Genomic DNA, 57,671 nt, shown 5'->3' with positions numbered 1-57,671 from the left:
AATCACAACTACAAAAAGGGGATCTACTGTTCTTCTCTACGAATAATGGTGGACAAGAAATCACACAAACGGGTATTTATATAGGCAATAATCAATATATTAGTATGACAACGAATAATATTGTAAAACAAAACATGTCTTCAACGTGGGCACAAAAGAATTTTGTAACCGCTCGACGCGTCTTAAAATAAATGAGGATAGGGGTGTCTCAATCATGTTGAGACACCCTTTTTCTATGCGTTTTTCAGTTTATTGGCAAATTCAATCATGGATCTACTAGACATCGGTCCCTTAATTAAAACTATCGTGTCTGCATCAAGCTTTGGCTTCAATAATTCTAAAACGCCTGCTACCTCTTTAAACGTATGAACCTCTGCACTGGTTCCATCCTTTTGCGCTTGATCGGCAATCTTCTCTGCCCTTTTGCCGATGGTAATCAATGTATCGATCTTTCTTAGTGCTACCATGGAGCCGATTTCGCGATGATATTTTTCTTCAAAATTGCCTAATCGCTTTATATCCCCTAAAACTAGAATGACCTTTTTGTCTTTTCCTACCGTATCTAGCACTTTTAAGGCGGCCTCTACAGATGTTGGGTTATTTGTCCATGTATCATCAATAATCGTACTGTCACCAAGTCCTGTCGTAAATTCTAAATGTCTTGCCATCTGTTTAAATGTTCTGAGTCCTGCGATTGCCTGACGAATGGTCAGCCCCATTTCATGGCTAGCTGCAATCGCGGCTAAGGCATTATAGACCTGATGCTCACCATAGCCTGGGACAAACACATTGTATGTTTCATCCGCTACCTCTAAAACAAACTTCATGCCTGTATTGGCAAACTCCACTTTCGAAGCCTTGTAATCTGCCGTATCCTGTAAGCCAAACTTGATAATCTTCCCTTTAAATCTTTTCAATGAGATTTTTTTAGTATTGGCATCATCAGCATTGATGATTAACGTGCCATCCTCTTTAATGCCTTCCACAATTTCTGCCTTGGCCTTAATATAGCCCTCCAAATTGAGACAGCCATCTAGATGATGCACACCAATGTTTGTAATGATGCCAATAGTTGGTTGATAGATCATACATTGATGTTTAATATTCCCCGTATTCCCTAAGCCTAGTTCAAAGATAGCGGCTTGTGTTTTATCGTCAATGCCCGTTAAATAAGGTAATGATTGCCTTGGCTCGTTTTTACTGCTGACGGATGCTTGCACTTGCCAATGCTTACTAGCAATATGTTTTAACATCTCTTTTGTTGTTGTTTTCCCACAAGTTCCTGTTAAAGCCACAACGGGAATTTCAAAGAGCCCACGATAATACTCGATAAATGTCCAGTATGCCTGTGCAACACTTTTCACTTGTAAAACGGTTGTATGCTCCAGTGCATTTTTTAACTCTGTAGACGGTTTATCGGATATGATAAGAGACGGACCTTTCCGATCAATCTCTTGCCAGTTGATGTGATCGTTTCGACTAACAAACAGGAGCGAATGGCTCCTTGTTAAATCATGCCGATTATAATAGATCGCCTGCTTAACAGACCATTGTTCTGATCCGTGAATGAGCTTTCCCTGTAGGACATTCCTAAGTTTCTGCACACTAATGGATTGCAAGTGTACTACGCCTCCTCTCTTTATCGATCTTGTAGATGACTTATTTCTTCTCTTGATCTAGCGTGCTGCTTTTTGATCAATTACTATACCTTATTAGAAAGCTCCTCTATGTGGCACAGTCAATATCCTATATGGAAAGAAGCTAATCAGCAGGTGGTGGAGGCTTTAGCTTTAGCTCCGTTGCTAGTTTAGAGACCTGTTTGCTATACATATCTCCCTTTATGAGAATGATGGTATTTTCATCCACAATCTTCTGCAATAACGGATAGACTAGCGTACTATTTTTAAATGTGTAAACAGGCGCGCTAAATCCTAGCTTTACTGCGTGATCAGCCATAATCCTTGCGTGTTCTCCAATGGTAATCAGGACATCCACGCCAATACGTTGAATTAATTCACCCGCTTGTTCGTGAATAATGTAGCCCCAAGAACCTAAATCGGTAATCGTACCAATAACCGCAATCTTTTTCTTGCCGTCACCTAACTCATTCAACACCTTTAAGGCAGCCTCTAAGGAAGTGGTTGTAATACTCCATGTATCATCCAATAACATGGAATGATTAATGCCCTCAAAGAGTTGCAGCTGTTTTTTCAATTGACGGAATGATTGAAGCTGTTTTGCTGCGACTGGAATAGGCATCCCCATATCATGGACCGCGGCAATAGCAGCAAGAGCATTATAAACCTGATGCTCGCCAAACCCTGGTACAAGAATGTCATAGCTTTTTCTATCATGATGCAGGATAAATTTCATCCCTTTTTGATAGTAGTGGATATGGCTTGCTCGAAAATCACAGGAGTCATGCTTTCCTACCTTAATCAAACGCCCACGAAATCTCGAAACATCTATTTTTTTCGTATTCATATCTTCAGCATTGATAATTAATGTACCTTTTGGATGAATGATATCTACCATTTCTCCCTTTGCTTGAATATAGCCTTCTAATGTTTTGCAATAATTTAAATGATGGGCTCCGATATTCGTAATAATACCGATTGTCGGTTTGAAATATCTCCCTGCATTCGTAACGTCTCCAGGTGAGCCTACTGCTGTTTCAAAAACGGCAGCCTCGGTATCATCCTCAATGCCCAGTAAATATTGCAAAGAAGCCGTTCTAGAATTGCTGCTCAATGTCGTCGCAGTCACTTTCCGATCAGCCGAAAGAATATGTTTAATCATCTCTTTTGTCGTTGTTTTGCCTGATGTACCTGTAATCGCGACAATCGGAATATGAAACTGGCTACGATAAAAATGAACAAATTTCCAATAGGCCTCTTCTGCATTCACTACCTGTATCAGCATGACATGATCGGGAATGTCAGAAGGCCGATAAACTCTATCGGTCACTAGCACTAGAGGAGAAAGTGGCTCAAGACTTTTCCAATTAACAATACGTTTACTTGTAAAAAGGGCCGTATTGGATTTTTTCACTTGCTTTAATCGATAAGCCCCATGCTGAATCAGTGTATCCTCTGACCCGTGCACTAGATAGCCTGCCGTAATCATTGCTAAATTTTTCACCGAAAGAGGCTTCATATCTTTTCTCCCTCCTTTCTTTTCTAGTATATGTAACCTTTTAAAAGTTGCTTGGATGTAGACAAGATACATAACTAGAGGAAATCTATTTCATTGCATATATATAAAGGTGATTAAGTATCTAAGTACCAATAGAAGGAGTGATATACCTGAAAGCCATTGTATTTATCGGTACAAACAAATCTGGGTCTAGTCGTGAAGCAACAAGGGCAGCAGAAAAATTAGGCTACTTCACAGTACTTTTCACAAATAATGAAAAACAACTTGAACAGCGCAGAGCCTACCCCGACATCCATAAAATGATACTCATTGATACTTTTGATATCGAGAGCATGAAAGATGAAATTGAGAAACTAGGAAAAACTGGATTAAATATTAAAAGTATCGTTAGTTTTGTTGATCCATTTGTCCATATTGCTTCAACACTGTGTGATGAATTTTGTCAGAACTATACATCCTCCAGTGCAATTGAAACTATGGAGGATAAAGAAAAAACAAGAAAGTTTTTACAAGATCAACCATACTCGCCAAAATTTTTGCTCATGAAACCGAACGAACCCATAGCTAAAAATTTGACCTTTCCATTAATCGTAAAATCTCCTAAATCAACAGGCTCAAAAGATGTCTTACTAGCAACGGATGCCGATCAACTCAATAACCACCTCAAAGCACTACGCAGTAAAAATCCCTATGAAACCATCATGATTGAAGAATATCTAGATGGCCCTCAATATTTAGTAGAGGCGGTTGTTTATCAACGTCAACCACATGTCATTGGTATAATTGAGCAAGAAATTACGCAAGGAAAACGATTTATTATTACGGGTTATGGTGTTCTAGTGAAAGCCCCTAAAGACATCCAATCAGGCATCGAGGAGGTACTCCATTCCATCGTGAAAGCCTTTGATATTGAGAATGGGGCGCTTCATTTAGAACTTCGATTAACCCAAAATGGTTGGAAGCTTATCGAGATCAATCCTCGAATTTCAGGTGGCGCTATGAATAATATGCTACAAGCAGCTCTAGGTTTTAGTTTAGTAGAAGAAACATTGAAGATATTGCTAGGAGAACAGCCTAATCTGCAACCAAGACACAAAAAATTTGTTTATACAAAATATGTCATTGTGGAAAGTAGAGGAATATTAGAAAAGGTTATTGGCAAGGCAAGAGCGACAAGATCAACTGGCGTCGTTGAAGTATATGTCAAACCGAGAAGAGGCACTCTCCTCACCCCACCTTTATCAATGGGTCACCGTTATGCCTATGTCATTGCAGAGGGAGCAACCTTGAAGGAAGCAAGAAATCACGCAATCAATGCAGCGAAGGAAATAAAATTCATTTTGAGAGTTTGAAAAAAATATCCCGAATAATTGCCGCTTGCCAGTGGACAGTTACTCGGGCTTTTTTAATTTCATAAGTCGTAATCCATTATTCTTCTTTAAACGTTTGATCTAAAAATTTCACGGTTTCGAACATATTGGTTTTACTTGCACCCTTTACAAGAATGGTATCATGAGGCTTAACGAGCTTTTCAAGGAGGACATGCAATTGATCTTTATTAATAAAATGATGTACTCTGGATGGGTCCATACCCTTCGCGATGGCAGCATTACTCATTTCATCTGTCCTAAAGCCATAGGTAATAAATTCATCGATGCCTATGTCATATACGTATTCCCCAACCTTACGATACTCCTCTTCCCTCAAGACACCAAGTTCTCGCATTTGCCCAATAATGGCTACTTTTCGATTTGTCGCGATATTCGTCAGTACATCGAGCGCAGCACGAACCCCCTGCGGATGAGAGTGTACCGTATCATCAATAACCGTTATATCATCACGGCAATTATAAATCGTTAAGCGTCTTGGTGGTTTTTTGAAGTTGAGTCCAGCCTGAATATCAAGTGGACTAAATCCTAAAAGATCAGCCACTGCCACTGCATTCAATGCATTGTATACATGATGTTCTCCTAAAATAGGAATATATAATTCTATTTCTTGCCCATGCAGCTTCATTTTAAAGGACATGCCGACATCTTTATATTGCAAATCATATGCACGGTAATCCGCTTCTTTTTTAATGCCCACCGTGATGATTTTTCCTTTAAATTGTTGTGTCTCTAAGTATCTTGAATTGTCATCATCCTGATTGACAATGAGTAAGCCCTGTTGGTCCATGCCATGAATCAATTCCGATTTTGCCTTGGCAACACCCCTTACATCTCCATCAAAGTTCCCAACATGGGCTAAGCCTATATTCGTTACAATACTAATATTCGGCTGGATGATGCTACAGTGATTGGTAATAATGCCCGGGTAAGCCATACCATACTCTAATACAACGGCCTGATGTGAATCATTGATTTCTTCCTTATGCTTTTTCGTATGCTCTGTCGTATTCCAATAATCCTTTGATTCAAATACATTCCATTTTTTCGATAAGATGGAACCAACAAATGCCTTTGTTGTGGTTTTCCCTGCACTTCCTGTAATCGCAATAATAGGCAGGGTTTTCTTTGCCTCCACCTGCTTACTTTTTTGTTGGACAATTTTCTTTTTCAGCGGTTTTTGATTTTTGGCAAGATACATCGCATAACGGATGGAATGGATGACCACATCTAATTCCAAGTAAAAGGCAGGGGGACAGCCTGGTCGCCAATTGACCTCATACATCCAAATTTTTTGATGTTGATCTAAGCCCACATCAATGCCAATTTCATCAATAACCTCCCCAAATTTCGCCATTTGAATTTCATCCAGATGATGGGCCAGCGCTAGTGAAAAATGCTCAAGCATTCGCCGAATATTATAGGCCTCATCCTTAAACTCCTGCTCCAAAAAAGGATCTAAATAATTGGTATAACCACCATTATTAATATTCGGTATGATGGAGCCATTCGGTGCAATGCGTGGGTACACCGTTGTCACTACCCATTTACCTTCTCCATTTTTTTGAACATGCAGGCGGAAATCATAGACCTGACCAGATTTTGTAACAGATTGAATATACGGCTGCATAATAAAGGTGCCAGACGCAAGTTGCTCCTTTATCAATGAATCCAATTGTGGCTTTGTATAGGTTGTCGTGGTGCTATCCTTTCGCACCTCAAAATATTTGGCTCCAGCCTTCGTTATAAAATAAATACCCTTCCCTTTTCGTCCATCAATTGGCTTAAACACAACTCGTTTATAATAATTAACGAACTTATGAAATAAATCGGCATCCTTTACAATTTCAGAGGGAATCAAATACTGTTCAAATTCCTTCGCTTCCTTTAATCGTTTCATCACATTCCATTTGTTCCCGATTGAATGGGTTGTAAATGGAATCTCCTCTTTTAAACGGTCAATAATCTCCTTGGAGACAGATAATTTCTCAGGGCTTCCTGCATTATAGATAACATCAGGAAAGGGCATTGTTTTTTCTTGCCATTGTCCATTCTCATAGACCTTTGCTCGAATAGAACGTTTGGCAAAATCCACACTTTTAGGTGTGAAATAGAAAAATGTTGCGCCTTCAGCTTTCGCAACTGCTGCAAAGGCATAGGACTTGAGCACGGTTGTTGGATCAAGTCGATGATGCAGCATACCAATAATCGTCATAGCTAAACTTCCTTTCATTAGATTCTCTCTCTATTACATTCACTTTGTATCCCTTGCATATAGACAGATGCTCTAGCTTTAGTAGTTTAATATGGCACTACCATTTCGGCTCTATGATAAATTTCCCCTTCAACATATCTGGCTTTAAGAGCTGAATGGCCGATATACCACTGAGTTCAATAGATTTCTTTGTACTTGTTTTTTCTAACCTCACCACATCTGCAATCGAATTTGTATCGTTTCCTTCATAATCAAAAGCACGCAACAATGATACTGTGCCACGGCAACGCTCTCTATCAACAGCCTCAATACGGAAAAACTCTGTCTCAAATTGTTTCACTGTATCCAATAAGCTTAAATGAGCACCACTATGTGTAATTAAAAAAAATGGAATCGTATCACTCCCGACAATTTTAATAAGTAGCTGACCAAAATATTTAGAATGAAAATTCATCATAATATCCTGAAGATCCTTTAAATCACTTAAAGCTTCACATAAAAAGTGATTTCTTTTCTTATCACTATTCAATTCGTAGCCCCCTCTCTTAGTTTGACTATGCGATTTGATCCGTGTAAGTTGCCCTCTCGTTATCATATGTTGCGACAAAAAATATGGCGACTTCTTCCTAAAGAAACTAAAAAAACCTCCACCAATGAGGGGGAGGTTTTTGCAAAAGTTTACGTTGCAAAACATGCGAGGAGATCATGTATTGTATATTGTTCTAATGCAGTTACGGTATGGTGTTTTGTATTGAATGGTAATTGCTTGGTAATCTCGTTCGGAATGACCACTGTATAAAGCCCCGCTGCTACAGCGGCTTGTGCGCCATTCGGTGAATCCTCAATTGCCACGGCCTCATCAGCCTCTACTCCTAATTGTTCAAGCGCCTGCAAGTAAAGCTCTGGATCAGGCTTAACATTTGTCACCGTGTCAGCACTACAGAAGCAATCAAAGTATTGTCGGATACCCAGCCGATCCACATACAAATCAATCCACTGACGACTGGAGCTACTAGCAAGTCCAATCTTCAAACCCGCTTCCTTTGCCTGCTGTAGCAATGTTAAAATACCAGGTCTTAGCGTTTCCGTTTCCATCCATTGTGCATGGCGGTGCTGAATAGATGTTTGAAAAGCCTCCACATCCAGTTGTATGTGATGATGTGTAACAAGATATGTATAGGGATTAAAAGTTTGAAGATTGGTCCCAAGGCACTTAGCATAGGTTGTTAACGATAATTCAATACCATATTGTGCATAGGCATCCTTAAAAACGTTATACCATGCTGTTTCCGTATCAATGATAGTACCGTCAAAATCAAAAATTAGAGCTTTTATCATCAAATTCTCTCCATTCTATTGTTTTGCGCTGAATCAAGCCCAGGTTTTGGCAGAGTTATCCGTCGATTTCCTAATCCTATGCATCAATTTAGACCCGCTATCCGCTACTTTCGCATTTCTATCCGCCTATCCTATCCACCACTTCTTCACCTTTATCCCCCTGATTCAACAATATAACGCCTCCAATAATGAGGGCAATACCGATCGCAGAATAAACAGTAAAAATATCGTGCCAAATGACAATGCCTACCAGAACGGTTAAGGCTGTGCCGACACCTGACCAGATAGCGTAGGCCAAGCTTAATGGCATGGTTTTTAAGCAGAGGGATAGGCTATAAAACGAAATACCATAGCCAATTGCTACCGCCAAGGATGGAACGAGGACAGTAAAGCCGTCTGAGAACTTCAACATGGTTGTTGCAAAGACCTCGCTTATAATCGATAGTGTTAAAAATAAATAGCCTTTCATCCTGTTCAGCCTCCTAATGACCACCAGCAAGATTGAGTACCACGACACCCAAGATAATGCATAGAATCCCTAATATCTTCTTGCGATTAAATCGTTCCTTATAAAGGACAACCCCCACAATAGCAGTTAACGCTGTCCCTAAACCTGCCCAAATTGCATAGGCTGTGCCAATAGGAATCACTTTTAATGTTAAGGCTAAACAATAAAACGCCGCTCCATAGCCTACTACTACGCCGATTGATGGTCCTATTCGTGTGAAGCCCTCAGTACGTTTGAGCATGGAACTGGCAAAAACCTCTGCTATGATAGCGAGAATTAAAAAACTAAAAGCCGTCATTCAAAAAATCCTTTCTGCTTTGCTTCTAGATGTCATCTTCTTCCTCTACATATTCCAATATGTCTCCTGGCTGGCAGCCCAAAGCTTTACAAATGGCATTTAATGTAGAAAAACGTACGGCTCTTACCTTGCCTGTTTTTAAATTAGAGAGATTGACAATCGATACATCCACCCTCTCTGCAAGTTCACTCAGCTGCATTTTACGATCCGCTAGCATACGATCTAATCGAATAATTATGGTCATGTTTTCACTTCCTAAGCTGTTGCATCATATTCATCCTGAAGGAATGCACCGTATCGGAAAATACGTGCAAAGGTCCAAATCACCACACCACATAGTAAAAGAGTCCAGTGAATGCCTGTAAAATGATAGCTAATCCCCTTGATCAAACCCGTCTCTACAAATCGGGACTCCAATTGAAATTGTTGCATAATCAGATAGACGGTATATGTACGAAATGCATTCACTGTCAAGCTCAATACAATCACACAGTAGGCAATTCTCTCCATTTTTTTACTATTAGCGAGTGAAAATACAATACCTTTTGATAAATTACTTAAAATATTCCTTACTTGTACAATAATCATTAATAAAATAGCTATGTATATTGTAGCAATAAATAGAAAGGTCATGACATCTTTTTTTGAATAGTGAATGTCCCTTGTCACATGGTCTGCCAGCTTCATTTCAAACCCCTCTAACTGAACGGCAGCGATCACACTGCCCTTTGTTAATAAATGATTCACTTGTTGCTCTGATACCACTATTGCTCCCACCATAAAAATCGCGAGCATCGTCAAGGCAAAAATCATCATCACCATGATGATGGTAAAAGCGGTACGAAGCCCCTTTGTCATCCATCGAAATTCTTTACTTTGAATTGTTTGCCCCATTATCAACCTCTCCCTCCCTTCTCTCTATTATACATCCCCTTTTATCTCTATCAATAATTTCTTAATGTTTATCATTAATAAATTATTGATAAAAATAAACCCTCTAAAGTTTAGAGGGTTTATTTTAGTAATCCTATTTTTACTAAATATTCTTTTGCTACTTCTGCTGCAAGCTTTCCTTCTACATTCACCTGATAATTCATTTCTCGCATTTCATCATCTGTAATGTGATCAGCTAGTTGATTTAACGCTTCTCCAATCTCTGGATAGTCAGTCAGCGTTTCTTTCCTTAGTAAAGGCGCTCCCTGGTATGGTGGGAATAATGCTTGATCGTCCTCCAATACACGTAGCTTGTATTGACGAATTTCACTATCCGTTGAATAAGCATCGAGCAAATTAATATCACCTGATTGTATTGCCTGATAGCGAAGCTTGGGCTCCATCGTTGCAAGTGTAGTAAAGGCTATCCCATAGCGTTTTTGTATGCCCACATAGCCATCCTCACGGTCATTAAATTCTAATGTAAAGCCTGCTTTCACCTTTTGCTCTATTGGTTTGAGGTCAGAGATTTTTTGCAGTTGATAGCTCTCAGCCAGCTCCTCTGATACAGCGAGTGCATACGTATTGTTATAGCTCATAGGACTCAGCATGACCATATCGAATTGCTTCTGCATCCCCTCTTTTGCCTGAAGATAGACATCCTCTTGGTTATTATTAATGGCTTCTTCCTTTAAAAACTCCGAAATGGCGGTGCCTGTAAATTCAGGATAAATATCAATACTGCCCGATTTCAATGCATTGAATACAAATGAAGTTTTACCAAGCCCTGGCTTTAATGTCACCGTTAAATCGGTCTCCTGCTCAATTAATAATTTATACATATTAATGAGAATCTCAGGCTCCGCACCAAGCTTTCCTGCAATGACAATTTCATCTTGCTGTTTACTGCTTAGAAGCGGGAAGAAAATCATTACCAGTGCCACTAAACTAATGAGACTTAATGTCGTTATGGTTTTTTTAAAGGACAGAGATTCTAATTTTTTAAGCGCCACATCAAAAATCAGGGCTAAAATAGCGGCGGGAATGGCTCCTATAAGAATGAGTGCCGTGTTATTTCGGTCAATCCCAAGTAATATAATATCTCCTAAGCCTCCTGCACCAATTAAAGCGGCTAATGTTGCTGTCCCCACAATCAGCACCATTGCTGTGCGAATACCAGCCATCATAACAGGCATAGCAAGTGGTAGCTCTACCTTTACTAAACGCTTTGATCGATTCATTCCCATAGCTAATGCCGCTTCTTTCAGTGATGGGTCAACCTCATTGATGCCCGTGTAGGTGTTTCGTAGAATAGGCAACAGCGCATAGACAACTAACGCAATAATTGCGGGAACTTTCCCAATACCGAATAAAGGAATTAATAAGCCGAGCAACGCTAAGGAAGGAATCGTTTGCAGCACAGCACTAATTCCAATAATACTCTCGGCTATTTTCTTTTTATTGGTTAAATAGATACCTAGGGGAATAGCGATGAGGACAGCAAAAAATAGCGCAATAAAAGAGATTTGGATATGCTCTAGTAATGCAGCCAGCAGCTGTGCCTTCCGTTCCTGAAATACATCTATCACATTAGCCACCATGCCCATGCCCTCTTTTCTTAGAATCCGCTGCTAAATAACGAAGCGTGGAAGCTCTTGTCACCATACCTATGAGTTTGCCATTCTCTTCGACACCTAACAAGTCATGCTCGGCTAATTTTTCAAGAATCATCGGAAATGGGGCATCAACAGGAATAGCATGCCCAAAGTCGTTTGTCACTGTGATTGGCTGTATCACATCATGGATCGTAAACAATTGATCCGTCTGCTTACCTCCAATAAACTGTTGGACAAAATCATTTACCGGATTTTGTAGCAATTGTTGTGGAGTGCCTATCTGAACAATTTCACCATCTTTCATAATACAGAGACGATCTCCTAATTTCAGTGCTTCCTGCATATCATGTGATACAAATACAATGGTTTTCTGGATGGTACGCTGCATCTCTAGTAGATCATCCTGTAGTTTGGAGCGACTAATAGGGTCTAGCGCACTAAATGGCTCATCCATTAAAATAATTTCTGGGTCAGCTGCCAAGGCACGAACAACGCCAACCCTTTGCTGTTCGCCTCCTGACAGCTCCTTTGGCTTCCGCTGACGATATTTCGCTGGCTCCAGCCCCACCAACGCTAATAGTTCGTCTACACGTTGATGGATTTTCGTTTTACTCCATTTCTTCAGTTCTGGTACAACCGCAATATTTTCCTCTATTGTCATATGCGGAAATAGGGCGATTTGCTGTAGTACATAGCCAATACTCCAACGTAGCTCATGGATATTATAATCGCTAATCCTTTTATCATTGATCCAGATGGTGCCTGCTGTTAGGGGGATTAATCGATTAATCATCTTCAACAAAGTAGTTTTGCCACATCCACTAGGGCCAATAATAACAAAGAATTCACCCTTTTTAATTTCTACATTTAGCGCTTTGACAGCTATTTGGTTGTTATCATATTGTTTTGAGACATTGTCAAATGTAATCATCTGTCATCTCCTTTAAAATGTGCTCATGAAATGCGTTCACTTTTTATATTTCACCAACAAAAATTATTTCAAACATTTGTAGATAGATGAAACTATTTCATTCTAAATACTTCGCCTTTAGGCACAAACGGTAGCTTGGCCCCCTGTGGTAGTACGAAGGCATGCTGTCTTTTAATGGCTAAACGATCACATTGTCCATCTGTAATAATCAGGATAGGACCATCCTTGGGAAAATCCTGTGCTGCTTCAAGTAGCTGTATACCAGGCTGTAACACTGTGCCTCCTCTACCTCTCACCTTCACTTTCGTTAATAGTTCTTCAGGTGCTAGATAGCCCGCATCATAGGCAACAGCATCACAAAATATAACGCGAACAAAGGGGACATCTCTAGCGATGCTATAGCTCGCTATTGTGCCGAGTGCTTTTCCTAGTAAGAGACGGTCCATGGAGCCTGATGTATCAATAAGGACTGCGAAAGTTCGTCCATCTTCCTCACCGCTTTGATGAATCCATCTTGGTCTAGCTATATCAGGTGTCGATGCTTGCCTTCTACTGGGGCGGGTATATGTTCTAACTTTCTCTATCGGTTGAAACATCCGATCAAACCATTTGGCTAATGCCACATCCCAGGCAATAGGAGGCTGTGCTAGGCTACGAATTTCCTCAATGAGCCCTTGTGGCAGATATCCTCTCTCTTGGGTCAAATGATAGCTTAACCCTTGACTCAATGCCCTTCTATAAAAAGCATCTAAATCCACCCCTACCTTGCCTTCCCAAAAATCTGGTGGATTCGTTTCGATCATATCGCCTATGCCCTGCCCTCGAAAGGTTCTTAATTTGCGATACATCCTAATATCTGTAACAATACGATCATAAATAGATTCTGCTGAAAATCCTTTTAATGCTGGATCATATAGCCCGCCAAATGCTGGCATCTCGCCGATTTGCATATCGATGAGCCAGCCATTGATAACATAATCACAAGCAACATTCCATAAGTAGGGATCACGCCCTTGTCTGCGGGTAGCATGGCTTAAACCCGCATGCAGCAATTCGTGTGCCATTAGAAATCGCATTTCCTCATCGGTCATTCCCACAGCCGTATTCAAATAAATCTCCTTTGTTTCCACTGCAATGGCTGCGACCGAGATATCCATTCTTGTACAAATAAGTGGGTCTTCAATTATTGTAAAATCTGCTGCCAAAGCACCAAATAAGGGATAGGAGCTCATAAACCAAGCCTTTGCGCGTTGTGCTTGTGTTACCCTCGTTGTGCCTCCCAATGTGTTTTCTACCCCACCCGCTACTCGAATGGCACTTTGCACGGCTTTCGATAAACCTTCTGCAAATAATGCAGCGAAATCACTGTTCCCTCGATAAAGATAGCCTGTTTGATTTTGTGAAATCACAAAGTCCACTTGGCCTGGCATTGTACTATAGCCTTTCAAATCATCTGGTACACCTTCCCGTAATAATCTTTCATATAATTTTTCCTCAGAGCTAATGGCCTCAAAAAGAGGATTACTCATTTCCTTTGGTGCTTGACCAAATTTTAGCTCTGCTAAAAATTTTGTTATATAGCAGTCACAGGCAATATTCCACAGCTCCTGCTGCTCTTTTGGTTGATGATGATGTAAGCCAAGGTGTAGCAAGCAATGCGCTATCACATATGCCCATTCATTTGGCTGACCTTTTTTATCCTGATTCACATAAATAACACCTGCGCTTGTAACGTAAGCCCAATCCTTTTGAGGCATACTTTCGTACTGCATGTAAACAGCATGACACAACGCCTCGAAAAGGAGATGTGTACAGACAATGTCATGCCCACGTGCGATAGCTTTCTCATTTTTATGCTCCTGTTGTGATGCTTTCTTCTTTTTGGCCATAAGCTACCCTTCCTTTTTGGCTACTAAACGAGGTAAATCTCGGATAACCTCCAGCATAAACCAGGCAGGTAATGCTTCACCCTTTTGCTCTGATACAACCATCTGTGCAATTTCTAAGCTAATGGATGATAGGTCCTTGATCAAGTCTTTGGCTCGAAAGGCTAATTGCCGTTGATTGCCCTTCAATGTCGTATGCTCGTTCGGAAGCTCCTTCAGTAACTGAGCACGGAAGGATTGTGCCATGAAATAAAGCAAATCTCTTTCATCAGGTTGATCGGGCCAACGTAATTCTCCATGAATAATTTTAGCAAGATCATATTTACTCTGCACTTGCTTGATAAAGGCTTTAAATTGACTGGCAGTATGCGCGGATAGGCAGCTACTTGCTAATAGATCAATTGTTTGTTCTTGTAAGCTATTGCCATATGCATACAAACAATCACTTAACATATGCCATGAACGAGGCGTGGAGAAGGGTTCTTCTGTTTTCGGAGGTTCGCTCCATAAATGATCGGGACGCATTTGAATATACTCAATCACATATGGATGTATTTCATGTGTATAGGCCCATTCAAGCCAATCTTTGTGCGATGCCCTAAGCTGAACATGGACCATCCGATTGATTAATGCGGAGGACATCGGCTTAACAATCGCGTTATCCTGAGCCCGATTTCCTGCACCAATAACAATCGTACCCTCTGGCAATGTAAACTCTCCAATCCTGCGTTCATGAATAAGACTATAAAACGCTTTTTGTACTTCCTGTGAGCAAGCATTTAATTCATCTAAAAAAAGGCAATAAGGTTCATCGCGTGCAATCATTTTGGGTGGACAAAAAACACTGTAGCCATCCTTAATCTGCGGAACACCAATAATATCCTCAGGTGCTAGCTGACTGCCCAATAACGATACACAATGTAGCCCTAATTCACTAGCAAAGTTTTCAACAATCGCTGATTTCCCAATGCCAGGTGCTCCCCAAATAAAAACTGGTCTTATTGTCGCTACATTCAGTAGAAAATCATATAGTTGTTTTTGTGTCACATTAAAAATCGTATTCAATCAAAACGCCCTTTCAACTTATTGTTTTAAAGGTTAATAATACCATTTTCTAAGAAATTATTCTTGTCTCTACCATTCTATGAAATTGACTGCCAATTACTAGCTGTGAGAAAATAATAAAAATTGTAGTAGAGAGGTCGTGACCTATGCATAATGGCTTTCAGTTTTTGGCGATTTCACAACTAGCAAAAAGGTTTCCAGCAGACTCTTGGTGGGCAAAGTTTTACAAGGATTTTAGTGAAGATGATCTAGTAGCGTACTATGAGGGGGATTTAACACTTCCCTCTCTTGATTTGGACTGGGATATGCCATTCCCACAACAGGACAAGACCATTCTCATTTTCATCAATGGTCATCTAACCGTAGACACCCTCTATAATTTAGAGACAGATGGGGCAATTGGACTGATAGTGATGGGCAATGTACTCGCTAAAAATATAGCTGTAGGTGGTCAGGAAATCTATGTGCACGGGCATCTGACAGTCGAGAATATATTATGTGGCTCCTACAACCATGGCGAAATGATCGTTAATGGCAATCTTCAGGCAGCAATATTGGTTCAGGATGATGAGTATCGCATCAACGTAAAGGGTCAGAAGTCGATTCCTTGTATCGTAAATATATGGCACGGAGATGGCGTTTTTCAGGAGCTCCCTATCCGTATTGAAGATGTATTAGTAGACGAGATATTTTTACCTGAGGATGAGGATGACATCGGCTTTTCCTTCACTTCACTCGTGGAAATTCTAAAACAAGGGCGTTCTGCACTCACTCAATTTACAAGCGTTCCTCAAAGGACAATAGCAGCTCCTATTTATTTCACGCACCATTCGATCAATGCGGAAAACATACTGAAACTGACTTCGTGTATTCTGATGACACCTGACAAACCTTCTTTCGATTTGACGGAACAGGATGTTTATTTTATGATCCAACGCGCACATACCAATGCTGATGAAGATGTACGCAATGATAGTATTTATATATTGACCTCGCAGTGTCATTATTTTATTTGGCTTAATGAGGATCAATCCGTCTCTCTCTTGACAAAAGCACTAGATGAAGAAGCTGAATGGTGGGATATTACAGCATCTTCCCAGGAGGATTTAGTGGATTTACAACAGCACTGGCTGATGTTGTTAACCTGCATCAATGTAGCAGAACTTTACTTGCACAGTATCGAGGTGCGAGATGTACAACAAATTCTTCAGCATCCTGCGATTCTGGATTTAGACGATGAACATGATGGATTGTGGGATGGTTCCAAATGCTATAGCTTCCGTCAAACCTATTTGGATGATGAAGGCGATAGGATACATGCTCGCATTGAAATTATGACGCCTGATGAAGCGTATTATTTTTATACGCTCGAAAATCAATCCTATGTTGCTCGCCACTATCAGCCTCCTAACGTTTTTGGTCGACAAGAGCTATCTTATTTAAACACGATTCAATGGGAAGCGTCCGAGCGATATTTTGAGAGATTCAAACAATTTATGTCTCAGAATTTTAAGATAGATTTAGGAACTAATTAAGGCAAGAAACGTTCTATGAATGATGAAGTCTATTCAACTATACATCTCTTTCACTCTCTGTAATAATGAGAGATAGCTAAACTTTTAATAGAAGGGAGGGAGATGTGGTCACGACCAACATCCAGCTACAATGAAATACGTGCTAAACTTTTTTAAAGGACTTATGATTGCCGTTGTCGTTATTTGTATTTCGTTTTATATGGTGACACAGTTATTTAATACGACTGAAAGAGAAGAGTCTGTGGTTATTGATGATCGTCCAAGTGTGGAAGAGTTTATCGGTGAGATTGCAGAGACCGCACGAGATCTTGGTGCTGACAATGACTTATATGCATCCGTGATGATAGCCCAGGCGATTCTAGAAAGTGAGCATGGGCAAAGTGGACTTGGCTCTGCCCCTAATTATAATCTTTTTGGAATGAAAGGTAGCTACCAAAATAATTCCGTCACACTCGAAACCACAGAGGATGATGGGTCAGGCAACCTTTCTACCATCATGGCTGACTTCCGCAAATACCCTTCCTATGAAGCATCCATGCAGGATTATGTAAAATTAATGCGTAATGGCGTTTCATGGAATAAAGATTTTTACGCAGGCGTTTTCAAAAGCAACACAACTACCTATACAGATGCGACCAAGTTTTTAACAGGCTCCTATGCAACTGATTCGGCTTACAATGAAAAATTAAATACATTGATCGCAAAATATGACCTTCAACAATATGATAGTCCTGTAAAAGATAAGAAAACCATCACGGTGGCTGATGGCGATTCACTTATGAAGATTGCCGAAGCCTATAATGTGAAAGTGACATCACTTAAGCAATGGAATCAGCTTCGAACAGAACGACTTGAAGCAGGCCAGCAACTCAATATTTATCATTATTAACACAAAACGTCCATGACTCATCTAGGAGTATGGACGTTTTTTCTCATGAAACTAATTCGTTTGTCAAAACGTCTTAGTGTAAAAATACGGAAAGGATAGGAACACAGTGAAGCGTACACAATTGCTCAGTCTTCTCGCCGTTAACCTTGTGCTATTGCCATTGATTCAGCTTAGCTACAACCTATATTTCATAACAAAAATAGCAGAGGGTTCCTTTTATCTTATTATTTTGCCCACTCTTATTATTTTATCGAACCTCTTACTATGTTGTAGTTGGCCAAGAGTAGCAGCTTCTATCCATTGGAGCTTTATCTATGCCGGACAAGCCACTTCTATAGCCTGTTATTTTGTGTGGCATTACGGGCAACTAGAGCCCTATCCAGATATGCCTCCAGGTGAAGCAGTCTTTGATTTATGCATGAGTACATTTTTAATTGGGCTATGGCAGTTCATCGTGTTAGTACTGGTCCATCTCAGTACATTTATCATCCTCAAAATGGGACTGACCTTTAAAAAAGCTTAACTAGTCCTTCTGTGAGTTATATAAAGTACCTACTGCTAGTATGGTCGTGGCTAAATCCTGTCGATAGAGGGGATGTTTGGCATCTAAACTATTAATCGTTACTTCATTCCCACCTAACGATGAATGGACATACAAATCATCGCCCATGTATAAAGCAATATGGCCTGGAAAATAGATTAAATCACCCATCTGCATTTGGTCTTGGTCTATGTTAACGATAGGAAAGCCCTCTACTATTCGGGCATCACGATAAATATAGACACCGTTTAACATATAGGCCATCGAACATAGACCAGAGCAATCAATACCTACTGGCGATTTGCCACCCCATCGATAAGGAGCCGTTAAATAGCTAAGCGCTGTGTCCACCACATTTTCTCGGAACTGCTTCTCTGATAATGACTGTACTGTTATTTTAGGCTGTAGCCATTTTGTTCGAACGTACCCTATTTGCCCTGCCACTAGCTGTACGGCTGACCATTCTTCAGGTACTGCATCGTCTGACATGACACGAATGGAAGAGCCTCTAACAAGCGTTAGCAGCTTTGTACTTTGAATACGTGGCTGCTGCAAAACATCTGCAAAGCTTTGACAGATTACATACTGTGCCTCTTGTTGCCATGTAGACGCAAGAGCCTCCTCTTGTAGTAAATCTGCCTTCTGACAATACCCCTCGTAACGATAGGCCGTTCGAATAGAAACCCATGCGTCATTGACATCCCTGATGATCTCGACGGTCATCCCATAAAGCACTTCATCGACTAATTCAGAAGCTTTATCTGGCATGGCATGCAGGCTAGCAATCATGGCTGTAACGATAGCCTTCATCCTTCTCCCCCTTCCGCTTCACTAGCTGGTCATAGACAACTTTCGATAGACGACCAATGAGTTGGCGCGCCTGATCATTGTCCGTTACATTTGTTATAAAAACACCCATACTATAATCGACTGCATTCGTGTAAAATATCCCTACATCATGATCGATGGTATCCAGTCCGCCTGTTTTATGTGCCAGCCTCACATCATCTATTAGATAGCGCTTTAGGGAGTCATGTACACGCTGACGGCTTAAAATATCAATGACTAGCTTATTGTAAGGAGGTGATAAAAGCTCTTGCTGATAGATACGTGTATAAAGATGCGCCATATCCCTTGCTGATGTGCGATTATCTATGCCCTTTGCTAGCCGATCCACATCCATCATTTTTCGCTGTAGCAATGTATCCTGTAAACCGATATGCTGAAAATAGTCATTCAAATATGCCATGCCAACTACATTGATTAAGACGTTCGTGGCTGTATTATCGCTTGTAATAATCATCCATACTAGCAGATCATAGAAAGTGCTTTGTGTAAGCCTTTGTTCACTAATCACACTAAAATCCACCCAATCAGCTGGTGAAATCATAAGCGTAGAATCAAGTGATAATTTGTTTTTCTCTATATGTGAGAGCAAGGCTAACAGAATCGGCACTTTGATTAAACTAGCACTTGAAAATGAAGCCTCTAGCTGATGACCAATGAGTAACTGATTCGTTGTTAAATTTTTAATAAACAAATGTACCTTGTAGGGCGATTCTTGAATAAGTGTCGTAATTCTCTGCTCCATAGACCACCTATCCAACTACATGGATACGCTGATTGTCCGCATCCATCTTGATGGTTCTTCCTAAAGGAAGCGACATCGTTGGTAAACAATGACCACATGCCAAATCAGCAATAATAGGCTTCCCTAAAGGCATTAGAATTTCTTGAAAAATAGTTTGTAATGATAAGCTGTGTGCTGGCTGCTCGGGATTTTCAGGTTCGCAATTTGTCCAAGCGCCCAATAAAATGCCTGCCACATCATCTAGCTTTCCTGCCAGTTTTAATTGTGTCAGCATACGATCCACCCGTTGCTCCGTTTCATCGATATCTTCTAAAAACAGAATCTTACCTCGTGTATCAATTTCATAGGGTGTGCCTAGTGAAGCTGTCACTAATGTCAAGTTGCCACCGATGAGTTGACCTGAAGCGCTCCCAGGAACCAGTGTGGACATAGGCTGGTGAGAAGGATTTTTTAAGTAGTACGCCTTTCTTTCATTCTCCATAATCAGCTGAATGAACGACTGCCAAGTATAGTCATCCATCTCCTGTCTAATAAATTCTGTGGATGGCATCGGCGTATGATAGGTTACAAAGCCACATAGCTGATTAAAAGCTATATGTAGAGCGGTCACATCACTATAGCCAGCAAATACTTTTGGATTGGCACTTATCAAATCAAAGTCTAATTGGGCTAGAATTTTCGTCGCACCATAACCCCCACGTATACAAAAAATGCCATCAATCATTGGATCACCAAACATACGATGAACATCTGCTACCCGTAAATCATCTGTGCCTGCTAAATAGCCATGTCTTGCGTGACAGGTCTCCCCAACGACTACATTGAGCCCTAGCTTTTCGATACTAGCAATAGCAGGTTGCAGCTTTTCAGGTGGCGTTGCTCCAGAAGCACTAATAAGACCAATTGTGTCACCCTTTTTCAATGCCTTTGGACAAATCATATCTTTTCCTCCCTTTTCAGTGAAGTACGATACTCGGCAAGTTCCTCTTCATTAGCTAAAATAAAATGACCTTCCTCTATTTCAACAAATGAGGGGGGGTTCTCATCATAACGATGCTGTGACGGATCATACACTTCTACAACTTTCTCCCGCTCCTTATAGGGATTTGGCTCTGGTACTGCTGATAACAAAGCCCTTGTGTAAGGATGCAGCGGATGAGCAAAAAGCTTTTCTGTTTCCGCTAGCTCCACAATTTTCCCCTTATAAATGACCGCCGTACGATCCGTAATAAAACGGACAATCGATAAATCATGGGTAATAAATAAAAACGTTAAATGATTTTGCTGTTGAAGGCTTGCTAATAAATTTAATACTTGCGCTCGAATGGACACGTCCAAGGCAGATATTGGCTCATCTGCAATAATAAATTCAGGCTCCATCACTAAAGCCCGAGCAATACCAATACGTTGGCGTTGACCTCCTGAAAACTCATGCGGAAAGCGGCTTGAGAACTCTGGAAGTAGCCCAACGTTCAATAACGCATCGCGCACCTTTTGTTGTCGATCTGCCTCATCTTTATATTTTTTCGAAGGGTATAAGCCCTCTGAGACAATATAATCTACTTTTGCTCGTTCATTTAAAGATGCCATAGGGTCCTGGAATATCATTTGGATTTTTTGCGTAATTTCTCTATCCCAATCTTTAGGTATTTTCCCCTGAATACTTTTGCCATGGTACAAAATTTGTCCCTCTGTGACCTCATTGATGCGCATAATCGCTCGACCAATCGTTGTCTTCCCTGAGCCTGATTCACCTACAATGCCAAATGTTTCGCCTTTAAAAATTTGAAAGCTGACATCATCAATGGCTGTAAACTTATTTTTTCCTTTGCCAAAAACAACAGATAAATTTTTTACTTCTACGAGCACCTCTTTATCAGTCATTCGCATACTGCCTCCCCTCTGCAAAAAATGCTTGTAAGGCTGCTGGAGGCTCTACCTTTGGCGCCAGTGGATCTAACAACCATGTTCGCGCATAATGAGTATCACTGACCTGAAAAAAAGGAGGTCGCTCGATAAAGTCAATTTTTAGTGCATATGGATTGCGTGGCGCAAAACCATCACCTTTGATTTCTTGAAATAGATTAGGAGGCGTGCCCTTAATGGAATACAATTGTTCTCCCTTTGAGCCAAGCTGTGGTAAGGAGGAAATCAGCGCCCACGTATAAGGATGCCTGCTATGAAAGAAAATTTCATGTGTTTCCCCAACCTCGATGACATCGCCCGCGTACATTACGGCAATACGGTCAGCCACTTTTGCGACTACACCTAAATCATGCGTAATATAGACGATTGTTAAGTCGTATTTTTGCTGAAGACTTTTTAAGAGCTGTAAAATTTGTGCCTGAATGGTTACATCCAAAGCTGTCGTTGGCTCATCACATATTAAAATATTCGGCTTACAGGCAATAGCAATCGCAATAACGATGCGTTGGCGCATCCCTCCTGAAAATTCATGTGGGTATTGCTTATAGCGCTTTTGCACATCGGTAATGCCGACATCTGTTAACAGCTTTAGTGTTTCCGCATAGGCTTCCTTGCCTCTTAAGCCCTGATGCATAACCACACATTCTTCAATTTGCTTTCCAATGGTTTTGAGCGGGTTTAACGATGTCATCGGATCCTGTGTCACCATCGCTATTTCCTTGCCACGAATCCCTAGCCATTCTTGCTCTGTTGTGAACTTGCCTAAATCCTGTGCATTGTAAATAATTTGTCCCTGCTTAATGCGACCATTTTTATCAAGCAAGCCCATAATGGATTTCATCAGCACGGATTTACCCGAACCTGATTCGCCCACAATGGCTAAACTTTCTCCCTTGTAGAGGTCGAGTGAAATATCGCGAATCGCTGTTAAAACTCGACCACGTAGCGTAAACTGAATCACTAAATTTTGAATGCCTAATATGCGTGATTTTTTCAATGTCACTCGCTTCCTCTCCTTATACATGGTTTTTCGGATCTGCTGCATCTGCAAAGGAATTACCAATAATATAAAATGCGATCGTAATAACGCTTAGTACAATACTTGGGAAAATAAGCTGATAACGTAGATCTGGTGACATCATAAGGACACGTCCTTCATTAATTAAATTTCCTAAGGATGGCTCACTGATCGGAAGCCCTAAGCCGATATACGTTAAAAAGACTTCGGCCCCAATTGCAAAGGGTATCGCTAAGCTCATGCGTAGCATAATGACAGAAATTAAATAAGGTAATAGATTTTTTAGGATAATACGATAATCAGGTGTGCCTAAGCACTTTGAGGCTAGATTGTATTCGCGGTCACGCAAAATAACAATTTGATTGCGGATAAACCTCGCCATTTCCACCCACCCCGTAATACACATAGCAATAATAATTGTTGAAATACTTGGCCGTAAGATATAGGACATTAAAATGAGCACAATGGTCGTGGGGATATTATCGACAACATTATAAAGCTGTGTTATAGGCGCTTCTAATTTCCTTGAAAAGCCCCACAGCGTACCGATTGTAATCCCCACAACTGCCTCCACTAAAGCTACAACACAGCCGATAAAGAGGGATGTCCGTGTGCCTGCCCAAATACGAGACCATAAATCCTGACCAATTGAATTCGTACCAAACCAAAATTCTGCATTAGGTACCATATTACGTGCCTGCATCCCCGTTTGTTCATCCAAGTAAATTTCAGTTGGTGATTTTTGCGCTGGTAAATAGGGTTGTAGAATCGTAAAGCCAACAATGATGATCACCCCAACTAATAAAAAAACGGCCAGTCGATTTTTCAAAAAGGATTGCCATGTAGACCGCCAATAAGAATAATTTGAATAGCCCGTTTCCTCCGCCTGCCTTGCATCTACTTCAGCAAATTCAAACAAGGTTTCACGCGATTTATTTGAAATATTATTGATTTCATCTGTATACATCCCCATTAACGCACACCCCCTCCCTTGCCTAATTTAATACGAGGGTCGACAAGTGCCATGGCAATATCCCCCAAAACAAGACCAATGATACCCAGGGAAGAGAACACTAACACTAGGCCTTGCACAATCGTATTATCCTGTCGCTGAATAGCATCCACAAGTAAGCCCCCCATCCCCGGAATGGAATACAACGACTCTATATAGATCGAGCCTGTTATCGTAAACAGAATCGTTGCAGGTAAATATTGTGCCATGGGAATAAAGGCATTACGTAATACATGCTTGAACATCAATGTCCGCTCCTTTACGCCCTTTGCCCTAGCTAGCTTAATATAGTCCTTGTTCAGTTCATCCACCATATAGCGTCGCATCCACATCGCGTAGGAGGCAGTTGGAGCCAATGCCATTGACGTAAGTGGAAGAATCCAAGTAACCGGCCTGTATTCATCAAACAGCATCGGTAATTGAAAGAGTTCTGTAATATACATTTGAATAACTAAGTAATAAACGGCTGCTGGGACTGCAACAACAAATACGATGTAGCCTGTCCCAAGTCGATCCAACCAACGTCCCTTACGATAGGCCATCATTATTCCTAACGGCACACCAATCAGGAGTGATAAAGCGACGGCTCCTAAACCAAAGAGCAGAGAATACGTGATTTTATCTGCAATAATCGTCACTACTGGGACATCGGTACGATAAGTCACTGATTTGCCCAAATCCCCCTGCATTAAATTCTTGTAAAAATTCCCCAGTTGGACGAGCATTGGGTCTCGCAAGCCTAGATTTGTTAAGTAAATTTCCTGCTGAGCAGGTGACATTTTATCGGCTGCCGCTCCTAAATAGCCTTCCTCTGGCATTAGCCGTAATAATGAAAAGACAATGGTGATGATAATAAAAAGGGTTAAAACAGATTGTAAGAGTCGTTTTCCTATATACTGCAACATCGCGCCATCCTCCTTTGTCAAAAAGACGAAAGGAGATGCCGACTATTCTTTTCGGTATCTCCTTTTCATCTACGAAATTCTACTACTTTTCAGCATTGGCTAGTGCTTCCGCACGTTCTTGCTCCCATTCGGCAAGCGCTTTTTTAAATTCTTCATTACTCATCGGCTTTTCTAACACCTGCTGGCCTTTAAATTTCTCTGCCGTTACACCAAATGGCGAATATTGTGCCTCGAATGGATTTAATTTAGAAGCCATATAGCCACTACCACCAACTGAATAGGGAATAACAAAGGCTTCATCAATTAAAAATGCTTCTGCCTTCGCAAATAACTCATAGCGCTTGGCTGTGTCAATTGTTTCTTTCGCTTGATCTACAAGATTTTGATATGTTGTTTTACCATTCGCCTCTTTATAGCCTTCTGCTAATTCTGGTTTATTGTAAGTACCATCTACTGTGAAAGGATCTGTATACGTAGATGGATCTGCAAAGTCAGGACCCCAGTTCGCCTCTAAGAGTGCAAATTTACCTGGACGACGTACCTCTGATAAGAAGCCTGTGGATGGACCAGCCTCTACAATAATGTCGACATAATCTGTCCCTAGTAGTTTTTCCATTTGCTGCTCGACTACTTGAGAGCGATTAGCCCAATCCGGCATACCAGCGTTATAAGGCATTAATACTTTCACAGGGAATGTAGCTTTACCCGCTAATGCGGTTTTTGCTTTTTCTTTATACTCCAGGGCCAGCTCTTTATTGAAGGAATCCTCATTGGAAATGGATGTAAGTGGTGCTAGTTGTGTATAATCCACGCCTTCCACATCAACAAAGTTTTTTGGTGTAATGGTATTGCTCAACAAATCTGCTGGATTATATGGCTCAACCGTTAGCATCGCGGACACACGATCAAGCGCATGGAATAAGGATTTGCGGAAATCTTTATTATTGACGGCGATTTTCCAGTTATCAGGCTCGTATTGTGCGTCAAACTGTGGGTTGAAGTTGAGTGCATAAAAGTAGGTATAGAAGTTATTTTGTGTTTGACGAACCTGAGATTTTTTCTTTTCATCTTTAAACCATTCATCAATGATAGAGGTAGGGATACTAGCCGAATCGATTTCGCCACGTAAAAACAGCTCAGGCGCCACAGTTGCCGCTTCTTTATTGTATTTATAGCGAATACGATCAATCAGCACCTTGTCTTTATCCCAGTACGTTTCATTTTTCACAAGAACGCGTTCATTTTGTGGCTCAAATTTATCTAAAATATAGGCACCGTTATAGAGGAAGTTTTCACGTGTTGTGCCAAAATCCTCTCCTTTTTCCGCAATGAACTTGCCATTTACAGGGAAGAAACAAACATAATTCAACATAGAAAGAAAATAGGGTGTCGGCGCCTCTAAAGTATATTCTACTGTATGTTCATCTAGCGCCTTTATGCCTACTTCCTTGAAATCGTTCATCTCGCCATTATAGAAGGCTTCCCCATTTTTCACCACCGTCGCAATCCAAGCTGTCGATGATTCATTTTTAGCATCAAGCACATAGTGTAAGCCATCCACAAAGTCTTGTGCTACAACAGCTGCATATTCCTTGCCCTCATGTGTTACCCATTTTGCGTCATCACGCAATTTGAATGTCCACACCGTAGCATCCTCATTCGAGGACCACTCTTTCGCTAATCCTGGCTGGACCACCCCATAGTTGTCATATTCAATGAGCCCATCCACCATATTCGCAGCCACCGCAAATTCATTTGTTTCTGACGTCTTTAAATAATTTAACGTTTTAATTTCCCCTGAATACACCACTCGATATTCTGATGCTTTTTCACTCGCTGACTTGTCATTACAGGCTACACAAAATAATACGACCAGACATACGAACAGCAACCAATATTTTCTCACAAGCATCCCCCTAGTCATCTTTTTATAATGAAAATCCTATTGGTAGGATGGATTGCACCTTCCCTAGGATCATTCAAACATAAGCTAGGTCTGTCTAATTCGACCATCTATCGGTTCTATCAACTATCAAACCACTCAGACAGCGTGTCCCACTGCTTTTTAATTATCCGTTTATGTGGGGTTAAACTAGATTAAACGCTTTTCAGCTATATGTGAGCGGGTTCTTCGATTTTTTGATCACTTTTCACGTGATTATGAGCGGGTCTCTCAACCTTTTGATCACTTCTCCTGTCTTTGTGAGCGGGTCCACCACTTTTTTGATCACTTCTCACACTTTCAGGAGCGGGTCCCTCACCAAATGGATCACTTCTCACCTTTCAAGAAATAAAATCCTCACTTGATGTAAAAGCTCCCACTAGACCTTTCCATCATGTTAAAAATTGCAGGACACGCAGCACCTCATAAAAATCATGGGTCAAGAACTCCACGGTATTATGTGGTTTGAATTTGGCATTTGGATAAAATGAATTGCGATAGGCTCTTGTATGGTCACGATAAATAATCTCTACCATAAAGTGTTCTGGCAACGTTACCTGTAATGCGGCACGAGGGATCTTCATAGAAGACTCTACCAGTCGCTTGGTTTCCATTATGGTTAGTTGTGGACTGACACTAATCGTCGCATTGCCGATGCCTTCCTTTGTAGCAAACGTGACAATGTGTTCATTTATCGCCTGAATCTCTTCTGTCAACCCCACATCCCCACTTACGAAGGACACGGGCACATCGTGTAACGCTGCTGCATACGTATTGATCAGAAATTCGCTCGCATATTCGCCATTGATTTTGACATCTGCGTATGTGCAAAGCGTGTGGGCTAGTGGGTTGCGCTCACTGCCACCCTTGCTGTGATAACCGATAAAAATAGCACGGTCAAAGCTTTGATCGAGACCTGCTACCATACACATAGGATCATATGTCCAGCCACGGATGACTTTACAGTTGATTGGTAAATTGGAAATGTCTAGATTGCGGGCTGAATCATGTGCGTCCTTTAATAAAATTTCAGTTGCTCCCCCTGCTATCGCTCCTTCAATGGCAGCTTCTACTTCTCGCGTCATTTGTCTTTGAAAAAACTGATAGTCAGGTGCGTTTAACTCGGTCTCACTCCACGAGGTTGTACCTGTAATCCCTTCAATATCTGCACTAATATAAACTTTCATAGAAATCGAAACTCCTTTACATTGTGATTTTGAATTGTTGCGTGTACTGCTCCGTAATGAGCTACCTGTGCATAAACACGTCTAGCCCATGCCACATTGCCATAATCGTAATGCCACCATTCCTCCGCATAGTTCGTAAATCCAGCACGTGTCATACAGTTATACAGCAAACGTCGGTGCTGACAGGCAAGCGGATTTTCTTGCGTATGCTGTTCAAAATAACGGGTCGCTGATTTTTCATTCATTTCATCAAACGCTGTCCCAAGATCGAGGGCTTTACCATGAACATCAGCCAGTGTTACATCGATGGCACCCCCTGTTAAATGGGGGGCTAAATGGGCTGCATCTTTACTTGGAAATGCTACATATTTTTTGGTCGCCTGCATAATCTCTTGTGGTGTTAACTGCGGCATCCTTTTTGCTAATTGCTGAGAAAAATGGCTGAACAAATACTGCTGTACTTGAAATGGGCGATAGCCATCATAAAGTAATAAGCCATACTTTTGAGGTAATAATGTTAATACCTGTTGCAAACGCTCATAGACACCTTCTCTTACATAAATAACGCGTAAACTATTAGAAATCTGTTGCTGATAGTAGATTGGCTTCATAAATACCCTAGGATGAGCACCTGTAAGCTGGATAAGCGGCTCATTGTTTTCACATACAACTGGTGATGGCGAGGGGCTTCCATTTAGAGAGGGTGCTATTGGTTGAAAAAGATTAATAATAACGGAACCCCCTCTTTAAATAGTTAGATAATTCAGTTTTTTAAGTTGAATATTATCACATCTCCCTATCATTGACTAGATAAAAAAAGAATAATTACAAAATAATGGATATACTCTTATAATGATACATATTCCAGCAATTGACGGGTCAAAAAAACACTTATATCCTCTAATTAAGGATTTTATTCATCTTATAGCTCGCTCATGCTAAAAAATTAACGAATCCTGTTTGGTTACCTAAAAAAAGCCATTGAAACACATTTGCTGTTTCAATGGCTTTTTCTTTTATGCCTGATGAAAGGAGTAAGCTTGTACAGTATGACCATTGCGGCCAGTTGTTGTCTGTGCCTGCGATAACGAATTCAGTATCGCTTCCTCAGTCGCTTCCGCTGCGGCTGTAAACAGTTGATTCATGATGGGATGATCCTCACGAAGCTGAATTCTTGTCTCAATAAGCTGATCAGCGGTATGAGGAATACTATGTGCCGTCGTGAAGCCAATCACAATGTCACCACTACCATGTGAAAAATGACTGCCTGTCCGTCCTAAACCGATGCCACAGCGTTTAATGACACGTGTCAATTGTCGACTACTTAGTGGGGCATCTGTCGCAAGGACAATGATAATGGAGCCATCTGTTGGTGATAAGATAGATTGGTTTTGCGTAGTTGAGACTTTGTAATGCTCAGCTAAAAACTCCCCACCTTGTCCAAAATTACTAAGAACTAGACAGCCTACTGTATAGTTCACTTCATTTGATTCTACTTTGACGATGCGAGAGGAAGAACCAATTCCTCCTTTATAACCGAAACACATCATCCCTTTTCCTGCACCAACAGCGCCTTCCTGTGCCGTCTTTGTAGAGGCTTGACGAATGGCTTCTATGGCATGATCAGGTGTCACTGGACAAGCTCGAATCGAATTAAGATAACTATCATTACACTCGCCTACAACGAGATTAATGGTTCCTGTTGTCAGTCCAATGTCTTCATTCCTATCAAGCATATAGCTTAATGTACCTTGTGTAACAGCTGGTACGCCAAAAGTATTGGTTAACATAATGGGCGATTCCAGTACACCTAGTTCATTCACTTGCACAAGTCCCGTTGTTTTCCCAAAGCCATTTAGTACATAGCTTGCCGCTGTTACCTTTTGCTGAAATACATTGCCTCCATGCGGTAAAATGGCTGTAACGCCTGTACACGCATAGGCCCCATTCTGATCTATTGGCTCATCCAATGTCACATGTCCCACTTGGACTCCTTCTACATCGGTGATGCAGTTTTTCTGCCCAACTGGTAACATACCAATTTCAATGCCCAATTGTCTTACTTTTCCCTGCATATTATGCCTCCTCCTGAATCGCCATTAATACAGCAGCCTGTGCATGGATCGCCGTTGTATCAAACACCGGAATGCTGACATCCTCCTGCTGAATCAATAAGCCGATTTCCGTGCAGCCCAAAATTACCCCTTGTGCCCCCGCATGTACAAGCTCCTCGATCACTTGGCTATAGTACGTTTTAGATGCTGGTACAATGGTGCCAAGACACAATTCATCGTAAATAATTCGGTTTACTTCCATTCGGTCGTTGCTGTCAGGCACGATCACCTCTATGCCAAAGCTTTCTACCCTTGCCTTATAAAACGCTTGCTCCATCGTGTACTTTGTGCCAAGAAGCGCTATTTTCTGTAGCCCCGCTTCTTTGATTTGCTTAGCTGTGGCATCCGCAATATGTAAAATAGGAATGGTTATAGCAGGCTCGATAACATCAATGACCTTATGCATTGTATTGGTACAAATGATGACTAGGTCTGCACCTGCCCGCTCCAGTGCTTGTGCAGCTTGAGCTAGCACCTCACCTGCTTTGTCCCACTCACCGTTAGCTTGAAAATGCTCAATTTGCTGGAAATCTACACTAAACAAAATACATTTCGCAGAGTGTAAGCCCCCTAGTCTATGTTTAACCTGTTCATTGATAAGTCTGTAATATTCAGCAGATGACTCCCAGCTCATCCCTCCAATTAAGCCGATTGTTTTCATGTCTACACCACTCCTTTTTTTCTATTATTATACGCCTCTCTCACACAAAAATAAGAAAATTTTCCAAAAGCAATATATGACGCTTGGAAAATAATATATAAAAGGATTTTTCACAATTAATAAATTTGAAATATCAAAATTTTAGTATAATTCATTATATTAAAAAAAGTTGATTTTATATAAAAAAACAGTGTAGACTAAAGCGTATTGTGAAAGGAGGACAACTTATGGAATGGATCTCAACGATAGTTGATAGCGGAAATAATATTTTATGGACATATATCCTCATTATCTTACTTTTAGTAGCAGGATTATATTTTTCATTCGGTACGAAGTTTGTACAAATTCGTCTTTTTCCTGAAATGTTTCGTTTAATTGTAGAAAAAAGAGAGGGCGATTCGGGGGTTTCTCCGTTCCAGGCCTTTACCATTAGTGCTGCTTCACGTGTCGGCACAGGAAATATTACAGGGGTAGCCTTAGCCATTGGTGTAGGCGGACCTGGTGCAGTATTTTGGATGTGGATAATCGCAATTTTAGGGATGGCCACTGCCTTCATTGAAAGCACCTTAGCGCAGGTCTATAAAGTGAAGGATGGCGATACATTCCGTGGTGGACCCGCCTACTATATGGAGAAAGCGTTAGGTCAACGAAAGCTTGGCATTATTTTTAGTATTTTATTAACATTAAGCTTTGGCTTTATTTTTAATGCTGTGCAATCTAACACAATTGCCACTTCAGTCGGCGAAGCCTTCGATGTAAGTCCTAAGATTATTGGGGCTATACTTGTCGTTTTAACTGCCTTAATTATTTTTGGTGGTGTCCATCGTATTGTAAAGGTGACACAAGTTCTTGTCCCGGTTATGGCCATCTTTTATTTGCTTGTTGCTCTTTTTGTTGTGGTGACCAATTTATCGGAAATTCCCCATGTTTTTTCATTAATTTTCACTCATGCATTTGGCCTACAGGAAGCTGCTGGTGGTGCAATTGGTGCTGCAATCATGCAGGGTGTACGTCGCGGTTTATTTTCCAATGAAGCAGGGATGGGGAGTGTGCCGAATGCTGCGGCAACTGCTAATACTTCACATCCTGCTAAGCAAGGACTTGTACAAAGCTTAGGTGTCTTTTTTGATACGATTATGATTTGTACTGCCACTGCGTTTATCATTATTTTAGCGGGCTTATATGATAAAGGTGAGAGTGATGGTATTATTTTGACGCAAAATTCTTTAGCTGTACATGTTGGTGATTGGGCTCCTTATTTTATTGCCATCTCCATCATTTTCTTTGCTTTTAGTTCGATTATTGGTAATTATTATTATGGTGAATCCAATATTGAATTTATGGATGCCCATAAAGCTTGGATGTTTTGCTATCGAATTTTAGTGTTAGTTATGGTTATGTTCGGCTCCATCGCACAAGTACAGCTTGTATGGAATCTTGCTGACCTCTTTATGGGGCTGATGGCGCTTATCAATATCGCCATTATTATGATGCTCGGTAAAATTGCCTTCCTTGTGCTAGACGACTTTACTGAACAACGTAGAGCAGGCAAAAATCCTGTCTTCTATGCAAAATCAATCCCAACCTTAAAAAATACTGACTGTTGGGAAGAAGAAGATCGATAAAATACTGAACGCCACTTCTAAGATTGGAGTGGCGTTTTTTGATAAAAACGGTTGCTTTGCTCTATTAGTACGGCATTTATCAACACTTAACGCCACCCCAAATTTGGAGTGGCGTTGTGCTTTAATATTTAAACTGACTAATCAGTAGCTTTAATTCATCCGCCATATGCGCGAGTGCTTGCGCAGAGGCATTGATTTCCTCCATTGAGGCTAATTGCTCCTCTGTTGATGCCGCTACATCCTCAGACGCCGCTGCATTGCCTTTCGCGGAGAATGCCAAATCTTCGGTTACTGCTGCTACCTCTTGAACACCTGCAGACATCTGCTCAGAGGCTGAAGAAACCTCCTCCATTTTAGGGGTAATTTCATTCATACTTGTCATAATGACTTGGAATTTTGCAATGGCTTCATCGGAAATATGCAATCCACTTTGCACATCCTCTGTAACCTTCGCCATAATACTGACAGATTGCTCCGTTTCATGCTGAATCCCTCGGATAAGCTCAAATATTTGTTTAGCTGATTCCTGTGATTGCTCTGCAAGCTTCCGTACTTCGTCTGCCACGACTGCAAAGCCTTTCCCATGCTCTCCTGCTCTTGCTGCTTCGATAGCGGCATTTAAAGCAAGTAAATTTGTTTGATCTGCAATGCTTGTAATCACATCTAAAATGGATGTAATTTGCTGAGAGCGTTCATGCAATGTCTGGATTTTCGCATTGGAGTCTGCTACGGATAAATAAATGGATTGCATTTGATCCTTTGTATTTTGGACAGCTTGTCCGCCTTCGTCCGCCTGTAATGTCGCATGCTGTGAAAGGTCCGTCACTGCCGAAGAGATTTCAGCAATATGCAGAATGGCAGTAGAAAGCTCATGTAAAGAAGCTGCATTTTTAGTGGCACTCATCGTTTGAGAATCAGCGCTTGTTGCAACATCCTGAATGGAAATCGCCACTTTTTCCGTTGCAATGCTTGTCTGATTGGCATTGGCAGTTAGTTCTTCTGCTGAAGAAGCAACCTCCTCTGCATTTTGTTCAATTTTTTGAATTAGTGTCCGTAAGCTTTCTTGCATATCATTAAAGGCTTGTCCTAATTGACCAATCTCATCTTTTGACGTAATCGTTACTATTTCCGTGAGATCCCCTTTGCTGATTGTAACAGCACTATCCTTTAAGGCTTTAATTGGTTTAATGACAGCCCTCATTACAAAATAAAAAATGATGGAACTGATGATAATTGCTGCTATAAGGACTAGAATCGTATGGTATAAAATTGAGGAAGCAGACTCATCAATTTCTTTAGCAAAAATCGTTCCTGTTATTTTCCAATTTGTCAGCTCATTTGTCGTATAGAATAATAGACGATCATCACCATTAAAGACATATTCATACGTACCTGATGGACTTTCGTACATTTCATCAAGGAAGCTTTCTTTCAGCTCCCCTCCCGCTTCAAGTGTAGGATGTGAAATGACCATCTTGTCCTCTCCAAAAATAGAAGGATACCCATTTTTTCCGATTCGAATTGAATCAGCAATTTTTTGAAGATCGGTTAATTTAATATCAATTGCCACAACCCCAGCCTGATCCTTCGTCTGCTTAGCAACTGTTACTACCATATCACCCGTCCCCGCATCCTTGTATGGGTTGGTAATTAAGGTTTCTCCTTTTAAAGCTGTCGCCTCTTTATACCAATCTCGATCTAATGGATTATAGTCTGCACCATTCAATTTTGGCTCCTGTGTAAATCGACCGTCATTCATGCCAATATAAACACTCAATACATCAGCATTAAGCTTTGTATATTGCTGAAATTTAGCCACAATCGAAGCTTGTGCTTCTTCATATTGGCGCGCATCTATTTCACTACTAAATACATTAATATCACTCATTTTCTCACTAATCGTTTTGTCAATGAGCTTATTTAAAATGCCTACACTTTCATTGGCACTAAATAAGATTTCTTCTTCAATCGAGTCTTTTGCAGATAAATAAGACAAACTCCCAACAGATATGACAGGGATAAGTAATACTAGCGCAAATAGCGTATAAAGCTTGCCCTTAAAACTGCTAAATAGTTTCTTCATATATCAATCTCCTTTTGATTTTTTCAAAACCTCTCCCTCTCTTTATCTGCTTAACATTTCTCCCAAAGCTTTTATCGGACGAAAAAATTTTTTTCTAACATTTTTACGATTTTCATATTATTCAGGCTTTACCGACAAATAAAAACCCCTGTAACTAGACAGGGGTCAGTTAGATTTAGTATTTAAACGATTGAATGGATTCTTGCAAGTCTATCGCCATCTTTGCTAGATGGGTAGAGGCTGCTGCTACCTCCTCCATAGCTGCATTTTGTTCCTCTGAAGAGGCTGCAACACTCTGCACATGATGGCTTGATTTTATCGACACTTCACTCATATAGTCCATTTCCTGCACTAACTTTTCAATATCTTGATGAATTGCTTGAATGGCTGCCGTTACTAGCTCGGTCTGTGCTTGTACATCATTAATGGCATCATCAATTTGTATAAAGTTATCCCTTGCCACATTAACCTTTTCACGACCTACATGGACAGAATCATTACTATTCACCATATCTTCCTCGATAATCCTCGTGCTATCTGTAATTTGGGCCACTACTTTTTCAATATCGACTGCAGCAAGATTTGACTCATCTGCTAGCTTGCGGACTTCCTCTGCCACTACCGCAAAGCCTTTCCCATGCTCCCCGCTCCTTGCGGCTTCAATAGAGGCATTGATTGCTAGTAAATTGGTCTGTGTCGCTATACTCTTAATGACATTTACTGCTGATACTATCGCCGCTGTATTGTCATCTAAATCTTGCACACGTGTATTTAGCTCACTTGTGTTAGTAGAGATTTCATTCATTTGCGCTGTAACATCATGTACTGAAGAACGACCTGTTTGTGCCATATTTTTCGTGTTGACTGTTGCTTGATTCACGCTTTGTATGCTTGTAGAAATATCATTCATTTTCTTCAAAATATGCGCAGATAAATTTCGTACATCACCTGTTAATGTATCCTGCTGATCAATACCTTGTGCAATATCATGAATAGATTCTGTTACCACCTCTGTCGCCTGTGTAACCTCCATGCTACTTGCTGTTAGCTGTTCGGATGTTGCGGCAACTTGCTCAGAGGAATTTCCGACTTGTTTCATCATCAGTCGAAGCTTTTCTGACATACTATTGAAGGAATCTGCTAAGTGCGCAAACTCATCCTTGGTTTTAAAATGTAAATGCGTATGCAAATTCCCTTCAGAAAACTTATCCATTTCAACCACTGTTTGTTGAATATTTTTTGCGATCCGTCTACCGAATAGTGTTGCGATGATAATGCTTATAAGTAGAGAAATAGCCACTAGTATCATAATTTCGAGGCCACTTCTTTCTCCTTTTTGCTTGGTAGCCTCAATATGAGCCAGCATATCTTCTTGCTGAGCTGTTGCCATTGTTTTTCCAAAGACAACCAATTTCTGAGAGCCCTCACCTAAAATCGGTAAAGCCATTTGTTGTGCTTGCTGGTGATCCCCTCGTTGATAAAGAGGCACAATCTGTCCATCTATAGCCTTTTCCCAGTCGTCAAGCTGCGATAAAAATTGATCAAAATCTTGATTACTATCGCCTATTTCCTGAAGTCGATTAATGGACGTATGTAAGGTATTTCGGATTTCATGATGATTGTTGAGCATTTCTTCCTTGCCATATAACATATACCCACGAATAGCCGCATTCGCTCGTACGGTTTGGAACGAGATATCTTGATATAAATGGATTAATTCCGTATTGTCTTCGATTTCTGCTAATGTCTGATTATTATTATTCAAGTAGTACATAGCAATCCCTGAAATAAGCAGTAAAAAGATGAGGACAATACCAAAAGCAAATTGCAATTTCCGTTCCACAGTTAGTCTCATATGATTCCCTCTATTCTTCTATAATCCACTTGAGTATAGCCTACCTAAACCTATTAGCCTATAAAATCTATGTTTCTCCTCCTAAACTATCGCTAAAATTTAACAATAATGAGAATTTCGCATCTAAGCTATTGACAATAATATCCACTATTTCACTAGTTGAAATAGGAAGTAATCATTTGGAAACCATAGAGATAACACCAAAAGAGCGGAAGAAGCAGGAGCATTTTCAAGAAATGACCTCTTTTTTCTAAAAACTCTCGCATGCCTGAAGTCAGCATCATCGCACTCAGTAATAGTAAGCTATGTTGAGCCCCATAAATCTGCATAGAGAATGTGATAATAAGCGGTAAGATGGCTGGATAAATAGAATCTGCTAGTGATCTTTTATCCTTCGTATTGGAGGGCATGCTTTCTTTCTCTGTGGATTTAGTGGCTACTAGTTTCTTTGCAAGCATATAGACAAGCCCAAAAAATAAAATTGTATAAACAATAAATAATAGCCACGGTATTTTGCTTTCATCATTTAACAAATGAAAATAATCCTCAGCTTCTTGTGCTTGCAGTACATAATACCGTCCTGTTTTTTGATCCATTAGGAAGAATCGTTCATCCTCGACTATTACTTTCAAGGCCGTTTCCTTGCCATTATGGAAGCGTATGTATAAATCACTTACTGCTTCATGGTCTGCTGGTCGACTGCTAAGGTCCTTTTTAGTTTGTAATACTTGCTGAAGGCGATCTGTATCTTTCACCTCATAGCGGTCGACATAGAATACTTGCTTTATCGGATATAAATAGTGCTCTTTGCCATTACTTCCAGACAAATACCAAGCCTCTTTAATCGATTGAATAGGAGTATGCAGCGGCACTAGCTCCTCCCGCTGCCTTTCATTGTAAATGAAGAGTAGTAGTGTGCTTATAATCAAAACAAAGCCCAGAATAAGTGTATAAATATAACCACCCTTATACACTTTATCACCTCCTTTACCACTTTACATTTATAGTAATTATTGTCATATACGATTTACTACGCTAATAAGTTTCAGCTATACTTAAATAGAGGTGATGATGTATGAGTAGACCAGAATTATACGTACATTTAGTAGTTGGTCCTGACTGTGATTTTGAATCCATGGCCATTCGAGCAGCACTGGAATCCTTTGGTGCAGGAGTGACACTCGATTTAATTGGCAGACCAAATGATTTAATTGATATTTTATCTGGAAATGATCTTCCTCACAAAATGGATTATTTGCTATTAAACTTTCACGGCGATGAGGGGCGATTTTGTCTGCCTGAGCTAGGAGAAGAGGTATATGAAGAAAATGAACCAAGGAGTATCTATTTTGAACCTCAAGATGTCTTAACCTATTGTCAGCTACAGGGTGTCAAGGTCATTGCGGCAGGCTGTACATTAGGCTGGCAGCAGCTAGCGACAGCCTTTTTAGAGAGTGGCTGTCATTCCTACCTAGCTCCTGATGATTATATTGAGGGTAATGCTAATCTCATGTTTCTAATTCACTTTTTCTATGAGATAATCACAAATCATAGAAGTCAGCAGGAGGCATTTGAACTCGCTCAAGCGACCGACCTAGAAACAGCCTTATACAAGCTCTATTTAGCAGAAAAAAGATCGTAGCACCTACTACTTGGCTACGATCTTTCTTCTTTAGCGTTGATGTTTATCTAGCATGGCTTCAGTAAAAGCTTGTGACTGTCCTTTAGGAATACTGAGTGTTTGCCAATCAGAGCCCTTTACCAATTTGGCGATATAAATGATTTGACCGACGTGCTGTGCATAGTGTGCCATTTGTCTTTCAATAGCATCAATGATCGCTAGCCGCTCCCCTCTAATCGTGACATGCCCGTGTAAATCGGATTCTGTCAAACTCGCCAAGGCCTCTAAAAACACCTGCCAACCCTTGTCCCAAGCCGAGATAATTGCTTCTTTGGTGTGAAGACTATCCTCAAACTCATCATCCCGATTTCTCGTTGGCTTTTCTCCATCTGTCGTTAAAAAATCTGTCCAGCGGGAAATCATATTCCCACTTACATGCTTTACAATCACTGCAATACTGTTGGATTCTTCATTGTATGCCCAGTGCAATTGTGCCTCTTCCATTTGGGCAAGCGTTTTATCCCCTAGCTCTTTCACACTTTGAAATCTTTTCTGAACAACTTGTAAATAGGTTTGTGCAATTGTCATAGTCGAACCTCCATCCCTCTTTTCTATCATTCTATTATAGCTCAATTGAAATGTCTCATGACTTATTCGCCAAGAATAAAATCTCTTGCAAGGATCGCCATTTTTTCTTGAACCTCCTGAGGGTTTCCATCAAGTTGATACCCGATATGATAGACATAGCCGTTATAGTAAGAATAAAACTCATTGGCTCTAGTAGTCATTTGAAAGATTCGCTTATCCGTCTCATCGTAATTATAATAAGTATATACATAACCTTGTTCTGGTGACATCTCCCGATAAAACAGGGGATTCATAAAATTTAAGCCTATATTCGAAACTTTCATCCCTAAAGTTTCTTCCATACTTTTCGACTTCACATAGCTCGCTAAGGGATTATACTTTACATTTGTCACGGTAAAATTAATAAATTGTAAATCCACCCCAGTGGAGGATTTTTCTTTATAGCTAAATTGAAATTGCGTTTGTTGGCTACCATCCTCCATTTTTGCTGAAATTGCATAGACCTCCTGAATATTTGGTTGAAATGGTAAATTTTCAGGTTCAGTGAGATGAACGACATCCTCCAGTGATGTGGCTACTGATTGCATTGCCTCTAAACCTTGAAGTGGTGCATAATATTGGATATCTTTTGCCTGACTTAAATAATTAGCAAGTGGAAGAAAATTACTGAATGCTGTGTCTTTTCCCTCCACTTCTGTTTGAAATAAATCCGTGAATGTAGGTGTTTCTCCTTCATCCTGTGTCGCCAGCTCATCCATCGGTTTTGCGGCTTGCCAGGCAATGAATAATAAAATAGAGCAGGTAAGCATCATCGTAACGACACGATATGTCCACTTCGGCTTGGACATAACAGGCTCTTGCTGAATTTGTTGTCGAACCTTATGAATAATGGCTTCCTTATGTGCTGAAACATCTTGTAGTATCTGCATTGTATGCTTATCCATGGAAAAGCACCTCCCACTCAATATGTTGTAACTCTACTTTTAATAGCTCCTTTCCTTTCTTTAAACGTGATTTCACAGTACCTTCAGGAATCGCAAGTAACTCCGCAATCTCTTTAATCGTCATCTCCTCCAAGTAAAAATAGACAATTGCTTCTCGTGGCTTAAGTGGTAAGCTTAAAATAGCATCATCTAACAGCGCTTGTTCATCTTGACGAATCAGTTTGTCCTGCAATGTTGATTTTTGTTTGGTAAAAAATTTATGCTGAAATGTTATTTTTCTGTATGCCCAGCTTTTTAAATAATCCTTGCATTTATTGATTGTCATGCGAGCTAAATATGCCTTCATCTCTCCTCGTTCCTCATAGTGTTTTTGATGATAGAACTTAATAAACACATCCTGTACAATATCCTCGGCTATTTGTAAATCCTTTGTATAGTAATAAGCAATTCGAAACAATTGCTCCGTATGTATAGCCATTAACCGCTCGAATTTTTCATGATCAGACACGCCATCACCCTCCTTCTACACTATAAACGACTCCCAACCAGAAAAAGATTATTTTTCCAGATAGAAAAATATAAAAAAACCGCCTCAACCATTTGAGACGGTTTACTGTTACTTTATAAATTTTCATCAATATATGTTTCGATATCAGAAGCTATCGTATCTATCGGTACATCTTCAATGTTTTCAGCATAGCCATTATACATTTTGACGAGGATACCATCTTTATCGACTAAGAAAAATTGATTACCATGAATGACTTGGTCACTGTTAGGGTCGTTTTTCACTAAAATCTTTGTATTTTTCACCGCAAATTGTTCGATATATTTCTGTGAATATCCTGTAAGAAGGTTCCATTTAGATTCATCTGGAACATTGTATTTACTAAGATAATCCGCTAACACATCTGGCTGATCAACGTCTGGATCTACTGAAAAGGCAACAATGTTATAGTCCTCTACGCCTTTTTTCTGGAGCTTTTCTTGGACTTGTGCCATGTTTAATGACATGGGCGGGCAGATGGACACACAGTTTGTGAAAATATACATGCCAATCCAAGGCTTACCTTTTAAGCTTTCAAGCGAAATCGTTTCACCACGTTGATTAACATGTTCAAAATCGGGTATTTCTAGACTATAATCTGCTTTAAATTTTGAGTTTCCACATGCGCCTAGCACAGATGCACAGGCTAACAGCAGCACTAGCCCTATTAATTTACGTTTCATGTCAACACTCTCCCTAACCTACACTATCCCCATCCTAACGTAGGTTGTAAGCGTTGACAAGAACTTCTAAGTGACAGCTTTCGTACATCTTTGTGAAATCCATTTCATTTTAATGAAACGAGTGCAGCATGAATCGCATCAAGCTTTACTTCGACGCGGTGCAATAAATAAAATGACACTAAAATCGGAAAACCGATATCGGATATCATGTTCAACCACTGTTCCATCCTTCTCCTCCTCTCTCACGTTAAAAATGGTCTTTGCACTTCTCGTAGCAAAGACCATTGTTGAATTATTCTGTTACTACTTCAAATTCTGTGACTTGACGATCTACAATACGAGCTCCCTTTATGGCTGACAGTGCACCACCTTGCCCAGTAAACACATTTTTAGCCATAATCGTTGCCATTGCCTGCTGAATGTCAGTCACCGTGATATTCGGCTTCGGTGCTTCAATCGAAAGGGTTGTCGTTTTCCCATCAGTTGTGGCAAATTGCAATTCTAGAACTTGTGTCATTCTGTGATCCCTCCTTAAGATAAATCGTGTGTTTCCTGTTTCGCAATGCCAGCTAGTGACTGTGATGAAAGACTAGCAATGGCATAAGCAACAGCTAACAAATCGTCCGCACTATGTGTATTGTTAATATTTCGATACGATTTCGTTGTGAACGTAGGCTTATTATTCTCATCATAGCCATCCACATATTTGAGACGCAGTGTAGCATTTACAAAGTTAACGTTAGCCATGTAGCATCACCTCCCTTCTGCATACTATATAAAGGCGAATTGCTAAAAAAGGGACATTAAGGATGAATTTTTTTTCAGAAGCTTTTATAATAGAGTGAGAGAAGGCAAAGAGGTGAACGATTTGTTACAAGGTTGGTTTTTATGGTTTATTTTATTTTGGGTTGTCGTCCTCATTTCATTGATGGCTATTGGTGGATTCTTCATGTTCCGCAAATTTTTAAAGGCACTCCCAAAGCAGGATGGAAAATCAGATTTAGATTGGCAAGAATATTATTTAGATAAAACCGTTCACTTGTGGGGACAAGCTGAAAAAGAATTACTCTATGAACTCGTAAGCCCTGTACCTGAGCTTTTTAGACAAGTGGCTAAGGAAAAAATTGCAGGAAAAATTGGCGAGCTCGCATTAGAAGAAAAAGCAGCAGCCATTAACAATGACCTCATTATTCGCGGCTATATCCAAGCAACACCAAAACGCGATCACAAATTTTTACGCAAAAAATTAGAGCAAATGCAAATTGACATCTCCCCCTATGAACATCTATTCGAATGAGTAAACGCTGCACAAAGATTTGTGCAGCGTTTTTTACTTAGCTATGCGATATTGTCCTGACCTGTATTTTTAAGAAGCTATCCTGCACTTAGCTAATTTTATCCTCTTCATTTTGACCTCTTTCCATGCTTTGCTGCTCTATCCGCTACTTTTGAAGTTCTATCCGCCACTTTTATGAGGCTATCCTGCACTTTGCTAGCTTTATCCTCTTCATTTGGACCTCTATCCATGCTTTGCTGCTCTATCCGCTACTTTTGAAGTTCTATCCGCCACTTTTATGAAGCTATCCTGCACTTTGCTAGTTTTATCCTCTTCATTTGGACTCCTATCCGCGCTTTGCTGCCCTATCCGCTACTTTTGAAGTTCTATCCGCTACTTTTATGAGGCTATCCTGCACTTTGCTAGCTTTATCCTCTTCATTTGGACTCATCTCCGCGCTTTGCTGCTCTATCCGCTACTTTTGAGGTTCTATCCGCTACTTTTATGAAACTATCCTGCACTTTGCTAGCTTTATCCTCTTCATTTGGACTCATCTCCGCGCTTTGCTGCTCTATCCGCTACTTTTATGAGGCTATCCAGTTCCTCCCGCGCTTAAAAGCATAAAAAAACTACACCAGCTTCAGTACTAGTGTAGTTTTGGAATTGTTTTTTTGACACGTTTAAACTGGATGAGCATTGCGATACGCCAAGGTACTAACATGGCAAAGGCTAATATCCAGAACATACCTGCTAATTCACCGACATCGATGGAGCTACTTAAAATCATTTTCGCCACCACTCGGAATATTAACAATCCGATTAATATAAAAGCGAATGCTTTTGAACGTTTTAAATAAATATCTCGACCCTTTACTTCAAATTTAGAAGTAGCAATTAATATTGTCGAGAACACCATTCCTACAGCTGCCGCCTCTAAGATTTGCATTGGTGGTACACGGAATTGTTCAAATAAAAACATCAGTGCACCAGAGGACATCGCTATTGGTGGAATAATAATTTTCTTCTCATTTGTCGGCATTTTGGAAGCTCTCATTCGTATGACCATCACAAAGCACCCCATAAGAATGGCCATAATGGTCGACCCTATAACATAATAGTGAGAAGGGATACTGCTTAACATAAAAAAATCCTCCTCTAATGTCTAATTAACAATTTTGTCCAAGTAATTGATCAGCAACAGCCTTTAATCGTTCTGGCTCGAAAGGCTTTGTAATAAAATCCTTTGCCCCACTCTCAATCGCTTCTACGATTAATTTTTGCTGACCTAATGCTGTTACCATAATGATTTTTGCATCTGGAAATTCTGGGATGATTTTTTTTACGGCTGCAATACCTGTCATAACGGGCATCGTTACATCCATTGTGACTAAATCTGGTTGTAACTCTCGATACATCGCCACAGCTTCCTTACCATTTACTGCCTTACCGACTACCTCATAACCCCATTCTGTAAACATATTACTGATTGCAACACGCATAAATAGCGTATCATCTACTACTAAAACTGTAGGCACATGTTCATCTCCCTCCACGTTAAAGTTCGGTATGCCTCTTTAGTTTAACAAATTAAAACCCTGTAAATCCACCGAAAATAGGCTGTAAAACGCGTGTAATATACGTTAAGCCATCAAAGAATAATAAAATCCCAACGGCAATCATGATGTACCCACCGATTTTTACAATTTTCTGGCTGTGTGTACGAATCCAAGTCATTCGTGAAATGAAGAAAGATAGCACGAAGAATGGAATGGCGAATCCTAAATAATACGCAAACATATAGCTAAAGCCCGCACCTGGGTTTGTACTTGCTAACATGATAATCGATGCAAGGATTGGTCCTGTACATGGTGTCCAACCTGCCGCAAAGGCAATACCAATTAAGACAGACCCAAAATAGCCAGATGGTCTATTTTTAAATTGGAACTTTCGATCCTTCATTAAGAAGTCTATCTGCAATAATCCCACAATCATTAAACCGAATACGACGATTAAAATAGCCCCAACCTGTCGTAATAATGTTTGATAATTCAGGAAGAATTCTGCTGCATATGAAGCACTTAGTCCAATAATGATAAAGATAATGGAAAAGCCTAGTAAAAAGAATAGTGTGTGGAAAATGGCACGTTTTTGTAGCATACCTTTTTCGGATTTTAGCTCATCTAATGTCATACCCGTTATGTACGATAAAAATGCTGGATATAGTGGAAGAGTACATGGTGAAATAAAACTTAAGAACCCTGCACCAAAAGCTAAAAATACGTTAATATCAGATCCCATATTTTTTATTCGCTCCTTACAGTTACTGCATCCATCGTACCAAAAAATAAAATAAAAAGCGCCCTTCTAGTTTGTGAACGTTTCATGGCAAAATGATGAGATTTTTGAGAAGTCCCATCAAGCTCCTTCTGCATTATGCGCTCCTGTTGATTTTCTGTCAACAAAATCCGCCAATCTTCCCCCCTTTTCAAAAAGAGTATAGCTAATTTTTCTACCTTTTTCTTGACAGTGTCGATTGCTTGTCATTAATGTTGAAAGAAGCTTCTGTTTTTCATAGACACTATCACGCTCATGTTATAGTAAAAAACTATTTATTTTATACTCATCGTTTAAATCATCTGGATATAAAGTCATCAGATGACCTTATTATAGGTTTATTATTCTTTCCTCAAATTTCGACAGTCTTCTACTCTACACAAAGTGTTCATGTTAAACCATGAGTAAATGACTTATTTTCATGTATAATAATGATAGCAAATGAGCGAAAAAAAGAGGTGTAGCCCTTGGAATTAAGAAAGATTAGACCAAAAAAGATCTATGAAGAAGTATCCGAAATATTGCATGACAAAATACGAGCTGGTGTCCTAAAGCCAGGTGATCGACTTGACTCAGTTGAGCAGCTTGCCGAGCAATTACAAGTGAGTCGTTCCGCTGTACGGGAGGCATTATCTGCCTTAAAAGCAATGGGATTAATTGAAATCAAACAAGGCTCTGGAACGTTTGTCAAAAGTGTGCCAGCCCATCAGCTTGACTTTCCTTTATCCACAGCTATGTTAACGAATAGACAGGATATCGCTCATTTACTAGAAGTGCGCAAAATTATTGAGGTGGGAGCAGCAGGACGTGCAGCGCTCCAACGTACAGATCAGGATATTCTAGCAATGGTACAAATTTTAGAGGATATGAAGCAGGCACATGGTGATGGTGAGCTTGGAGAAAAAGTAGATTATCAATTTCACGCAGCTATTTCCAATGCCTCTCAAAATCCCCTACTCACTACAATTTTAGATCAAATTTCTGGTTTAATGATCGAAACGATGAAAGAGACACGGCGAATTTGGTTGTACTCACAAAAAACAACGAGCGAACAATTATATGATGAACATATGCAGATTTTCCTCGCGATTAAACAGCAAAATGAAGAGCTAGCCAAGCATGCAATGGCATCTCATTTAAGCAACGTTGAAAAAGTGCTATTACAATATTTCGAAACAACAGAATCCAATTCACACTAAAGACTACCTAGTACACGCTAGGTAGTTTTTCTTTTCTGAAAATTCATAAAAAACGTTTTCACTTTTTCAAATTTGTTGTAAGATTAAATTATTGATAAGTCATCTGATGACCAGTTGTTTATAAAAGGAGCGATGAATATGAAAGTCACACTATTCGCCACTTGCTTAGTGGATATGTTTCAAGGGGATGTGGGAAAAGCAGTTGTGGAAGTATTAGAAAGACTAGGCTGTGATATCGACTTTCCAGAGGATCAAATTTGCTGTGGGCAGCCTGCTTACAATAGCGGCTATGTCGAAGAATCAAAAAATGCGATAAAAAAAATGATCACAGCCTTTGAGCATGCTGAATATGTAGTCTCTCCCTCTGGTTCCTGCGCTTATATGTTGAAGGAATATCCAGAAGTGTTTAAAGGAGACCCCATATGGAAGCCAAAAGCGCAAGCATTAGCAGCTAAAACCTATGAATTCACAGAGTTTATTGTCAACGTATTAATGATAGAAGATGTAGGAGCGTATCTAGAAGGTAAAGCTACTTATCATACGTCATGCCATATGACAAGATTACTTGGTGTGAAAGAGGCACCCTTCCAATTATTAAAGAACGTCAAGGGCTTGCACTATGTGGATCTCCCTGGTAAGGATCGATGCTGTGGATTTGGCGGTACATTTTCAGTGAAAATGGGCAATATTTCTGGAGAAATGGTCAATGAAAAAGTACTGAACGTGGAAGAAACAGGCGCTGACATTTTAATAGGAGCTGACGCAGGCTGCTTAATGAATATCGGTGGTCGCATTCAACGTCAGGGTAAGCCAATTAAAGTGATGCATATTGCAGAAGTGTTAAATTGCCGATAAAAGGGGGAAATAAACATGGCCATGAAAACAAGTGATGATCGGTTTCAACAACGTGTCACGAAAGAGCTAGATAATCAGTTTATGCGTCGTGCGGTTTCGAGTGCCCAAGAACGTTTTCAAACACGCCGCCTTCAACAAGCAGAGGAATTAGGACATTGGGAAGAATGGCGTTCTCACGGAGAGGAAATTCGCAAGCATGTTTTAGCAAACCTTGATTATTACCTTTATCAATTAAGTGAAAATGTTGCCAAACGAGGTGGGCATGTGTTCTTTGCGCAAACTGCACAGGAAGCAACCGACTATATTCAAAGCATTGCTATAAAGAAAAATGCGGCAAAAATTGTGAAATCCAAATCAATGGTGACAGAAGAAATTAACTTAAATACAGCTTTAGAAGGGCTTGGTTGTGAAGTGATTGAGACAGACCTAGGTGAATATATTTTGCAGGTGGCAGATCACGAGCCCCCTTCGCATATTGTGGCGCCAGCCTTGCATAAAAATAAGGAGCAAATTCGAGATGTTTTTAAGGAAAAACAAGGCTACAGTCAAACAGAAAAGCCAGAGGAACTTGCCCTTTATGTACGTGAAAAATTAAGACAGGAATATTTAACAGCCGATATTGGTATTACAGGCTGTAATTTTGCTATTGCTGAAAGTGGATCCATTACACTCGTTACGAATGAGGGCAATGCTGATTTAGTAACAGCGCTGCCAAAAACACAAATCACAGTTATGGGAATGGAAAGAATAGTTCCTACCTTTGAAGAAATGGAGGTCCTTGTTAGTTTATTAACAAGAAGTGCTGTCGGTCAAAAGCTAACGAGCTATATTACAACGTTAACAGGCGTAAAAGACGAAGAGGATACGGATGGACCCGAGGAATTTCATTTAGTTATTGTCGATAATGGACGCTCGGCTATTTTAGGTAGTGAATTCCAGCCTATTTTACAATGCATTCGCTGTGCTGCCTGTGTCAATGCTTGCCCTGTCTATCGTCATGTTGGTGGGCATACGTATGGCTCTATCTACTCTGGACCTGTAGGTGTTGTACTCTCTCCACTTTTAGGAGGCTACGATGATTTTAAAGAACTGCCCTATGCTTCTACATTGTGCGGTGCTTGTACAGATGCATGCCCTGTTAAAATACCATTACATCAGCTCATTCATCGCCATCGACAGGTCATTGTTGAAAATGAGGGCAAGGCACCTATCTCTGAAAAGCTTTTAATGAAGGCATTTGGTCTAGGGGCTGCCTCCCCTACCCTTTATAAAATGGCGACAAGAATGGCTGCACCTGCCATGTCTCCATTTACCAAAAACAAGACTATTTCTAAAGGACCAGGCCCCCTAAAAGCATGGACCGAGGCAAGGGATTTCCCTGCACCAAGTAAAGACAGCTTTAGAGACTGGATGAAGCATCGTACAAAAGGAGGCGGGCAATAATGACTGGTATGATTCAGCATCGAGAAACCTTTTTAGCAAATATTGCGCAGCAGCTCGGGCGTTCGCCTAAGACAGAACTTCCGAGACCAACTTGGCAGTATCAGCCACAGGATCGTGTGCTCAAAGATGCGACAAAGGATGAATTGGTAGAAATATTAATCAAGCAGTGCACCAACATCCATACCAATATTGTCATTTCTAGCACTGCCACACTTCCAGAGGTTTTACAGGATGTTGTTGACAATTATGGAGGTCAGTCCGTTATTACATGGAAGGATAAACGGTTCCAAGACTACGGATTATCCGCACTTATGAACGAGCAATGGCCACGAGCCAATATTCAGCTTTATGAATGGGATTCACAGCAACCTGAGGAAAATATCCGTCAAGCTGAAAAAGCAAATATCGGGATAACCATTAGTGAAATGACGTTAGCAGAATCGGGAACTGCCGTGCTTTTTAGTAGCAAAGATAGAGGGAGAAGCATTAGCTTTTTACCTGAAAAGTCAATCATTTTCATTCCTAAAAGTACAATTGTGCCTCGCATGACACAGGCAGCTCGTTGGCTTAGTGAAAAAATCCGTCAGGGTGAAAAAATTGCTTCCTGTATCAACTTTGTTACGGGACCAAGTAACTCAGCCGATATCGAAATGATTCTTATCGTTGGTGTCCATGGCCCTATTCAAGCAACCTATATTGTCATTGAGGATCAGTAAAAGAACAGGCATGCATTTCACCGCATGCCTGTTCTTTTAAGTTGTGGTGTTCGCGACCCCTTCTGGGAGAGCTGCTTTTTCATAATACTCTGGATGTGCCTCTTTTAAAATAGATGAGCGCAGCATCACAAGTGAAATGATAATAATAATGACACTCGTTACTGGTAAAATAATAGTTGCTGGTAATGTATCATATAACATGCCATAGACTACCATACCAATCGGCATCATAGACATCGCCATCGTTTCCATTAGCCCAAAAACACGCCCACGATACTCTTCCGCAATGATTTTTTGCATATACACACCGATGGGCATATTTATTCCCATTTCAAAAATTGCGAAAATAAAGTAAATGATGAGATAGAAGATCACGATAGCTATATAAGAAAAATCAGTGACTAATGGGATGACTGCTAAGCCGACACTTCCCGCCAATAGTAATAAGCTGATTTTCGAAAAGCGTAAAGGTACCTTTACTTCAGGTCTTGTTGCGAAATAAAGGGATGCTAAGAGCATACCTAAAGCACCAGATGCTTCAATAAAGCCAAAGTGTGTGGATTCTATTTTTAGCAATTCAATAATGATGTACGTTCCTCCAACAGCGATGGCAGAAAAGAATAGATTGATCCATAATGCTACCCACATAATGGTCTTAATGACGTTTCGTTGCTTGATATAATGAAAACCACTTTTCAGCCCTTCCCACATCTTTTCTTTTTTCGTATCTTCCCCTCTTGTACTATAAAGGTTAAAGTCCATTGTTGCCTCTAAACAAAAGGCAATCGCATAGGCCACCATATTCACCATTAAAAACACATCCATATTAAAAAACCCATACATCATACCACCAACGACTGGTCCTCCAATTGCAGCTACGGACATTGACATTTGGTTAAATGACATCGCACGTTGTAATCGCTCTGGATTGACAAGTGTGGCAATAGCAGATGAAAACGTTACACCAGAAAAGGCCGAGCAAATAGTATTAAAAACAGTAGCTATGTATATAGCATAAACAGACATTCCTACTGTTTCTGTATAAAGCAGTAATCCCCCTACTGTCAAAATGGTTCCTGCCTGTGCTATTAATATTGTGCGTTTTTTTGAAAAATTATCTGCGACATAGCCTGCTAAGGGTGCCACAAGTGCGCGTGGTAATACTGAACAAATCATATTGGTAGCGAAACTCATTGCCGACCCAGTCATCGCTAAAATATACAAGCTAATACCGAATGCCATGACATTTGCTCCCAACATGGCAATCATTTTACTCGCCGTGAACGTCCATAAGTGATAGGTCGCCTTTTTCAATTTTTCCGCTTCATTCATCTAAACCCCTCCATTATTTAACTAAATTAAAAAGTTTAATTAGGTTAAACAAAATATACCATAACTCCCTCTTTTCACGCAAGCAAAAGTTTAATATAATTAAACAAAAGGAGGCGAGGCAGTGGACTCTTTAGGCACACGAATTCGCAAATTAAGGAAAGATCAAAAATTAACATTAGAGGCACTTGCCGGTGATCGTCTAACTAAAGGAATGTTAAGCCAAATAGAAAATGATAAGGCCAAGCCTTCCATGGAAAGCCTTGACTATATTGCTGAACGTTTAGGTGTAAAAGCTAGTGCATTACTGGAAGAAGTAACCCCATCCTCCATTCGCCAGCTATTAGAGCAGGTTGAAAGTTTATTTGCAGAAGTAAAACGTGGTGATGCTGATCATCATCAAGAAATTGTCGATTTAATTAAGCCGTCTGTGGAGAGCCTGCCTCAAAGCTATGAAGCTGGCCGTTTATTGTATATTTACGCAGATGCCCAGTATGAAGCTGGATTAACAACATGGGAAGCCCCGCTTCAGCAAGCCCGCACTATTTTTAAGGAGATTAATTTACTCAGTCATTGGTTCAAAACCTTTATCCTAGAGATGGCTATTTTAGCAGCAAAACGTCAATATACATTAGCTTACGATCGTATCCTACAGGCAAAGGAAATTATCGAACAAGAGGACTATCAGCTCGATTCTCGTGATGCCTTATTAATGACTTATTATACAAGTATTTTCCAACTTGCAATTGGTGAGCATGAGGAAGGGAAAAAACTAATTCAAGAGACGATTGCCAATGCTCATAAAAACCAACTGTTCTATCAGATTGATAATATGTACAGAATTGGTGCCTATTGTGCCATGATTGATCGTGATTTTGAACAAACCAATCATATGTTTATGAAACTGGAGCAATATCAGGCATTTGCTGAACGTGTTGAGGTTGATGCTTTTATCTTTGTATTGAAGGCACATTATTATAATAATTACAGCTATAATTATGAGCAGGCTCTGATCGAAATAGAACGTTTTTATCAGCTTAGACACGATGAGTATTTAGACAAGCTAGATCCAAATTTTTATTATGCTGAAAAAGGAAAATCCTTATATTTACTTGGACAATATGAGGAGGCGAAGGCTGCATTCGAACAATATAAACACAGACCGATCTATATTAGTCATCCATATGATATTTTAAGCTTGAATGAATGCTTTTCCTATAAAGCCCTTTGCTATGCCCATTTTGGTGAGCTAACAACAGCCTATGAAATTGCAAAAATGGCCTATACAGATTCACTGGATTTAGTGGATTTGCCCTATAAACGAAAAATTGAGGAAGTCTATCGAACAATTAAGGCACAGATTGATTCCATAACTTAATTAGTAAAGGGATTGCACGAGGCTGTGCAATCCCTTGTTTTTATTGCTGACGATCACTCTTTATTTGTTTATGGATCTTGCGTAACGCTTTTTTCGAACCACGTTCGATATCATGCTGAAGCTTCCGATCCTGATAGTCTACAAATAATGTCTCTAAATCATATCCTTCAGGGTATAATTCTGTTGCAGGTAATTCAAGGGCAAGCCGCTTTACATTCACCTCTAGTATTTGCCCCTGATAGAATACGCTGACATTATTGTACGGATTCATTTCTTCATATACCAATCCCACATCATCATAGTCCAATAATTTCACACGATCCCCTTTGGCAAATGTATACGCTGCTGCCAAGCTTTTTTTCTCTTCTTTAGGCTTTCGAATTTTACTATCCTGAACGAGCGTCAGCTGATATTCTTTATTATTTATATAATCCTTTGCTCTTTGTAAAACAGTTTCGCGGACATTCATTTTTTTAGAAATCCATAAGGCATTGCTTTCTCCAGAGGTGCCGATGAGTAATTGGTACAAAGGCTCTAATGTTTCAGCATGGAAGCGCATTGCCGCATTCATAAAATCAGGATGCATTTCAGAAAATCGTTTAATTTCACCATAATGTGTAGTTGCCACAGTTATACAGCCCATTTGATAAAATTCTTCTAATATCGCAATGGCTAGTGCAGCTCCTTCATTTGGTTCTGTTCCACTGCCAATTTCATCAAACAGTAAGAGTGTATGATTATTAGCAGCTCTCATAATATCTGAAAGATTTTTCATATGAGAAGAAAACGTACTAAGTGCATTCTCTATACTTTGATTATCGCCAATATCAACAAAGATATGATCAAATACAGCCATTTCCGTTCCTTCGTCCGCTACAATATGGAAGCCCGACATCGTAGCTAATGTTAAAAGGCCAATGGTTTTCAACACAACTGTTTTCCCACCAGCGTTTGGACCTGTAATAATTAAGCTACGGTAGTCTTTTGCAATGGAAAATTGAAGGGGTACCGCATTTCCTGGTAGTAATGGATGCTTACCATTGATCAGTTGAATATAACCGAAATCATTTATACGCGGCTCCCTACCACCAATTTGTCTACTGAACTTTGCTTTGGCAAAAACCATATCGTATTGACTAATCAACTCCATGTTAATGGTGATTGCATGAAGATGTTCCATCAGTAGCCCTGATAAAGACGCTAAAATCTGATATTCCTCTACGGCTTCCTCAGCCTTTAAGGTAGCTAATTCTACATTTAATTTAGCGATAACACTTGGCTCCATAAAAACGGTTGCCCCTTTTGAGGAAATTTCAACGACCGTTCCCTGTACATGATTTTTATAGGTCGCCTTAATCGGAATCGTATAGCGATCATCCTTTTGACTAATAAAAAATTCCTGAATATACGGTTTATTGGCACTGTTATTTAAAAATTTCGTTAAACGTTCTTTAATTTTTTCCTCTGTCGTTTCCATATGATGTCGGATGCGTTTTAATTCACGACTAGCAGCCGAATCTACACGATTGGCTTTGATCGCAAAATTAATCTCCTCCTCCACGCTTTTAAATTCAGCCATAGAATGAGCGTAAGAGGAAAGAACAGGCGCAAAAAATGTCTTATCTAACATAAATTTTTTGATGTTGCGGCAGCCCCGTAAAAAATCGGAGATACTCACTAGCTCACTGGGATCTAGAAGCATCCCCTTCTCAAGCTTCGTCATGATATGCTCAATATTTGATACCCCTAAAAACGGAACATGCCCCTCTGCATCCAATATTGCACGAGCTTCTGTTGTTTCATTCAACCGATTTTTTACCACTGCTAAGTTTGAGCTGGGCATTAATTTATCTAAAAGCTGTTTTCCTAACCCGCTGACACAGTAGGATTTAACGATGTCCTTTAATTCATGATATTGTAATTTTTCAAGTGTAGTATTATTCATTTCTTTTTGCTCCTCATTGTTATGTTTTATCATACATGAAGATACCTACCCAATAAATAGATAGCAATGATGGTTTAAACAACATAAAAAAGCTGCGAGGAATCCCCACAGCTCTATCTTTAAAAGGCGCGTTTTCCTGGCATCACAAATAAAACTTCAGCTAATTGAAGTTTCATCCTATATGCCACGCTTAATAAAGTATTGTAGGTATCTACATAGGTTGTTGAAATAGGTCCATGACAAAATAAGGGGTGTTCATAACATGTATCCCCTGCTGTCGTCATCGCCACTATTTCATTCAATTTTTACCTAGTTAGAACCTACCGCACTCACAAAAAGCACCTCTCATTAATTGATCATTGTTATCTAATTATTGACATTTTACTATATGCTAACAGGAAAGTAAAGGTACCTACCTTCAAAAGTTTTCTCCTATTTTTGTCAAATCTATCAAAAAAGACTCTATTGTTAGCCTCATCCCGCTCAGTGCACTTATAATGGCTACCATTATTAATTGGCTATTCTTTAGAAGGCAAAAGCATGAACTGAAAAATTCAGCAGCCATCGTAATCGTTCTCCCATTCGCTCTAGCGATTTTAATAGTTATATTTTTTACCATATTAGTGGATGAATTTTATCGATCTTTAAGATACGATTAAACAAAATAGCAGGCAATTCAGTAGCCCAATCCGATAAGGAATAAAAAAGTTTTGTGCATTACAAAGCGAAGTGGTAAAAGTTACATAAAAAAGACCTGTAGAAAAATCTACAAGTCTTTTACGAAACTGATTTATGATGGGCTTTTCTTGTTTCTATAATTTTCGAACCAGAGAATAAAAGTAAAGCTGCCCAAATAATGCTGAATGCAAGGAGCTCAACTTGACTAAATGGCTCTTTGTAAAGCACGATGCCTAAAATCAAGACAATAGTTGGCGATACATATTGGATAAATCCTAGTAAATATAAAGGAATATTTTGTGCTCCCTTCGCAAATAAAATAAGCGGGACGGCTGTTACTAAACCACTAAAGATCATCAAAATATCTGTTTTAACATCGACATGTAAAAACGAGGCTTGATGTGTAGCGAAAAGATAGACATAATAGCCTAATGCAAAGGGTAAAATCAATAACGTTTCAATGGCTAGCCCTCTTGTAGCATCCAGTGTAATTTTCTTTTTTAGCACACCATAAATAGCGAAAGATAGCGCAATCAATAAAGCTACCCAAGGTACTGAGCCGTAATTGATTGTTAAAATAATCACCGCAATAAATGCAATCCCTGTCGCTACCCATTGTGCACGACTCAGCGATTCTTTAAAGAAAATCACCCCAAAAATTACAGACAAAAGCGGATTAATGTAATAGCCTAAGCTCGTTTCAATGAGATGATTATGCGTCACTGCCCAAATATATAAATACCAGTTCATTGAAATGACAAAGGACGCACCTGCAAGCTGCCAGAAATGCTTTTGATGTGACCATAAATATTTTAAATCTGCTATGAGATCCTGACGCATTCTAAATACGATCACTGCCAGCACCGTAAAGACAAAGGACCAAATGACACGGGATAATAAAATCTCCATACTTGGTACATGCTCAAGTAATTTCCAATATAGAGGGAATGCTCCCCAAAAGGCATAGGCAAAAAAGGCAGCCAAAACTCCTTTTTTCTCATTTGACATGATATTAACGCTCCTACTCTTACTGAAATCGGTTAACGATTTCCTATAATCTTAAACTAGTTAAAGAATAGACTCATTATAGGACTTTGAGTAGCTGCTGTAAATGCCAAATTTCTAGTTCCTTTTAAAAGCTGTTAACCTTTCTGTTCCGACTCTAGCTCAGAAATATACTTGCGTACAATACTATAGCTAATCTCTGGATTGATTTGGCGCTTGATGCGAATATGGATTTCTTTAATTCCAACCCCTTGCTCACGCATATCTCGAATCATCGACTTCAAGGGCCCTGTCAATGACTCTCTTGACATCGCTGTATATTTACTTAGTTCAATGAGAAGATCTGTATTTTGTTGACGGAGCACCTTCATCTCCTCCACCACACAATTATATTCAGTGACCTTTTTCTGCAAAACCGTGTTTTGCTGCTTTAACTTTTGTAGATCCTCTGTTAGCTGTGCATTTTGTTTTTTTAGCATTTTTCGTTCTCGTTCTATACCATTTTGCTTGTTATCTAAATCTTTATACATAGCATTATATAACTCTTCCATATGCAAAAGTTCTAGATAGCGATTTTGCGGTACAATCATTAAGCTATCTGTCGTGTATAGAGCTAGCGTTCCATCTTTAAAAGGCTCATACGACAATGTAGAGGGATTTATTTTATTTGCCATTTATTTTTCACTCCTCCACGAATAATTACATGTAATCGAATACCTTTGTGCATCTTTCCGCTTCCTTTTCCACTTGATAATCATTCTCATTTAATATTATCATAATCACTATTTTGCTTTTTGTCAAAGATCATTTCCCTTGTGTGGAAGGAGCCTCTATCTGCCTACCCTTTCCATAAAAAAAGCCTCTTGCAACAATAGCTGCAAGAAGCTTTAGCCTTACATTTTTTTCAGTTTCTCATATTCCAATTGCAAACGCTCAATACGTTTACGACCTTCTTCACGGTTTCTTGCTGTTTCTGCTTGAATTTGCTTCGTTTCTTGAATACCAGCCATAATTGTTTGCCATGTTGTTTCAATGGTTTCAATTTTAATACTTGGGCTACCAGCTTGACGAGCGATATTCACACTGTTCTTACTAATATTTTCAGCATTACGGACAAGCATTTCATTCGTACGGCGATCTAGTTCCACCATAGAATCAGAAATCAACTTTTGACGCTTCAATGTCACTGCGTGAATTAACCCCTGCTTAAAGATCGGAATCGTTGTGACAAAGGCAGAATTAATCTTGGCAATTAGATGATTGTTCCCTTGCTGCATTAAGCGAATTTGTGGAGCTGATTGGAATGATACTTGTTGCGCCATTTCTAAATCGTAGCGACGTTGCTCTAATAATTCTACAGCGCGAAGCATTGTTTCATATTCCATAGCGGCCAATTGATCACCACTTTGAGCCTTTTGTTCAAGTGCTGGTAAAGACGCACGAACCTCTTCTGTTTTCACTTCAATAGCTGCAACAAATTTACTTAATGATTGGAAGTAGTTTAGGTTTTGGTCATACAAATTTTCCAGGTCAATGGTATTACGCTTCATTTCCCCTTCATATTTTTGGATTTCACGGTAAATGACATCCACTTCTTTATTCATGCTGTCATATTTAGATAAGAACCTTTCCAATTGCTCTTTTCCTTTGTTAAAGAGCTTGGAGATGAAACCGCCCTTTTTCTCTTCCGCAAAGTCCTGTGGATCGAATTTATCCATAATTTTATTCAGGTTATTTAATAACACACTCGATTCTTCCAGCTTACTAGCTTTCATCGTTGCGAGCATTTTATCGGAAAAAGTTGAAATGCCACTTGCTGTTTCTTTACCAAGCTCTAGCATGGCAATTTGATCTTTGACATCAATTTTTTGTGCAAGTGTATGAACCTCTGGATCTTGCTTTAACATTAGCTGATTTTGAGCGATTTGTGATAGCTCTTGCTCTGATACAAGTACTGGCTTTTGCTCAGCTGCCTGCTGTAAAAGTGGTTTTGGCTGTAATAAAGGATTTTCTGAAGCGAATGGGTCCTTGGATTTTAAAAGATCATTGTTGAATTCAGACATATGTTTTACCCCCTGCAATTTATCTCTACTAATTACTTACGATTACCATGTAAAAAAGTTTCATTTTCTATAGGATGAAAAAATACGAATCTGCTATACAATAGCCATTCTGGTGTAGCTTATATTGCAAACTATATTGGTTAGGGTGAGCACTATTAATAAAAATTTCCACTTCAGTGCAATAGTGAAGAATTTCTTCTATTTCTTTACTATTAGGGTACAGCTGTTGAAGCTTTTGAAAGAGCTGCACTTTTTCTTCGCTTGTTGCTAAACGCTGATTTGATGATCGGTTCAGGACTGCTTCCACCTCTGATTTAGCTAACATCATCTCATCCCCTTTTATAAATTATAGCTTCTTTCTATCCAAAATTCGACTGATTCCGCAAATTCCTTTACATTGTTTGCTAGCAATGGCACCATGACACCAAAAAAGCAGCTACATTATCCATGTAGCTGCCAATATATTATGTTGTTACCTTTAATACCGTCTTAATTTTTTGAATGACGCCGCCAGAGCTATATGTCAATACACTACGTTTATAGAACGATAAACTAAATAGGTATACGACAACAATCGTTACGATTAAAATTCCTAATGAAAGTAATGGTACAATGCCACCGATATCTGTAGCGCCAATACGCATTGGCATGATCATGCCAGAAGTTAGTGGGATATAAGAGAATATTTTAATAATAATTGTATCTGGATTCCCCATGCCTGTCAGCATAACATAGAAGCCAATGATCGTAATAATCATCGCAGGCATTAATACTTGACCTGCCTCTTCTACTTTCGATACTAAAGAGCCAAATAATGCACCGATGATAAGATACAGGATAACTGTTAAC

The 57,671-nt window shown here is 39.8% G+C and carries 59 protein-coding genes (2 of these 59 running past the window's edge); 13 read left to right on the top strand and 46 right to left on the bottom strand.

The genetic code is table 11. The annotated features are described in order from the left end of the window. Positions 1-191 carry the 3' portion of a C40 family peptidase gene (locus tag PSR12_RS08665; protein ID WP_274772680.1) on the top strand. The gene continues 1,165 nt to the left of window position 1, outside the view, so 191 of the gene's 1,356 nt are visible here — the last part of the coding sequence; its start codon lies off the left edge, out of view; the stop codon is at positions 189-191. A gap of 42 nt (positions 192-233) precedes the next feature. Here the strand turns inward: PSR12_RS08665 and PSR12_RS08660 are convergent, their stop codons facing one another. Both PSR12_RS08660 and PSR12_RS08655 read right to left on the bottom strand, forming a co-directional pair. Beyond that, on the bottom strand, positions 234-1,619 hold the full coding sequence (locus PSR12_RS08660) for a UDP-N-acetylmuramoyl-tripeptide--D-alanyl-D-alanine ligase (protein WP_274772678.1): 1,386 nt from the start codon (positions 1,617-1,619) through the stop codon (positions 234-236). Between the two features lie 142 nt (positions 1,620-1,761). Next, positions 1,762-3,156, bottom strand: a complete 1,395-nt coding sequence (locus PSR12_RS08655) for a Mur ligase family protein (RefSeq protein WP_221680826.1) — start codon at positions 3,154-3,156, stop codon at positions 1,762-1,764. A 140-nt stretch (positions 3,157-3,296) separates the two neighbouring features. On the opposite strand from PSR12_RS08655, the gene PSR12_RS08650 reads away from it, so the two are divergent. Further along, a complete protein-coding gene (locus tag PSR12_RS08650; RefSeq protein ID WP_004229393.1) occupies positions 3,297-4,508 on the top strand; it encodes an ATP-grasp domain-containing protein in 1,212 nt (403 codons plus the stop codon). A gap of 76 nt (positions 4,509-4,584) precedes the next feature. Here the strand turns inward: PSR12_RS08650 and PSR12_RS08645 are convergent, their stop codons facing one another. From PSR12_RS08645 to PSR12_RS08595, 11 genes are all read right to left on the bottom strand, one after another. Then, entirely contained in the window at positions 4,585-6,777 is a 2,193-nt protein-coding gene (locus PSR12_RS08645; RefSeq protein ID WP_255601023.1) for a YheC/YheD family protein, read from the bottom strand. Between the two features lie 79 nt (positions 6,778-6,856). Then, on the bottom strand, positions 6,857-7,288 hold the full coding sequence (locus PSR12_RS08640) for a hypothetical protein (RefSeq protein ID WP_036081468.1): 432 nt from the start codon (positions 7,286-7,288) through the stop codon (positions 6,857-6,859). A 149-nt stretch (positions 7,289-7,437) separates the two neighbouring features. Next, positions 7,438-8,097: an HAD family hydrolase gene (locus PSR12_RS08635; RefSeq protein WP_274772674.1), complete on the bottom strand. Its 660-nt coding sequence runs from the start codon at positions 8,095-8,097 to the stop codon at positions 7,438-7,440. Positions 8,098-8,215: 118 nt separating this feature from the next. After that, on the bottom strand, positions 8,216-8,566 hold the full coding sequence (locus PSR12_RS08630; protein WP_257521851.1) for a DMT family transporter: 351 nt from the start codon (positions 8,564-8,566) through the stop codon (positions 8,216-8,218). 13 nt (positions 8,567-8,579) lie between these two features. Then, the gene (locus PSR12_RS08625; protein ID WP_221680823.1) at positions 8,580-8,903 is read right to left on the bottom strand and encodes a DMT family transporter; all 324 of its coding nucleotides are present in this window, start codon (positions 8,901-8,903) and stop codon (positions 8,580-8,582) included. A gap of 25 nt (positions 8,904-8,928) precedes the next feature. Further along, entirely contained in the window at positions 8,929-9,147 is a 219-nt protein-coding gene (locus PSR12_RS08620; protein ID WP_004229412.1) for a helix-turn-helix domain-containing protein, read from the bottom strand. 11 nt (positions 9,148-9,158) lie between these two features. Continuing rightward, positions 9,159-9,797 carry a DUF2975 domain-containing protein gene (locus PSR12_RS08615; protein WP_274772670.1) on the bottom strand — a complete coding sequence of 213 codons (639 nt, stop codon included), beginning with the start codon at positions 9,795-9,797 and terminating at the stop codon, positions 9,159-9,161. Positions 9,798-9,916: 119 nt separating this feature from the next. Then, entirely contained in the window at positions 9,917-11,437 is a 1,521-nt protein-coding gene (gene opuFB, locus PSR12_RS08610) for an osmoprotectant update ABC transporter permease/substrate-binding subunit OpuFB (protein WP_255601022.1), read from the bottom strand. Continuing rightward, positions 11,427-12,383: an ABC transporter ATP-binding protein gene (locus PSR12_RS08605; protein WP_221680821.1), complete on the bottom strand. Its 957-nt coding sequence runs from the start codon at positions 12,381-12,383 to the stop codon at positions 11,427-11,429. The genes opuFB and PSR12_RS08605 overlap by 11 nt, the downstream gene beginning before the upstream one ends. Positions 12,384-12,475: 92 nt before the next feature. After that, positions 12,476-14,272, bottom strand: a complete 1,797-nt coding sequence (locus PSR12_RS08600) for a vWA domain-containing protein (RefSeq protein WP_274772667.1) — start codon at positions 14,270-14,272, stop codon at positions 12,476-12,478. Between the two features lie 3 nt (positions 14,273-14,275). Further along, entirely contained in the window at positions 14,276-15,334 is a 1,059-nt protein-coding gene (locus tag PSR12_RS08595; RefSeq protein ID WP_221680819.1) for an AAA family ATPase, read from the bottom strand. 146 nt (positions 15,335-15,480) lie between these two features. Here PSR12_RS08595 and PSR12_RS08590 point away from each other — a divergent pair, with 146 nt between their 5' ends. The 3 genes from PSR12_RS08590 (at position 15,481) to PSR12_RS08580 (ending at position 18,281) form a co-directional block, all read left to right on the top strand. Then, complete coding sequence (locus PSR12_RS08590) at positions 15,481-16,869, top strand: hypothetical protein (RefSeq protein ID WP_274772665.1); 1,389 nt, start codon at positions 15,481-15,483, stop codon at positions 16,867-16,869. Positions 16,870-16,999: 130 nt separating this feature from the next. Continuing rightward, the gene (locus PSR12_RS08585; protein ID WP_048390248.1) at positions 17,000-17,758 is read left to right on the top strand and encodes a glucosaminidase domain-containing protein; all 759 of its coding nucleotides are present in this window, start codon (positions 17,000-17,002) and stop codon (positions 17,756-17,758) included. Between the two features lie 106 nt (positions 17,759-17,864). Further along, the gene (locus PSR12_RS08580; protein ID WP_221680817.1) at positions 17,865-18,281 is read left to right on the top strand and encodes a hypothetical protein; all 417 of its coding nucleotides are present in this window, start codon (positions 17,865-17,867) and stop codon (positions 18,279-18,281) included. On the opposite strand, the gene PSR12_RS08575 is transcribed toward PSR12_RS08580, so the two are convergent. From PSR12_RS08575 to PSR12_RS08520, 12 genes are all read right to left on the bottom strand, one after another. Beyond that, positions 18,282-19,109 carry a C40 family peptidase gene (locus tag PSR12_RS08575; protein WP_221680816.1) on the bottom strand — a complete coding sequence of 276 codons (828 nt, stop codon included), beginning with the start codon at positions 19,107-19,109 and terminating at the stop codon, positions 18,282-18,284. Continuing rightward, the gene (locus PSR12_RS08570; RefSeq protein WP_274772660.1) at positions 19,078-19,890 is read right to left on the bottom strand and encodes a serine hydrolase; all 813 of its coding nucleotides are present in this window, start codon (positions 19,888-19,890) and stop codon (positions 19,078-19,080) included. The genes PSR12_RS08575 and PSR12_RS08570 overlap by 32 nt, the downstream gene beginning before the upstream one ends. Before the next feature lie 7 nt (positions 19,891-19,897). Next, positions 19,898-20,830, bottom strand: coding sequence for a S66 peptidase family protein (locus PSR12_RS08565; RefSeq protein WP_221680814.1), 933 nt, complete (start codon positions 20,828-20,830; stop codon positions 19,898-19,900). Beyond that, a complete protein-coding gene (locus PSR12_RS08560; protein WP_274772657.1) occupies positions 20,827-21,774 on the bottom strand; it encodes an ATP-binding cassette domain-containing protein in 948 nt (315 codons plus the stop codon). Before PSR12_RS08560 ends, PSR12_RS08565 begins: the two co-directional genes overlap by 4 nt. Next, a complete protein-coding gene (locus PSR12_RS08555) occupies positions 21,767-22,840 on the bottom strand; it encodes an ABC transporter ATP-binding protein (RefSeq protein WP_221680812.1) in 1,074 nt (357 codons plus the stop codon). The genes PSR12_RS08560 and PSR12_RS08555 overlap by 8 nt, the downstream gene beginning before the upstream one ends. Then, complete coding sequence (locus tag PSR12_RS08550; RefSeq protein ID WP_257521844.1) at positions 22,833-23,807, bottom strand: ABC transporter permease; 975 nt, start codon at positions 23,805-23,807, stop codon at positions 22,833-22,835. Before PSR12_RS08550 ends, PSR12_RS08555 begins: the two co-directional genes overlap by 8 nt. Continuing rightward, positions 23,807-24,751, bottom strand: a complete 945-nt coding sequence (locus tag PSR12_RS08545; protein ID WP_221680810.1) for an ABC transporter permease — start codon at positions 24,749-24,751, stop codon at positions 23,807-23,809. The genes PSR12_RS08550 and PSR12_RS08545 overlap by 1 nt, the downstream gene beginning before the upstream one ends. Positions 24,752-24,833: 82 nt before the next feature. After that, the gene (locus tag PSR12_RS08540; protein WP_257521843.1) at positions 24,834-26,663 is read right to left on the bottom strand and encodes a peptide ABC transporter substrate-binding protein; all 1,830 of its coding nucleotides are present in this window, start codon (positions 26,661-26,663) and stop codon (positions 24,834-24,836) included. Between the two features lie 422 nt (positions 26,664-27,085). Further along, positions 27,086-27,880, bottom strand: a complete 795-nt coding sequence (locus PSR12_RS08535) for a M55 family metallopeptidase (protein ID WP_004229439.1) — start codon at positions 27,878-27,880, stop codon at positions 27,086-27,088. Further along, entirely contained in the window at positions 27,877-28,491 is a 615-nt protein-coding gene (locus PSR12_RS08530) for a M15 family metallopeptidase (protein WP_263082417.1), read from the bottom strand. The genes PSR12_RS08535 and PSR12_RS08530 overlap by 4 nt, the downstream gene beginning before the upstream one ends. A 405-nt stretch (positions 28,492-28,896) precedes the next feature. After that, positions 28,897-29,955: a DmpA family aminopeptidase gene (locus PSR12_RS08525; RefSeq protein ID WP_274772651.1), complete on the bottom strand. Its 1,059-nt coding sequence runs from the start codon at positions 29,953-29,955 to the stop codon at positions 28,897-28,899. 1 nt (position 29,956) lies between these two features. Further along, the gene (locus tag PSR12_RS08520) at positions 29,957-30,655 is read right to left on the bottom strand and encodes an aspartate/glutamate racemase family protein (RefSeq protein ID WP_257521841.1); all 699 of its coding nucleotides are present in this window, start codon (positions 30,653-30,655) and stop codon (positions 29,957-29,959) included. A gap of 227 nt (positions 30,656-30,882) precedes the next feature. On the opposite strand from PSR12_RS08520, the gene PSR12_RS08515 reads away from it, so the two are divergent. Beyond that, complete coding sequence (locus tag PSR12_RS08515) at positions 30,883-32,280, top strand: alanine/glycine:cation symporter family protein (RefSeq protein ID WP_221680804.1); 1,398 nt, start codon at positions 30,883-30,885, stop codon at positions 32,278-32,280. Positions 32,281-32,401: 121 nt separating this feature from the next. Here the strand turns inward: PSR12_RS08515 and PSR12_RS08510 are convergent, their stop codons facing one another. The 3 genes from PSR12_RS08510 to PSR12_RS08500 form a co-directional block, all read right to left on the bottom strand. Further along, positions 32,402-34,363, bottom strand: coding sequence for a methyl-accepting chemotaxis protein (locus PSR12_RS08510; RefSeq protein WP_274772647.1), 1,962 nt, complete (start codon positions 34,361-34,363; stop codon positions 32,402-32,404). Positions 34,364-34,538: 175 nt separating this feature from the next. Next, positions 34,539-36,218 (bottom strand): methyl-accepting chemotaxis protein, encoded by a 1,680-nt coding sequence (locus tag PSR12_RS08505; RefSeq protein ID WP_274772645.1) that lies wholly within the window; start codon positions 36,216-36,218, stop codon positions 34,539-34,541. Positions 36,219-36,373: 155 nt separating this feature from the next. Next, a complete protein-coding gene (locus tag PSR12_RS08500) occupies positions 36,374-37,192 on the bottom strand; it encodes a hypothetical protein (protein ID WP_274772643.1) in 819 nt (272 codons plus the stop codon). 101 nt (positions 37,193-37,293) lie between these two features. Here PSR12_RS08500 and PSR12_RS08495 point away from each other — a divergent pair, with 101 nt between their 5' ends. Beyond that, complete coding sequence (locus tag PSR12_RS08495; protein WP_054550850.1) at positions 37,294-37,860, top strand: hypothetical protein; 567 nt, start codon at positions 37,294-37,296, stop codon at positions 37,858-37,860. Positions 37,861-37,890: 30 nt separating this feature from the next. Here the strand turns inward: PSR12_RS08495 and PSR12_RS08490 are convergent, their stop codons facing one another. From PSR12_RS08490 to PSR12_RS08460, 7 genes are all read right to left on the bottom strand, one after another. Further along, a complete protein-coding gene (locus PSR12_RS08490; protein ID WP_274772640.1) occupies positions 37,891-38,427 on the bottom strand; it encodes a DUF1572 family protein in 537 nt (178 codons plus the stop codon). 62 nt (positions 38,428-38,489) lie between these two features. After that, positions 38,490-39,371, bottom strand: a complete 882-nt coding sequence (locus PSR12_RS08485; RefSeq protein WP_274772638.1) for a hypothetical protein — start codon at positions 39,369-39,371, stop codon at positions 38,490-38,492. After that, positions 39,364-39,879: a sigma-70 family RNA polymerase sigma factor gene (locus PSR12_RS08480; protein ID WP_221680797.1), complete on the bottom strand. Its 516-nt coding sequence runs from the start codon at positions 39,877-39,879 to the stop codon at positions 39,364-39,366. The genes PSR12_RS08485 and PSR12_RS08480 overlap by 8 nt, the downstream gene beginning before the upstream one ends. A gap of 113 nt (positions 39,880-39,992) precedes the next feature. After that, on the bottom strand, positions 39,993-40,601 hold the full coding sequence (locus PSR12_RS08475; protein ID WP_274772636.1) for an SCO family protein: 609 nt from the start codon (positions 40,599-40,601) through the stop codon (positions 39,993-39,995). 104 nt (positions 40,602-40,705) lie between these two features. Next, entirely contained in the window at positions 40,706-40,828 is a 123-nt protein-coding gene (locus PSR12_RS08470) for a YvrJ family protein (protein ID WP_004229459.1), read from the bottom strand. A gap of 65 nt (positions 40,829-40,893) precedes the next feature. Next, positions 40,894-41,118: a DUF2922 domain-containing protein gene (locus PSR12_RS08465; protein ID WP_274772634.1), complete on the bottom strand. Its 225-nt coding sequence runs from the start codon at positions 41,116-41,118 to the stop codon at positions 40,894-40,896. Between the two features lie 14 nt (positions 41,119-41,132). Next, on the bottom strand, positions 41,133-41,348 hold the full coding sequence (locus tag PSR12_RS08460; protein ID WP_221680794.1) for a DUF1659 domain-containing protein: 216 nt from the start codon (positions 41,346-41,348) through the stop codon (positions 41,133-41,135). A 121-nt stretch (positions 41,349-41,469) separates the two neighbouring features. On the opposite strand from PSR12_RS08460, the gene PSR12_RS08455 reads away from it, so the two are divergent. Beyond that, positions 41,470-41,898, top strand: coding sequence for a DUF2621 domain-containing protein (locus tag PSR12_RS08455; RefSeq protein ID WP_004229468.1), 429 nt, complete (start codon positions 41,470-41,472; stop codon positions 41,896-41,898). A 625-nt stretch (positions 41,899-42,523) separates the two neighbouring features. On the opposite strand, the gene PSR12_RS08450 is transcribed toward PSR12_RS08455, so the two are convergent. From PSR12_RS08450 to PSR12_RS08435, 4 genes are read right to left on the bottom strand one after another with little or no spacing between them, the layout of a single operon-like run. Continuing rightward, positions 42,524-43,018 carry a CcdC family protein gene (locus PSR12_RS08450; protein WP_274772632.1) on the bottom strand — a complete coding sequence of 165 codons (495 nt, stop codon included), beginning with the start codon at positions 43,016-43,018 and terminating at the stop codon, positions 42,524-42,526. Between the two features lie 25 nt (positions 43,019-43,043). Then, on the bottom strand, positions 43,044-43,430 hold the full coding sequence (locus PSR12_RS08445) for a response regulator (RefSeq protein ID WP_004229473.1): 387 nt from the start codon (positions 43,428-43,430) through the stop codon (positions 43,044-43,046). A 34-nt stretch (positions 43,431-43,464) separates the two neighbouring features. After that, a complete protein-coding gene (locus tag PSR12_RS08440; RefSeq protein ID WP_016995208.1) occupies positions 43,465-44,175 on the bottom strand; it encodes a cytochrome c biogenesis CcdA family protein in 711 nt (236 codons plus the stop codon). Positions 44,176-44,180: 5 nt separating this feature from the next. Then, a complete protein-coding gene (locus PSR12_RS08435) occupies positions 44,181-44,309 on the bottom strand; it encodes a hypothetical protein (protein ID WP_257521834.1) in 129 nt (42 codons plus the stop codon). Between the two features lie 369 nt (positions 44,310-44,678). Here PSR12_RS08435 and PSR12_RS08430 point away from each other — a divergent pair, with 369 nt between their 5' ends. The 4 genes from PSR12_RS08430 (at position 44,679) to PSR12_RS08415 (ending at position 48,424) form a co-directional block, all read left to right on the top strand. Next, entirely contained in the window at positions 44,679-45,410 is a 732-nt protein-coding gene (locus PSR12_RS08430) for a FadR/GntR family transcriptional regulator (RefSeq protein WP_274772627.1), read from the top strand. Between the two features lie 138 nt (positions 45,411-45,548). Next, on the top strand, positions 45,549-46,265 hold the full coding sequence (locus PSR12_RS08425; protein WP_274772625.1) for a (Fe-S)-binding protein: 717 nt from the start codon (positions 45,549-45,551) through the stop codon (positions 46,263-46,265). 15 nt (positions 46,266-46,280) lie between these two features. Further along, positions 46,281-47,708 (top strand): LutB/LldF family L-lactate oxidation iron-sulfur protein, encoded by a 1,428-nt coding sequence (locus PSR12_RS08420; RefSeq protein WP_274772623.1) that lies wholly within the window; start codon positions 46,281-46,283, stop codon positions 47,706-47,708. Continuing rightward, complete coding sequence (locus PSR12_RS08415; RefSeq protein WP_274772621.1) at positions 47,708-48,424, top strand: LutC/YkgG family protein; 717 nt, start codon at positions 47,708-47,710, stop codon at positions 48,422-48,424. The genes PSR12_RS08420 and PSR12_RS08415 overlap by 1 nt, the downstream gene beginning before the upstream one ends. Before the next feature lie 36 nt (positions 48,425-48,460). Here the strand turns inward: PSR12_RS08415 and PSR12_RS08410 are convergent, their stop codons facing one another. Continuing rightward, positions 48,461-49,756: an MFS transporter gene (locus tag PSR12_RS08410; RefSeq protein ID WP_221680789.1), complete on the bottom strand. Its 1,296-nt coding sequence runs from the start codon at positions 49,754-49,756 to the stop codon at positions 48,461-48,463. A 121-nt stretch (positions 49,757-49,877) separates the two neighbouring features. On the opposite strand from PSR12_RS08410, the gene PSR12_RS08405 reads away from it, so the two are divergent. Beyond that, positions 49,878-51,131 (top strand): helix-turn-helix domain-containing protein, encoded by a 1,254-nt coding sequence (locus PSR12_RS08405; RefSeq protein WP_221680788.1) that lies wholly within the window; start codon positions 49,878-49,880, stop codon positions 51,129-51,131. 40 nt (positions 51,132-51,171) lie between these two features. On the opposite strand, the gene PSR12_RS08400 is transcribed toward PSR12_RS08405, so the two are convergent. From PSR12_RS08400 to PSR12_RS08375, 6 genes are all read right to left on the bottom strand, one after another. Next, positions 51,172-53,076, bottom strand: a complete 1,905-nt coding sequence (locus tag PSR12_RS08400; protein ID WP_274772619.1) for an endonuclease MutS2 — start codon at positions 53,074-53,076, stop codon at positions 51,172-51,174. A 777-nt stretch (positions 53,077-53,853) separates the two neighbouring features. Further along, complete coding sequence (gene rarD, locus PSR12_RS08395) at positions 53,854-54,762, bottom strand: EamA family transporter RarD (protein ID WP_274772617.1); 909 nt, start codon at positions 54,760-54,762, stop codon at positions 53,854-53,856. Between the two features lie 134 nt (positions 54,763-54,896). Further along, positions 54,897-55,433 (bottom strand): hypothetical protein, encoded by a 537-nt coding sequence (locus PSR12_RS08390; RefSeq protein ID WP_274772615.1) that lies wholly within the window; start codon positions 55,431-55,433, stop codon positions 54,897-54,899. Between the two features lie 219 nt (positions 55,434-55,652). Then, on the bottom strand, positions 55,653-56,822 hold the full coding sequence (locus PSR12_RS08385; RefSeq protein WP_274772613.1) for a toxic anion resistance protein: 1,170 nt from the start codon (positions 56,820-56,822) through the stop codon (positions 55,653-55,655). A gap of 67 nt (positions 56,823-56,889) precedes the next feature. Next, positions 56,890-57,147: a hypothetical protein gene (locus PSR12_RS08380; RefSeq protein WP_274772611.1), complete on the bottom strand. Its 258-nt coding sequence runs from the start codon at positions 57,145-57,147 to the stop codon at positions 56,890-56,892. Positions 57,148-57,286: 139 nt separating this feature from the next. After that, on the bottom strand, positions 57,287-57,671 hold the final stretch of the coding sequence (locus PSR12_RS08375; protein WP_221680782.1) for an ABC transporter permease. The gene runs 860 nt beyond the window's last position; only the last 385 of its 1,245 coding nucleotides appear in the window; its start codon lies off the right edge, out of view; it ends in the stop codon at positions 57,287-57,289.

This window comes from Lysinibacillus sp. G01H, from assembly GCF_028872195.1.
GTDB lineage: Bacteria > Bacillota > Bacilli > Bacillales_A > Planococcaceae > Lysinibacillus > Lysinibacillus capsici.
Note: the sequence above shows the minus strand (reverse complement) of the source record. Positions and strands in the feature narration are given on the sequence as shown.

What these genes read in the sequence shown, in the direction of transcription:
- PSR12_RS08435 (WP_257521834.1), bottom strand. Translation starts at nt 44,309, where the DNA reads ATGCAGAAGGAGCTTGATGGGACTTCTCAAAAATCTCATCATTTTGCC.
- PSR12_RS08550 (WP_257521844.1), bottom strand. Translation starts at nt 23,807, where the DNA reads ATGGGGATGTATACAGATGAAATCAATAATATTTCAAATAAATCGCGT.
- PSR12_RS08620 (WP_004229412.1), bottom strand. Translation starts at nt 9,147, where the DNA reads ATGACCATAATTATTCGATTAGATCGTATGCTAGCGGATCGTAAAATG.
- PSR12_RS08510 (WP_274772647.1), bottom strand. Translation starts at nt 34,363, where the DNA reads ATGAAGAAACTATTTAGCAGTTTTAAGGGCAAGCTTTATACGCTATTT.
- PSR12_RS08615 (WP_274772670.1), bottom strand. Translation starts at nt 9,797, where the DNA reads ATGGGGCAAACAATTCAAAGTAAAGAATTTCGATGGATGACAAAGGGG.
- PSR12_RS08425 (WP_274772625.1), top strand. Translation starts at nt 45,549, where the DNA reads ATGAAAGTCACACTATTCGCCACTTGCTTAGTGGATATGTTTCAAGGG.
- PSR12_RS08515 (WP_221680804.1), top strand. Translation starts at nt 30,883, where the DNA reads ATGGAATGGATCTCAACGATAGTTGATAGCGGAAATAATATTTTATGG.
- PSR12_RS08415 (WP_274772621.1), top strand. Translation starts at nt 47,708, where the DNA reads ATGACTGGTATGATTCAGCATCGAGAAACCTTTTTAGCAAATATTGCG.
- PSR12_RS08655 (WP_221680826.1), bottom strand. Translation starts at nt 3,156, where the DNA reads ATGAAGCCTCTTTCGGTGAAAAATTTAGCAATGATTACGGCAGGCTAT.
- rarD (WP_274772617.1), bottom strand. Translation starts at nt 54,762, where the DNA reads ATGTCAAATGAGAAAAAAGGAGTTTTGGCTGCCTTTTTTGCCTATGCC.
- PSR12_RS08525 (WP_274772651.1), bottom strand. Translation starts at nt 29,955, where the DNA reads ATGCAGGGAAAAGTAAGACAATTGGGCATTGAAATTGGTATGTTACCA.
- PSR12_RS08440 (WP_016995208.1), bottom strand. Translation starts at nt 44,175, where the DNA reads ATGGGATCTGATATTAACGTATTTTTAGCTTTTGGTGCAGGGTTCTTA.
- PSR12_RS08490 (WP_274772640.1), bottom strand. Translation starts at nt 38,427, where the DNA reads ATGACAATTGCACAAACCTATTTACAAGTTGTTCAGAAAAGATTTCAA.
- opuFB (WP_255601022.1), bottom strand. Translation starts at nt 11,437, where the DNA reads ATGGTGGCTAATGTGATAGATGTATTTCAGGAACGGAAGGCACAGCTG.
- PSR12_RS08585 (WP_048390248.1), top strand. Translation starts at nt 17,000, where the DNA reads ATGAAATACGTGCTAAACTTTTTTAAAGGACTTATGATTGCCGTTGTC.
- PSR12_RS08460 (WP_221680794.1), bottom strand. Translation starts at nt 41,348, where the DNA reads ATGGCTAACGTTAACTTTGTAAATGCTACACTGCGTCTCAAATATGTG.
- PSR12_RS08410 (WP_221680789.1), bottom strand. Translation starts at nt 49,756, where the DNA reads ATGAATGAAGCGGAAAAATTGAAAAAGGCGACCTATCACTTATGGACG.
- PSR12_RS08420 (WP_274772623.1), top strand. Translation starts at nt 46,281, where the DNA reads ATGGCCATGAAAACAAGTGATGATCGGTTTCAACAACGTGTCACGAAA.
- PSR12_RS08530 (WP_263082417.1), bottom strand. Translation starts at nt 28,491, where the DNA reads ATGAAGCCAATCTACTATCAGCAACAGATTTCTAATAGTTTACGCGTT.
- PSR12_RS08380 (WP_274772611.1), bottom strand. Translation starts at nt 57,147, where the DNA reads ATGTTAGCTAAATCAGAGGTGGAAGCAGTCCTGAACCGATCATCAAAT.
- PSR12_RS08590 (WP_274772665.1), top strand. Translation starts at nt 15,481, where the DNA reads ATGCATAATGGCTTTCAGTTTTTGGCGATTTCACAACTAGCAAAAAGG.
- PSR12_RS08575 (WP_221680816.1), bottom strand. Translation starts at nt 19,109, where the DNA reads ATGAAGGCTATCGTTACAGCCATGATTGCTAGCCTGCATGCCATGCCA.
- PSR12_RS08605 (WP_221680821.1), bottom strand. Translation starts at nt 12,383, where the DNA reads ATGATTACATTTGACAATGTCTCAAAACAATATGATAACAACCAAATA.
- PSR12_RS08450 (WP_274772632.1), bottom strand. Translation starts at nt 43,018, where the DNA reads ATGTTAAGCAGTATCCCTTCTCACTATTATGTTATAGGGTCGACCATT.
- PSR12_RS08635 (WP_274772674.1), bottom strand. Translation starts at nt 8,097, where the DNA reads ATGATAAAAGCTCTAATTTTTGATTTTGACGGTACTATCATTGATACG.
- PSR12_RS08390 (WP_274772615.1), bottom strand. Translation starts at nt 55,433, where the DNA reads ATGGCAAATAAAATAAATCCCTCTACATTGTCGTATGAGCCTTTTAAA.
- PSR12_RS08600 (WP_274772667.1), bottom strand. Translation starts at nt 14,272, where the DNA reads ATGGCCAAAAAGAAGAAAGCATCACAACAGGAGCATAAAAATGAGAAA.
- PSR12_RS08400 (WP_274772619.1), bottom strand. Translation starts at nt 53,076, where the DNA reads ATGAATAATACTACACTTGAAAAATTACAATATCATGAATTAAAGGAC.
- PSR12_RS08495 (WP_054550850.1), top strand. Translation starts at nt 37,294, where the DNA reads ATGAGTAGACCAGAATTATACGTACATTTAGTAGTTGGTCCTGACTGT.
- PSR12_RS08475 (WP_274772636.1), bottom strand. Translation starts at nt 40,601, where the DNA reads ATGAAACGTAAATTAATAGGGCTAGTGCTGCTGTTAGCCTGTGCATCT.
- PSR12_RS08385 (WP_274772613.1), bottom strand. Translation starts at nt 56,822, where the DNA reads ATGTCTGAATTCAACAATGATCTTTTAAAATCCAAGGACCCATTCGCT.
- PSR12_RS08555 (WP_221680812.1), bottom strand. Translation starts at nt 22,840, where the DNA reads ATGTATAAGGAGAGGAAGCGAGTGACATTGAAAAAATCACGCATATTA.
- PSR12_RS08520 (WP_257521841.1), bottom strand. Translation starts at nt 30,655, where the DNA reads ATGAAAACAATCGGCTTAATTGGAGGGATGAGCTGGGAGTCATCTGCT.
- PSR12_RS08630 (WP_257521851.1), bottom strand. Translation starts at nt 8,566, where the DNA reads ATGAAAGGCTATTTATTTTTAACACTATCGATTATAAGCGAGGTCTTT.
- PSR12_RS08485 (WP_274772638.1), bottom strand. Translation starts at nt 39,371, where the DNA reads ATGGATAAGCATACAATGCAGATACTACAAGATGTTTCAGCACATAAG.
- PSR12_RS08470 (WP_004229459.1), bottom strand. Translation starts at nt 40,828, where the DNA reads ATGGAACAGTGGTTGAACATGATATCCGATATCGGTTTTCCGATTTTA.
- PSR12_RS08545 (WP_221680810.1), bottom strand. Translation starts at nt 24,751, where the DNA reads ATGTTGCAGTATATAGGAAAACGACTCTTACAATCTGTTTTAACCCTT.
- PSR12_RS08570 (WP_274772660.1), bottom strand. Translation starts at nt 19,890, where the DNA reads ATGGAGCAGAGAATTACGACACTTATTCAAGAATCGCCCTACAAGGTA.
- PSR12_RS08560 (WP_274772657.1), bottom strand. Translation starts at nt 21,774, where the DNA reads ATGACTGATAAAGAGGTGCTCGTAGAAGTAAAAAATTTATCTGTTGTT.
- PSR12_RS08565 (WP_221680814.1), bottom strand. Translation starts at nt 20,830, where the DNA reads ATGATTTGTCCAAAGGCATTGAAAAAGGGTGACACAATTGGTCTTATT.
- PSR12_RS08540 (WP_257521843.1), bottom strand. Translation starts at nt 26,663, where the DNA reads ATGCTTGTGAGAAAATATTGGTTGCTGTTCGTATGTCTGGTCGTATTA.
- PSR12_RS08625 (WP_221680823.1), bottom strand. Translation starts at nt 8,903, where the DNA reads ATGACGGCTTTTAGTTTTTTAATTCTCGCTATCATAGCAGAGGTTTTT.
- PSR12_RS08465 (WP_274772634.1), bottom strand. Translation starts at nt 41,118, where the DNA reads ATGACACAAGTTCTAGAATTGCAATTTGCCACAACTGATGGGAAAACG.
- PSR12_RS08645 (WP_255601023.1), bottom strand. Translation starts at nt 6,777, where the DNA reads ATGAAAGGAAGTTTAGCTATGACGATTATTGGTATGCTGCATCATCGA.
- PSR12_RS08535 (WP_004229439.1), bottom strand. Translation starts at nt 27,880, where the DNA reads ATGAAAGTTTATATTAGTGCAGATATTGAAGGGATTACAGGTACAACC.
- PSR12_RS08505 (WP_274772645.1), bottom strand. Translation starts at nt 36,218, where the DNA reads ATGAGACTAACTGTGGAACGGAAATTGCAATTTGCTTTTGGTATTGTC.